This window comes from Stenotrophomonas acidaminiphila (assembly GCF_001431595.1).
Lineage (GTDB): Bacteria > Pseudomonadota > Gammaproteobacteria > Xanthomonadales > Xanthomonadaceae > Stenotrophomonas > Stenotrophomonas acidaminiphila.
The window spans coordinates 1-55361 of sequence record NZ_LDJO01000027.1 but is presented as its reverse complement, the minus strand read 5'-3'; the positions used below and the strand labels follow the sequence as shown (position 1 = coordinate 55361).

55 protein-coding genes (1 of these 55 running past the window's edge) are annotated in these 55361 nt (G+C 69.3%); 16 read left to right on the top strand and 39 right to left on the bottom strand.

Going from position 1 to position 55361, the window contains the following annotated elements; translation table 11 throughout:
• The 3 genes from ABB33_RS10450 to ABB33_RS10440 all read right to left on the bottom strand — a co-directional run.
• Window positions 1-68 carry the 5' portion of an adenine phosphoribosyltransferase gene (locus tag ABB33_RS10450; RefSeq protein WP_056932057.1) on the bottom strand. Its footprint begins 463 nt before the window's first position, so 68 of the gene's 531 nt are visible here — the first part of the coding sequence; its start codon is at window positions 66-68; its stop codon lies off the left edge, out of view.
• Between the two features lie 23 nt (window positions 69-91).
• Window positions 92-1648: a protein adenylyltransferase SelO gene (locus tag ABB33_RS10445; RefSeq protein ID WP_056932056.1), complete on the bottom strand. Its 1557-nt coding sequence runs from the start codon at window positions 1646-1648 to the stop codon at window positions 92-94.
• A gap of 162 nt (window positions 1649-1810) precedes the next feature.
• Window positions 1811-2020, bottom strand: coding sequence for a cold-shock protein (locus ABB33_RS10440; RefSeq protein WP_054665293.1), 210 nt, complete (start codon window positions 2018-2020; stop codon window positions 1811-1813).
• A gap of 316 nt (window positions 2021-2336) precedes the next feature.
• Between ABB33_RS10440 and ABB33_RS10435 the strand changes: the two genes are divergently transcribed.
• The 4 genes from ABB33_RS10435 (at window position 2337) to ABB33_RS10420 (ending at window position 6795) form a co-directional block, all read left to right on the top strand.
• Window positions 2337-2810 carry a YaiI/YqxD family protein gene (locus ABB33_RS10435; RefSeq protein ID WP_056932055.1) on the top strand — a complete coding sequence of 158 codons (474 nt, stop codon included), beginning with the start codon at window positions 2337-2339 and terminating at the stop codon, window positions 2808-2810.
• Between the two features lie 60 nt (window positions 2811-2870).
• Window positions 2871-3419: a YaeQ family protein gene (locus tag ABB33_RS10430; RefSeq protein ID WP_054665288.1), complete on the top strand. Its 549-nt coding sequence runs from the start codon at window positions 2871-2873 to the stop codon at window positions 3417-3419.
• Window positions 3420-3444: 25 nt separating this feature from the next.
• Window positions 3445-4629, top strand: a complete 1185-nt coding sequence (locus tag ABB33_RS10425) for a BaiN/RdsA family NAD(P)/FAD-dependent oxidoreductase (protein ID WP_152985041.1) — start codon at window positions 3445-3447, stop codon at window positions 4627-4629.
• Between the two features lie 93 nt (window positions 4630-4722).
• Window positions 4723-6795 (top strand): EAL domain-containing response regulator, encoded by a 2073-nt coding sequence (locus ABB33_RS10420; protein ID WP_056932053.1) that lies wholly within the window; start codon window positions 4723-4725, stop codon window positions 6793-6795.
• A gap of 96 nt (window positions 6796-6891) precedes the next feature.
• Here the strand turns inward: ABB33_RS10420 and fabV are convergent, their stop codons facing one another.
• From fabV to ABB33_RS10385, 7 genes are all read right to left on the bottom strand, one after another.
• Window positions 6892-8154 carry an enoyl-ACP reductase FabV gene (gene fabV / locus ABB33_RS10415; protein ID WP_054665281.1) on the bottom strand — a complete coding sequence of 421 codons (1263 nt, stop codon included), beginning with the start codon at window positions 8152-8154 and terminating at the stop codon, window positions 6892-6894.
• Between the two features lie 205 nt (window positions 8155-8359).
• Entirely contained in the window at window positions 8360-9328 is a 969-nt protein-coding gene (gene secF, locus ABB33_RS10410) for a protein translocase subunit SecF (RefSeq protein WP_056932052.1), read from the bottom strand.
• Between the two features lie 61 nt (window positions 9329-9389).
• Window positions 9390-11231, bottom strand: a complete 1842-nt coding sequence (gene secD / locus ABB33_RS10405) for a protein translocase subunit SecD (RefSeq protein WP_056932051.1) — start codon at window positions 11229-11231, stop codon at window positions 9390-9392.
• A 60-nt stretch (window positions 11232-11291) separates the two neighbouring features.
• Window positions 11292-11621, bottom strand: coding sequence for a preprotein translocase subunit YajC (gene yajC / locus ABB33_RS10400; RefSeq protein ID WP_054665275.1), 330 nt, complete (start codon window positions 11619-11621; stop codon window positions 11292-11294).
• A gap of 262 nt (window positions 11622-11883) precedes the next feature.
• Window positions 11884-13014, bottom strand: coding sequence for a tRNA guanosine(34) transglycosylase Tgt (gene tgt / locus ABB33_RS10395; protein ID WP_056932050.1), 1131 nt, complete (start codon window positions 13012-13014; stop codon window positions 11884-11886).
• 67 nt (window positions 13015-13081) lie between these two features.
• Complete coding sequence (queA, locus tag ABB33_RS10390) at window positions 13082-14116, bottom strand: tRNA preQ1(34) S-adenosylmethionine ribosyltransferase-isomerase QueA (RefSeq protein WP_056932049.1); 1035 nt, start codon at window positions 14114-14116, stop codon at window positions 13082-13084.
• A gap of 74 nt (window positions 14117-14190) precedes the next feature.
• Window positions 14191-14622: an Lrp/AsnC family transcriptional regulator gene (locus ABB33_RS10385; protein WP_054665268.1), complete on the bottom strand. Its 432-nt coding sequence runs from the start codon at window positions 14620-14622 to the stop codon at window positions 14191-14193.
• A 116-nt stretch (window positions 14623-14738) separates the two neighbouring features.
• Here ABB33_RS10385 and ABB33_RS10380 point away from each other — a divergent pair, with 116 nt between their 5' ends.
• Window positions 14739-16235 (top strand): aminotransferase class III-fold pyridoxal phosphate-dependent enzyme, encoded by a 1497-nt coding sequence (locus tag ABB33_RS10380; protein WP_056932074.1) that lies wholly within the window; start codon window positions 14739-14741, stop codon window positions 16233-16235.
• Between the two features lie 97 nt (window positions 16236-16332).
• On the opposite strand, the gene ABB33_RS10375 is transcribed toward ABB33_RS10380, so the two are convergent.
• The 5 genes from ABB33_RS10375 to ABB33_RS18595 all read right to left on the bottom strand — a co-directional run bounded on the left by ABB33_RS10375 (window position 16333) and on the right by ABB33_RS18595 (window position 23494).
• Window positions 16333-17763 carry an efflux transporter outer membrane subunit gene (locus ABB33_RS10375; RefSeq protein ID WP_056932048.1) on the bottom strand — a complete coding sequence of 477 codons (1431 nt, stop codon included), beginning with the start codon at window positions 17761-17763 and terminating at the stop codon, window positions 16333-16335.
• A complete protein-coding gene (locus ABB33_RS10370) occupies window positions 17757-18494 on the bottom strand; it encodes an SDR family oxidoreductase (RefSeq protein ID WP_054665262.1) in 738 nt (245 codons plus the stop codon). The genes ABB33_RS10375 and ABB33_RS10370 overlap by 7 nt, the downstream gene beginning before the upstream one ends.
• 63 nt (window positions 18495-18557) lie before the next feature.
• On the bottom strand, window positions 18558-21728 hold the full coding sequence (locus tag ABB33_RS10365; RefSeq protein WP_056932047.1) for an efflux RND transporter permease subunit: 3171 nt from the start codon (window positions 21726-21728) through the stop codon (window positions 18558-18560).
• Between the two features lie 110 nt (window positions 21729-21838).
• Entirely contained in the window at window positions 21839-23053 is a 1215-nt protein-coding gene (locus tag ABB33_RS10360; protein WP_056932046.1) for an efflux RND transporter periplasmic adaptor subunit, read from the bottom strand.
• Between the two features lie 213 nt (window positions 23054-23266).
• Window positions 23267-23494: a hypothetical protein gene (locus ABB33_RS18595; protein ID WP_152985040.1), complete on the bottom strand. Its 228-nt coding sequence runs from the start codon at window positions 23492-23494 to the stop codon at window positions 23267-23269.
• Window positions 23495-23620: 126 nt separating this feature from the next.
• Between ABB33_RS18595 and ABB33_RS10355 the strand changes: the two genes are divergently transcribed.
• On the top strand, window positions 23621-24643 hold the full coding sequence (locus tag ABB33_RS10355) for a LysR family transcriptional regulator (RefSeq protein WP_056932045.1): 1023 nt from the start codon (window positions 23621-23623) through the stop codon (window positions 24641-24643).
• 60 nt (window positions 24644-24703) lie between these two features.
• On the opposite strand, the gene ABB33_RS10350 is transcribed toward ABB33_RS10355, so the two are convergent.
• From ABB33_RS10350 to ABB33_RS10340, 3 genes are all read right to left on the bottom strand, one after another.
• Complete coding sequence (locus ABB33_RS10350) at window positions 24704-25168, bottom strand: hypothetical protein (RefSeq protein WP_380610348.1); 465 nt, start codon at window positions 25166-25168, stop codon at window positions 24704-24706.
• Window positions 25169-25408: 240 nt separating this feature from the next.
• A complete protein-coding gene (locus ABB33_RS10345) occupies window positions 25409-26785 on the bottom strand; it encodes a purple acid phosphatase family protein (RefSeq protein WP_056932043.1) in 1377 nt (458 codons plus the stop codon).
• Complete coding sequence (locus ABB33_RS10340) at window positions 26782-27915, bottom strand: NHL repeat-containing protein (protein ID WP_056932073.1); 1134 nt, start codon at window positions 27913-27915, stop codon at window positions 26782-26784. The genes ABB33_RS10345 and ABB33_RS10340 overlap by 4 nt, the downstream gene beginning before the upstream one ends.
• Before the next feature lie 161 nt (window positions 27916-28076).
• Here ABB33_RS10340 and ABB33_RS10335 point away from each other — a divergent pair, with 161 nt between their 5' ends.
• The 3 genes from ABB33_RS10335 (at window position 28077) to ABB33_RS10325 (ending at window position 31521) form a co-directional block, all read left to right on the top strand.
• Window positions 28077-30404 (top strand): TonB-dependent receptor plug domain-containing protein, encoded by a 2328-nt coding sequence (locus ABB33_RS10335; protein ID WP_056932042.1) that lies wholly within the window; start codon window positions 28077-28079, stop codon window positions 30402-30404.
• A gap of 103 nt (window positions 30405-30507) precedes the next feature.
• The gene (gene upp, locus ABB33_RS10330; RefSeq protein WP_056932041.1) at window positions 30508-31140 is read left to right on the top strand and encodes a uracil phosphoribosyltransferase; all 633 of its coding nucleotides are present in this window, start codon (window positions 30508-30510) and stop codon (window positions 31138-31140) included.
• 96 nt (window positions 31141-31236) lie between these two features.
• Window positions 31237-31521: a PsiF family protein gene (locus ABB33_RS10325; protein ID WP_380610400.1), complete on the top strand. Its 285-nt coding sequence runs from the start codon at window positions 31237-31239 to the stop codon at window positions 31519-31521.
• Between the two features lie 60 nt (window positions 31522-31581).
• On the opposite strand, the gene ABB33_RS10320 is transcribed toward ABB33_RS10325, so the two are convergent.
• The 5 genes from ABB33_RS10320 to ABB33_RS10300 all read right to left on the bottom strand — a co-directional run bounded on the left by ABB33_RS10320 (window position 31582) and on the right by ABB33_RS10300 (window position 36938).
• Entirely contained in the window at window positions 31582-32487 is a 906-nt protein-coding gene (locus ABB33_RS10320; RefSeq protein WP_152985039.1) for an alpha/beta hydrolase family protein, read from the bottom strand.
• A gap of 98 nt (window positions 32488-32585) precedes the next feature.
• A complete protein-coding gene (locus ABB33_RS10315; RefSeq protein WP_056932038.1) occupies window positions 32586-33476 on the bottom strand; it encodes an MBL fold metallo-hydrolase in 891 nt (296 codons plus the stop codon).
• Window positions 33477-33585: 109 nt separating this feature from the next.
• Window positions 33586-34851: a serine hydroxymethyltransferase gene (glyA, locus tag ABB33_RS10310; protein WP_056932037.1), complete on the bottom strand. Its 1266-nt coding sequence runs from the start codon at window positions 34849-34851 to the stop codon at window positions 33586-33588.
• A gap of 69 nt (window positions 34852-34920) precedes the next feature.
• Window positions 34921-35712 (bottom strand): YggS family pyridoxal phosphate-dependent enzyme, encoded by a 792-nt coding sequence (locus ABB33_RS10305; RefSeq protein ID WP_056932036.1) that lies wholly within the window; start codon window positions 35710-35712, stop codon window positions 34921-34923.
• Window positions 35709-36938 carry a benzoate/H(+) symporter BenE family transporter gene (locus ABB33_RS10300; protein WP_056932035.1) on the bottom strand — a complete coding sequence of 410 codons (1230 nt, stop codon included), beginning with the start codon at window positions 36936-36938 and terminating at the stop codon, window positions 35709-35711. The genes ABB33_RS10305 and ABB33_RS10300 overlap by 4 nt, the downstream gene beginning before the upstream one ends.
• Window positions 36939-37044: 106 nt before the next feature.
• On the opposite strand from ABB33_RS10300, the gene pdxR reads away from it, so the two are divergent.
• A complete protein-coding gene (gene pdxR / locus ABB33_RS10295) occupies window positions 37045-38154 on the top strand; it encodes a MocR-like pyridoxine biosynthesis transcription factor PdxR (RefSeq protein ID WP_211260880.1) in 1110 nt (369 codons plus the stop codon).
• 54 nt (window positions 38155-38208) lie between these two features.
• Window positions 38209-38520 (top strand): aminotransferase-like domain-containing protein, encoded by a 312-nt coding sequence (locus ABB33_RS18955; protein WP_211260879.1) that lies wholly within the window; start codon window positions 38209-38211, stop codon window positions 38518-38520.
• Window positions 38521-38598: 78 nt separating this feature from the next.
• Here the strand turns inward: ABB33_RS18955 and ggt are convergent, their stop codons facing one another.
• From ggt to rsmD, 5 genes are all read right to left on the bottom strand, one after another.
• Window positions 38599-40344, bottom strand: a complete 1746-nt coding sequence (gene ggt / locus ABB33_RS10290) for a gamma-glutamyltransferase (protein ID WP_056932034.1) — start codon at window positions 40342-40344, stop codon at window positions 38599-38601.
• Entirely contained in the window at window positions 40341-40625 is a 285-nt protein-coding gene (locus tag ABB33_RS10285) for a YfhL family 4Fe-4S dicluster ferredoxin (RefSeq protein WP_054665222.1), read from the bottom strand. Before ABB33_RS10285 ends, ggt begins: the two co-directional genes overlap by 4 nt.
• Window positions 40626-40751: 126 nt before the next feature.
• Entirely contained in the window at window positions 40752-41243 is a 492-nt protein-coding gene (locus tag ABB33_RS10280) for a hypothetical protein (RefSeq protein ID WP_056932033.1), read from the bottom strand.
• Between the two features lie 45 nt (window positions 41244-41288).
• On the bottom strand, window positions 41289-41795 hold the full coding sequence (coaD, locus tag ABB33_RS10275; RefSeq protein WP_054665218.1) for a pantetheine-phosphate adenylyltransferase: 507 nt from the start codon (window positions 41793-41795) through the stop codon (window positions 41289-41291).
• The gene (rsmD, locus tag ABB33_RS10270) at window positions 41792-42436 is read right to left on the bottom strand and encodes a 16S rRNA (guanine(966)-N(2))-methyltransferase RsmD (RefSeq protein ID WP_054665215.1); all 645 of its coding nucleotides are present in this window, start codon (window positions 42434-42436) and stop codon (window positions 41792-41794) included. The genes coaD and rsmD overlap by 4 nt, the downstream gene beginning before the upstream one ends.
• 167 nt (window positions 42437-42603) lie before the next feature.
• Between rsmD and htpG the strand changes: the two genes are divergently transcribed.
• On the top strand, window positions 42604-44502 hold the full coding sequence (gene htpG / locus ABB33_RS10265; RefSeq protein ID WP_056932032.1) for a molecular chaperone HtpG: 1899 nt from the start codon (window positions 42604-42606) through the stop codon (window positions 44500-44502).
• A gap of 83 nt (window positions 44503-44585) precedes the next feature.
• Here htpG and ABB33_RS10260 read toward each other — a convergent pair whose 3' ends face one another.
• Window positions 44586-44885: a hypothetical protein gene (locus ABB33_RS10260; protein ID WP_056932031.1), complete on the bottom strand. Its 300-nt coding sequence runs from the start codon at window positions 44883-44885 to the stop codon at window positions 44586-44588.
• A 111-nt stretch (window positions 44886-44996) separates the two neighbouring features.
• Here ABB33_RS10260 and ftsY point away from each other — a divergent pair, with 111 nt between their 5' ends.
• The 3 genes from ftsY to ABB33_RS10245 all read left to right on the top strand — a co-directional run bounded on the left by ftsY (window position 44997) and on the right by ABB33_RS10245 (window position 47665).
• Window positions 44997-46223, top strand: a complete 1227-nt coding sequence (ftsY, locus tag ABB33_RS10255; protein WP_056932030.1) for a signal recognition particle-docking protein FtsY — start codon at window positions 44997-44999, stop codon at window positions 46221-46223.
• 77 nt (window positions 46224-46300) lie between these two features.
• Window positions 46301-47359 (top strand): A/G-specific adenine glycosylase, encoded by a 1059-nt coding sequence (gene mutY / locus ABB33_RS10250; RefSeq protein ID WP_056932029.1) that lies wholly within the window; start codon window positions 46301-46303, stop codon window positions 47357-47359.
• A gap of 30 nt (window positions 47360-47389) precedes the next feature.
• Complete coding sequence (locus ABB33_RS10245; protein WP_054665205.1) at window positions 47390-47665, top strand: oxidative damage protection protein; 276 nt, start codon at window positions 47390-47392, stop codon at window positions 47663-47665.
• 50 nt (window positions 47666-47715) lie between these two features.
• Here the strand turns inward: ABB33_RS10245 and ABB33_RS10240 are convergent, their stop codons facing one another.
• The 10 genes from ABB33_RS10240 to ABB33_RS18210 form a co-directional block, all read right to left on the bottom strand.
• Entirely contained in the window at window positions 47716-48174 is a 459-nt protein-coding gene (locus ABB33_RS10240; protein WP_054665202.1) for a DUF6491 family protein, read from the bottom strand.
• A gap of 123 nt (window positions 48175-48297) precedes the next feature.
• Window positions 48298-49008, bottom strand: a complete 711-nt coding sequence (gene lolD, locus ABB33_RS10235; RefSeq protein ID WP_056932028.1) for a lipoprotein-releasing ABC transporter ATP-binding protein LolD — start codon at window positions 49006-49008, stop codon at window positions 48298-48300.
• Complete coding sequence (locus tag ABB33_RS10230) at window positions 49001-50242, bottom strand: lipoprotein-releasing ABC transporter permease subunit (protein WP_056932027.1); 1242 nt, start codon at window positions 50240-50242, stop codon at window positions 49001-49003. The genes lolD and ABB33_RS10230 overlap by 8 nt, the downstream gene beginning before the upstream one ends.
• 44 nt (window positions 50243-50286) lie before the next feature.
• Complete coding sequence (locus ABB33_RS10225) at window positions 50287-50715, bottom strand: hypothetical protein (RefSeq protein ID WP_082595063.1); 429 nt, start codon at window positions 50713-50715, stop codon at window positions 50287-50289.
• A complete protein-coding gene (locus tag ABB33_RS10220) occupies window positions 50666-50920 on the bottom strand; it encodes an FAD assembly factor SdhE (protein WP_054665195.1) in 255 nt (84 codons plus the stop codon). Before ABB33_RS10220 ends, ABB33_RS10225 begins: the two co-directional genes overlap by 50 nt.
• A 112-nt stretch (window positions 50921-51032) precedes the next feature.
• Window positions 51033-51818 carry a succinate dehydrogenase iron-sulfur subunit gene (locus ABB33_RS10215; protein ID WP_056932025.1) on the bottom strand — a complete coding sequence of 262 codons (786 nt, stop codon included), beginning with the start codon at window positions 51816-51818 and terminating at the stop codon, window positions 51033-51035.
• A gap of 18 nt (window positions 51819-51836) precedes the next feature.
• Entirely contained in the window at window positions 51837-53627 is a 1791-nt protein-coding gene (gene sdhA / locus ABB33_RS10210) for a succinate dehydrogenase flavoprotein subunit (protein ID WP_054665189.1), read from the bottom strand.
• Window positions 53628-53630: 3 nt separating this feature from the next.
• The gene (gene sdhD, locus ABB33_RS10205; RefSeq protein WP_054665186.1) at window positions 53631-54014 is read right to left on the bottom strand and encodes a succinate dehydrogenase, hydrophobic membrane anchor protein; all 384 of its coding nucleotides are present in this window, start codon (window positions 54012-54014) and stop codon (window positions 53631-53633) included.
• On the bottom strand, window positions 54011-54403 hold the full coding sequence (gene sdhC / locus ABB33_RS10200) for a succinate dehydrogenase, cytochrome b556 subunit (RefSeq protein WP_054665183.1): 393 nt from the start codon (window positions 54401-54403) through the stop codon (window positions 54011-54013). Before sdhC ends, sdhD begins: the two co-directional genes overlap by 4 nt.
• Before the next feature lie 54 nt (window positions 54404-54457).
• A complete protein-coding gene (locus ABB33_RS18210; protein ID WP_082595062.1) occupies window positions 54458-54631 on the bottom strand; it encodes a DUF1674 domain-containing protein in 174 nt (57 codons plus the stop codon).
• Between the two features lie 39 nt (window positions 54632-54670).
• Here ABB33_RS18210 and ygfZ point away from each other — a divergent pair.
• A partial coding sequence (gene ygfZ, locus ABB33_RS10195; protein WP_152985038.1) for a CAF17-like 4Fe-4S cluster assembly/insertion protein YgfZ occupies window positions 54671-55361 on the top strand: 691 nt, incomplete at its 3' end.

The following is a 55361-nucleotide window of genomic DNA, read 5'->3' as shown; positions in this document are numbered from 1 at the left end:
ATACCGGGCCGGGGGAAGTCGGCCACGTCGCGGATCGCGCCGGCCCAATGGGGATAGGGGTTGGTCATGGGGTCACTGGAAATGGAAGGAATCAGGAACTGCACGACAGCATGGAGCAGCCGGCGCGCGCACGTGCCCAGTCCGGGCGCCGGCAGGCGAACGCCTCGCGGCCGGGCTGTTCGTCGCAGGGGCGCCGCATCACCTCCAACAGGTCGGTGATGCCGCCGGTGTCGCCCTGCGCGGCGCGATCGATGGCCTGCTGCACCAGCCAGTTGCGCAGCACGTACTTGGGATTGGCCGCCTGCATGACCGCACGCCGCGCGGCATCGTCCAGGCCCGCATCGCGCACGCGTGCGGCATGGCGCCGCAGCCAGTCCAGCAGGTCCGGCATCACCCGTTCGCGGCGCTCCGGGGAATAGAACGCCGCCTCCAGCGCAGCCGCATCCGGCCGCTGCGGGTCGACGTCGGGCAGCGCACGGAACGCCAGGGTCATGTCCATCTCGCCCGCGTGCAGCAGCTCCCGGAACCGCGCCATGAGCGCATCGTCGCCCTGCCGGTATTCGCCCAGGCCGAGCTTGGCGACCAGATGGGCGCGTTCGTCGGCCGCGTAACGCGCCTGGAACGCATCCAGCCCGGCCTGCAGCGGCGCCGCGTCGGCGAACAGCGGCGACAGCGCCTGCGCCAGCCGGACCAGGTTCCAGTACGCCACCTGCATCTGCGTGCCGAAACGGTAGCGGCGGCCCTGTGCGTCGGTGGTATTCGGCGTCCAGTCCGGGTCGTAGTCCTCGATCCAGCCATACGGGCCGTAATCCAGGGTCAGGCCGAGCACGGACATGTTGTCGGTGTTCATCACCCCATGCACAAAGCCCACCCGCATCCAGTGCGCGACCATCGCCGCGGTGCGGGTGCAGACCTCGGCGAACCAGTCGGCCTGGCGCGAAGCGCCGGGCGCCAGATGCGGGAAATCGCGGTCGATGCAGAAATCCACCCAGCGCCGCAGCAGCGCCACGTCACCGCGTGCGGACGGCAGTTCGAAGCTGCCGAAACGGATGAACGAGGGCGCCACCCGGCATACCACCGCCCCCGGTTCGTCGCCCGGATGACCGTCGTAGAACATGTCGCGCACCACCGCCTCGCCGGTGGCGACCAGGCTCAGGGCCCGCGTGGTCGGCACCCCGAGGTGGTGCATGGCTTCCGAACACAGGAATTCGCGGATCGACGAGCGCAGCACCGCGCGGCCATCGGCCCCGCGCGAGTACGGCGTCGGCCCCGCGCCCTTGAGCTGCAGCTCCCAGCGCCGGCCATCGGCCAGCAGCTCGCCGAGCGAGATGGCGCGGCCGTCGCCCAGCTGCCCGGCCCAGTGCCCGAACTGGTGCCCGCCGTAGTTCGCCGCCCATGGCTGCATGCCGTCGTACAACGCGTTGCCGGCGAACACCGCGGCGAAGTCCGGCGCCTGTACGGCCGCGCCGTCGAAACCCAGCATCGCCGCCACGTCCGGCGCATGCGCCAGCAACCGCGGCGCCGCCACCGGGCCAGGCATGACCTGCGACCAGGCCGCGCCCGGCACCTCGCGCCGGCGCGATCCGGTTTCGGCATCGCCGGGCAGTTCGCGCAGGAAACGGTTGTCGAATTTCAGCCGCGGGGTCATTGCCAGGATGTGGGGACGGGGGGCGATGTCACAAGCTACGGTACCCGGCCCCAGCGCCGAACACGGGCATGCAAGGCGCCGGCGCGGCGGGCGGACACAAACAAAAACGCCGGAAGCTTTCGCTTCCGGCGTCGTGGCGACCTTGCGGTTGCTGGGGCTGGATTACAGCGCCTGCACCTGGTCAGCCTGCATGCCCTTCTGGCCCTGCACGGCGACGAAGGTCACCTTCTGGCCTTCCTGCAGCGACTTGAAGCCGGTGCCCTGGATGGCGCGGAAGTGCACGAACAGGTCGGGGCCGCTTTCCGGGGTGATGAAACCAAAACCCTTGGCATCGTTGAACCACTTCACCGTGCCGGTCTGACGCTCAGACATTACAAACTCCTGGAACTATTGATTGGAAATCGCAGCCACCGGGGATCGGGGCCGAGACTGAGTTGCAGGCGTTGGTAAAACGGAACGATGAGCGGATCGGTGAGATCAGCTGCATCAGGCCACGATTCACGGTGACCCTTGCAAGCACAGTGGGGCGAAAGATACGCGGCTTTCCGGCAAAAAGCGACAAATACCGCATTCATCCGCACCGAAACCCCGCTTCCCGGCAACAATCCCGCTAAATTCATTGGCTTGGCGCACCACACGGGTACGCATGCAGCCGCCACCGGGCCGCGCAGCGGCTAGACTGCGCGGCATGGAATCCCCCCTTGCCGCCCCCTCCCCCCGTATCTGGGTGGACGCCGACGCCTGCCCGGCGGTCATCCGCGACATCCTGTACCGCGCCGCCGAACGTACCCGGATCGAAGTGATCCTGGTCGCCAACCGCTGGCTGCAGACGCCCTCCTCGCGCTTCATCCGCGCCATGCAGGTCGCCGGCGGCCCGGACGTGGCCGATGACGCCATCGCCGAACGCGTCGCCGCCGGCGACCTGGTCGTCACCCAGGACATCCCGCTGGCCGCGCGGGTGCTGGCCAAAGGCGCCGCGGCGCTGGACCCGCGCGGCGTGCCGTTCAGCCCCGACAGCATCGCCCAGCGCCTGTCGATACGCGACTTCATGGCCGAACTGCGCGGCGCGGGCGTGCAGACCGGCGGCCCGCCCAGCCTGCACGCGCGCGACCGCCAGGCGTTCGCCGCGCGCCTGGACCAGTGGCTGGCACGGCAACGCTGAAGCAGCGCCCGCCGCGGCTGCGCCCGCGCAGTAGAATGGCGGTCTTTGCCCCGTGATCCCATGGCCCTTACCGCCACCATCCGCAAGGCCGAGCTGCAGATCAGCGACATGGACCGCGGCTACTACGCGACCCACCACCTGACCCTGGCCCAGCATCCCTCCGAAACCGACGAGCGCCTGATGGTGCGCCTGCTCGCCTTCGCATTGAACGCCGACGACCGCCTGGAGTTCGGCCGCGGCCTGAGCACCGACGACGAACCGGACCTGTGGCAGCACGACTACACCGGCGACATCCTGCAGTGGATCGACCTGGGCCACCCCGACGAATCGCGGGTGCGCAAGGCGTGCAACCGCAGCCGCCAGGTGCAGGTGATCAACTACGGCGGCAACGCCTCGGACATCTGGTGGCACAAGCAGGGCAAGGGCCTGGCCCGGTTCGGCAATCTCTCGGTGGTGGACCTGGACGCCGGCTTCGTCGAGCGCTGGGGGCAGCAGATCCAGCGGGCGATGCGCTGGAGCGTGCTGATCCAGGACGGCGAGCTGCAGATCCTCAACGACCAGGTCCAGCTCGACGTCACCCCTGCCTGGCGCAAGCGCGCGACGGCTTGAGCGCGCGGTGGCGATGAATCCGGGCATGACGCCCCAGCACTGCGACGTCCTGGTGATCGGCGCCGGTGCCGCCGGGTTGATGTGCGCGCTCACCGCCGGCCGCCGCGGTCGCGTCGTGCAGGTGATCGACCATGCCAACAAGCCGGGCAAGAAGATCCTGATGTCCGGCGGCGGGCGCTGCAATTTCACCAATACCGGCACCAGCGCCGCCAACTTCATTTCCGCCAACCCGCATTTCTGCAAATCGGCGCTGGCCCGCTACACCCCGGCCGATTTCATCGAAATGGTGGAACGGCACCGCATCGCCTGGCACGAGAAGGAACTGGGGCAGCTGTTCTGCGACATCTCCTCCAAGCTGATCGTGCGCATGCTGCTGGACGAATGCCAGCAGGCGGCGGTGCGCATCCGCACCGACTGCGCGGTGGAGGGCATCGAGCGCGGCGCCGACGGCTTCCGCGTGCGCACCGGCCACGGCCTGTTCCACTGCGCTTCGCTGGTGATCGCCAGCGGCGGCCTGTCCATTCCCAGCATAGGCGCCAGCGGCTTCGGCTACGAGGTCGCGCGCCAGTTCGGCCACGCGGTGCTGCCCACCCGCGCCGGGCTGGTTCCGCTCACCCTCAGCGGCAGGCACCAGGAACGGCTGGCCGACCTCAGCGGCGTGGCGCTGCCGGTCGAGGCGCGCTGCAACGGGCAGGCGTTCCGCAACTTCATGCTGCTCACCCACCGCGGGGTCAGCGGCCCGGCGATCCTGCAGATCTCCTCGTACTGGCAGCCCGGCGACGACCTGCGCCTGGACCTGCTGCCGGGCCACGACCCACTGCAGTGGCTGCGCGACATGAAGCGCGAGCGCGGCGCCTCGGAGCTGCGCACGGTACTGGCCGAGGTCATGCCCAAGCGGATGGCGCAGCGCCTGTGCGAGCACTGGCTGCCGGACCGGCCGGTGCGCCAGCTCGACGAGCCGCAGCTGAAGCAGGCCGCGGCGCTGCTGGGCGATTTCCCGCTGGTGGCCAGCGGCACCGAGGGCTACCGCACCGCGGAAGTGACCCTGGGCGGGGTGGATACACACCAGGTGTCGTCCTCGACCCTGGAGTCGCGGCAGGTACCGGGGCTGTATTTCGTCGGCGAGGTGCTGGACGTGACCGGCTGGCTGGGCGGCTACAACTTCCAGTGGGCCTGGGCCTCCGGGCACGCGGCCGGACAGGCGGCCTGAAGCCGGCGCAGGAACCGCGTCACAGCCAAGCGATCAACGCATGGACGGCACCGCGGCCATGTTGTATTAAACCCGGTCAGAGGGGAGTCCCGAATGCAGAACGGCAAAGAATCAACCCTGCGCCTGCTGATCGTCGACGACAGCGCCGAGAACGCCGAGGCGATCGTCAGCACCTTGCGCAACAGCGGCATCGCCGTCCGTCCATTCCGGCCGCAGGCGCCGGCGGAACTGGTGGAGATCCTGTCCAGCCAGAGCATCGACCTGGTGCTGTGCGCGCCCTCGCAGGTGATTCCGCAGCTGCTGCTCAGCCAGCAGATCGCCGCCAGCGGCAAGGACATCCCGATGATCGGGCTGGCCGACCAGGTCGACGAACGGATGCTGGTGGAATCGGGCGCCAATGGCATCCGCGCCATTGCCCTGCGCCATCGCCCCGAGCACCTGCTGGCGGTCGTGCGCAACGAATGGACCGACCTGCAGGCGCGCCGCGGCCTGCGCCGGATCGAGGCGCAGATGCGCGAGACCGAGCGCCGCTGCGACGCGCTGATCGCCTCTTCGCGCGACCCGATCGCCTACATCCACGAAGGCATGCACATCCGCGCCAACGAGGCCTACCTGGAGATGTTTGGCTACGACACGTTCGAGGACGTGGAAGGCATCTCGCTGCTGGACATGGTCGCGCCGCAGCACGTGGAGGATTTCAAGCAGCTGCTCAAGGCGCTGGGCAAGGGCGAGCCGCCGCCACCGCAGTACGAAGTGCACGCGCGCAACCAGGACGGCGACAGCTTCCCGGCGACGATGGAGTTCACCGCCGCCACCTACGAGGGCGAATCCTGCTTCCAGGTGGTGTTCCGCCGCCGCGAGGAATTCGATCCCGAGCTGGCGCGCGAGGTCGAGGAGCTGCGCCAGCGCGACCAGGTCACCGGCCTGCTCAACCGCCCCACCTTCATGGTGCACCTGGAAAACGCCGTGGCCCAGGTCAGCCGCAGCGATGGCCAGTACGGCTTCCTGCTGGTGGAGCCGGATCACTACGCGCGGCTGCTGCCCGACATCGGCCTGGACTCGGCCGACGCGCTGGTCGCCGCGCTGGGCCAGCACCTTGCCGCCACGCTCGGCGACGGCCTGTCGGTCGCCCGCTTCGGCGAGCACAGCTTCGCGATCCTCGCCCAGGGCGATTACGCGCACACCATGGGGCTGGCCGAGCGCGTGCGCGGCGCCTTCGCCTCGCACGTGTTCAGCATCGGCGCGCGCTCGGCGACGGTCACCGTCAGCATCGGCGGCGTGCAGGTCGGCGAGAAGATCGCCAGCGTCGGCCAGGTGCTGGCGCGCGCCAGCGACTGCATCCGCACCGCGACCGAGCTCGGCGGCAACACGGTCAAGGTCTTCGACCCGGGCGCCGCCGACCGCGTCGAGGAAGAGCGCATCCAGCGCTGGGTGGAGCTGATGCGCGGCGCGCTGGAAGGCGACGGCTTCCAGCTGCGCTTCCGCCCGGTCATCAACCTCATGGGCGAGGCGATCCAGCTGTACGACACCTCGCTGCAGCTGCGCAACAACAACGAGATGGTCGGGCCCTCGACCTTCCTGCCGATCGCCGAGGACCAGGGCCTGCTGGCGCCGATCAACCGCTGGGTGGTCGGGCATGCGATCCAGGCGCTGGGCGAACGCCGCCGTGCCGGCCATCGCACCCACATGATGGTGCGGATCACGCCCGAATCGTTCTCCGATCCGCAGCTGCTGGCGGTGATCCGCGACGGCCTGCAGGCCGAGGGCGTGTCCGGCGACCAGTTGTGGCTGCAGGTTCCCGAGGCCAAGGTGTTCACCCACCTGCGCAACGCCCAGCAGTTCCTGGCCGCGGTCGCGGCGCTGGGCTGCAAGGTCGGGCTGGAGCAGTTCGGTTCCGGTCTGGATTCGTTCCAGTTGCTGGCCCACTTCCACCCGGGCTTCCTCAAGCTGGACAGCAGCTTCACCGCCGACCCGGCGCTGGCCCGCGAGCAGTTGCCCAAGATCCAGGAAATCACCGCCCGCGCGCAGTCGCAGGACATCCGCACCATCGCCGAGTTCGTCTCGGATGCGGCGACGATGAGCCTGTTGTTCAGTTCCGGGGTGGATTACGTGCAGGGCGATTTCGTCGGCGCGGCCGGCCCCGAGATGAACTTCGATTTCGGCTGACGCCAGGCCGGGCGCGCATACCCGGCATCGAGTGGCGCGCGGGGGCACGCCCGCTACAGACGCAAAGGCCGGCGTGGACGCCGGCCTTTGCGCATATCAGGTCAGATCGACCAGGTTCTCGATCTTCACGTCCGGGTTGACGTCGGCGTCGTAATCCACGCCGTCGATGCCGAAGCCGAACAGGCGCAGGAAATCGGCCTTGTAACCGGCCAGGTCGCTGATCTCGTACAGGTTCTCGTTGCTGACCTGCGGCCACAGCGCGACCACCCTGCCCTGCACCTCCGGCGCCATCTCCTTGTAGTCGGCGCGCAGGCGGCCTTCGTCGTCGACCAGGGCGATGCTGCGCCCCTTGCCGTCGACCAGCGCGGGACGGATATGGTCGGCCGCATTGGCGCCGCCCTGCGGACCGTTGTAGAGGATGTCGTACAGGGTATCGAGCTGCTCGATGCAGCCTTCGTGGGTGCCCTCTTCCTTCATCACCTTGAACAGCAGCGACAGGTACAGCGGCATGGTCGGGATCGCCGAGCTGGCCTGGGTGACCACCGCCTTGAGCACCGACACGCGTGCATCGCCGCCGATGCCCTGCAGGCTGGCGCGGATGTCCTTGACCTTGGCGTCCAGGTCCTTCTTGGCGGCGCCGATGGAGCCGTTCCAGTAGATCGCCTGGGTGATTTCCTCGCCGACATAGGTGAACGCGGTGGTGGTCGCGCCCGGCGCCAGCACGCCGGCTTCCAGCAGCGCATCGATCCACATCTGCCAGTCCTCGCCACCCATCACCTGCACGGTGCCGGCGATTTCCTCGGCGCTGGCCGGCTGCAGGGTGGTCTCGGTCAGCACTTCCTTGTCGGTATCCAGCCCGCGCAGGGTGATCGGCTCGCCGATCGGCTTGAGCGTGGAGCTGATGACCTCGCCGGTCTTCGGGTGCTTGCGGCGCGGCGACGCCAGGCTGTAGACCACCTGGTCCACCTGGCCCAGGTCGGCCTTGATGATCTCGATCACCTTGGCCTTGACCTCGTCGGAGAACGCATCGCCGTTGACGCTGCGCGCGTACAGGCCGGCCTGGTGGGCGTACTTCTCGAATGCGGCCGAGTTGTACCAGCCGGCCGTGCCCGGCTTGCTCTCGCTGCCCGGGCGCTCGAAGAACACGCCCAGCGTGGCGGCGTCGCTGCCGAAGGCGGCCTTGATGCGCGCGGCCAGGCCGTAGCCGGTGGAAGCGCCGATCACCAGCACCTTCTTCGGGCCGTGGGCGAGCCTGGGCTGCGCCTTGATGTAGTCGATCTGTTCCTTGACCGCCGCGTCGCAGCCGGCCGGATGGGTGGTGACGCAGATGAAGCCGCGCACACGCGGTTTGATGACCATGGAAACCTCGGTTGGATGCGGGAAAACAGCGCCGCGGCACACGCCGGGCAGGCGCCGAACCGCGAGGATCGTAGTGTGCGCCCGCAGTGAAAACAACCGACGCCACCGCATGGAACGGCGGCGGCGGCAGGGCCGCGGCACCGATGGCGCAAAAGAAAAGAGCCGCGCGGTGCGCGGCTCTTTTCCCGAACAGGCGCGGCCGGACTTACGGGCGGCGCGCCAGTTCCTCGACGTCCTTGGCCTTGGGCAGCAGGTCCTGCTTGGAGACCTTGAACGGCCCGATGCTCAGCAGCGGGACGGCCACGATGATCGACGACACCACCACGATCACCGCGCCCACCATGTGGGTTTCGGCCAGGCCTTCCATCGACTCGCCGCCGTACAGGTACAGCGCCAGCGCCGACAGGAAGAACAGCACCGCGGTGATCACCGTACGCGACAGCGTCTGGTTGATCGAGCGGTTCAGCACCTCCAGCGGTTCCACGCGCAGGCTGCGGAAGTTCTCGCGCACGCGGTCGAACACCACGATGATGTCGTTGATCGCGAAACCCATCACCGACAGCATGCCGGCCAGCACGGTCAGGTCGAACTCGCGGCCCAGCAGCGACATGTAGGCCACGGTCAGGATCAGGTCGAAGAACGCGGTCAGGCTGGCCACCATCGCGAACTTCCACTCGAAGCGCGCGGCGATGTAGATCAGGAAGCCGATCACCATGAACAGCGTCGCGTAGATGCCGTTCATGACCAGGTCCTTGCCGACCTGCGGGCCGACGAACTCGCCCGGCTGCGTGGTGGCCACGTTGTCGGCCGTGCTGATCGCGGCACCCACCTTCTCGGCGACCTTCTGCGCGGCATCGGCGGCGTTGTTGTGCTCGCCTTCGGGCGGCAGGCGGATCATCAGGTCGTTGCCGCCGCCCACGCTCTGCACCTGGGCGTTCTCGAAGCCGGCCGTGGCCAGGCGTTCGCGCACCGCTTCGACATCGACGCTCTTCTCGAAGTGGGTGCGCACCACGGTGCCGCCGGTGAACTCCAGCGCGTAGTTGAAGCCCTTGAAACCGATGATGGCCAGCGACACCAGCAGCAGCGCCACCATCAACGCAAGCACCGGCTTGCGATGGCGCATGAAGTCGATGTTGGTGTCGTTCGGGACGATGTGGAGCGGAAATAGTTTCATGCAGGGATTTTCCTTTAAAAACCCGCGCACGCATGCACGGGCTTTCGCGAAGGGATTCGCGTCAGATCGCCACGGACTGGAGCTTGTTGCGACGGCCGTAGATCAGCACCGCCAGCGCGCGCGACACGGTTATCGCGGTGAACATCGAGGCGAAGATGCCGATGATCATGGTCAGCGCGAAGCCCTTCAGCGGGCCGGTACCGAACGCATACAGCGCCACGCCCACGATCAGGCCGGTGAGGTTGGCGTCGAGGATGGTGCCCGAGGCCTTCTCGTAACCGGCGGCGATGGCGGCCTTGCCCGGCATGCCCAGCCGCAGCTCCTCGCGGATTCGCTCGTTGATCAGCACGTTGGCGTCCACCGACAGGCCGACCGACAGCGCCAGGCCGGCGAAGCCCGGCAGGGTCATGGTCGCGCCGAACAGCGACATCACCGCCACCACGATCAGCAGGTTGAACAGCAGCGCCACCGAGGTGATCGCGCCGAACATGCGGTAGTAGACGGTGAAGAACACCAGGGTGAACACGAACGAGAACACCACCGCCTTGACGCCGCGGGCCACGTTCTCCGCACCCAGGCTGGGGCCGATCACGTATTCCTCGACGAAGTCCATCGGCGCGGCCAGCGAACCGGCGCGCAGCAGCTTGGCCAGGTTGTCGGCCTCGGTCTTCTCCAGGCCGGTGGTGATGAAGTTCTTGCCCAGCGGGCTGTTGATGTTGGCCACGGAGATGACTTCTTCCTTGACCCGGAAGCTGCGCACTTCCTTGCCGTCGACCGTGGTCACCTGCGGGATGCGCTCGGTGTAGACCACGGCCATCGGCTTGTTCACGTTGACACTGGTGACGTCGAACATGCGCTGGCCGCCGACGCTGTTGAGCGTGACCGCGACCGCCGGCAGGCCGTTCTGGTCGGTGGACACCTCGGCCTTGACCATCTGGTCGCCGGTGACGATGGTGCGCTTGTTCAGCAGCACCGGCATGCCGCGACGGTCGCGGTACAGGCGCGCTTCCGGCGGGATGCGGCCGCTGGTCATGGCGTCCTGCGCGTTGCCGTCCACCACCAGGCGGTACTCCAGGGTGGCGGTCGCGCCGATCATGCGCTTGGCTTCGGCGGTGTCCTGCACGCCCGGCAGTTCGACCACGATGCGGTCGTCGCCCTGGCGCTGGATGATCGGCTCGGCCACGCCCAGCTCGTTGACGCGGTTGCGCAGGGTGGTCAGGTTCTGCTCGATGGCGCCGGAGGCGATCTGCAGCATCTCGGTCTGCGGCACGCTCACGGTGATGCGCTCGCCGCTGCCCGAGTAGGTCAGGGTCGGCTGCGCCTTGACCAGCGCGGCACGGGCCTTGTCGGCGTCGGCGGCATTGGCCAGCGTCACCTGGATGTCGTTCTCGCCGCGGCGCTCGACCGAACGGTAACCCACCCGGTTGTCGCGCAGCGTGGTGCGGATGTCCTCGGCGAACGCGTCGAAGCGCTTGTCCACGGCGGCCTTCTTGTCCACCTGCAGCGCGAAGTGCACGCCACCGACCAGGTCCAGGCCCAGCACCATCGGCTTGCCGCCGAGCCCGGCCAGCCAGTCCGGCACGGTCGAAGCCAGGTTCAGGGCCACGGTGTAGTTCTCGCCGGCCTTCTCGCGCAGCACGTCGTTGGCGCGGGTCTGGGCGTCGAGCGAACCGAGGCGGACGATCAGGCTCTCGCCTTCCTTCTCCACCGACTTGGGCGTGACCCCGGCCTCGCCCAGCGCCGCGCTGACGCGCTGCTTGAGGGCATCGTCGATCTGCCCGCCGCGGTTGGCGGTGATCTGCACGGACGGGTCCTTCTGGTACACGTTGGGCAGCGCGTACAGCGCGCTGACCGCCAGGACGACCAGGATCAGGAAGTACTTCCAGCGTGGAAATTCAAGCATTGCAGGTTCCTGCGCGACGCCGGTCCCGGCGCCGCGTCATGACGGAAGGGAAACTCGGGGTCAGGCCGCGGACTTCAGCGTGCCCTTGGGCAGCACGTTGCCGATGGCGCCCTTCTGCACGCGGATGCGGACGTTGTCGGCCACTTCGACGGTGATGAAGTTGTCGCCGATGTCGGTCACCACGCCGGCGATGCCGCCGTTGGTCAGCACCTCGTCGCCCTTGGAGATCTTCTCCAGCATCGCCTTGTGTTCCTTCTGGCGCTTCATCTGCGGGCGGATCATCAGGAAGTACATGACCGCGATCAGGGCGATCGGCAGCAGGAAAGTGCCCATGCCCGGAGCGGCCGGAGCGGCCTGGGCGACGGGAAGCAGGATAGCCATCGGGTTCATCGTGTGTCCTTAACTGTCGGGCGGTGCCTGCCGGTGCCGGCGCCGCGGAACGGATTCAAGCGTGGAAGTATGCCATAGAGGCGGGCCGGTCCAATTGCAAGGCAGCGCCGCCGCCGACCGTCGAGCAACTCCCTCCCCGGCGGCAGGAGCGCCCGGCCCGTGGGGCGCCGCAGCGTGCACGTCCACCGGCCCCACCCTTGCCGATGGCCTTGCCGTGCAGGCCGGCCAGGCGGCCGGCTCGCCCCTTGGGCGGGGAAAGGCGCTACAGCGCCGGCGCAACCGCCCCGCGCGCCGCATAGAAGGACTCGCGGAAGGCCAGGAAGGTTCCCGCCTCGATGGCCGCGCGCATGTCGGCCATCAGCTTCTCGTAGTAATAGAGGTTGTGCAGGGTGCCCAGCATCGGCGCCAGCATCTCGTTGCAGCGGTCCAGGTGGCGCAGGTAGGCACGCGTGTAGCCGCTGCTGCAGGCATGGCAGCCGCAGCCCGGCTCGATGGTGTCCATGTCGCGCTCGTAGCGGGCGTTGCGGATGCGCACCGTGCCGGTGGAGGTGAAGTAATGGCCGTTGCGCGCGTTGCGGGTCGGCATCACGCAGTCGAACATGTCCACGCCGCGGGCCACGCCCTCGACCAGGTCCTCCGGGCGGCCCACGCCCATCAGGTAGCGCGGGCGGTCGGCCGGCAGGATCGGGTGCATGTGCTCGAGCATGGCGTTGCGCTCGTGCTCGGGCTCGCCCACCGCCAGCCCGCCGATGGCGTAGCCGTCGAAGCCGATCTGCTGCAGGCCCTCGGCCGAGCGGCTGCGCAGGTCGGTGTGCACGCCGCCCTGGACGATGCCGAACAGCGCCGCGTCGTTGCCCAGCGCGTCATGGGCATCGCGCGAGCGCCGCGCCCAGCGCAGGCTCAGTTCCATCGAGCGTCGCGCCACGTCCTCGGTGGCCGGGTACGGGGTGCATTCGTCGAAGATCATCACGACGTCCGAATCGAGCACCTTCTGGATCTTCATGCTCTCCTCCGGGCCCAGGAACACGCGGGCGCCATCGGTCGGCGAGGCGAAGGTGACGCCCTGCTCGGTGATCTTGCGGCGGTGCGCCAGCGAGAACACCTGGAAGCCGCCCGAGTCGGTCAGGATCGGCCCGTTCCAGCGGCAGAAGCCATGCAGGCCGCCATGGTCGCCGATCACCTCCAGGCCCGGGCGCAGGTACAGGTGGAAGGTGTTGCCGAGGATGATCTCGGCACCGAGCGCGCGGATCTGCTCGGGCAGCACGCCCTTCACCGAGCCGTAGGTGCCCACCGGCATGAACGCCGGGGTCTGCACGATGCCGCGCGGGAACGAGAGCTGGCCGCGGCGCGCGTTGCCGTCGGTGGCCTGGAGCGTGAACTGCAGTCTGGACATGGGTGTGCTTCGGTCGGTCTGCCGTCCATTGTCGCGGATCGGCGACGACGGCGCAGGAAAGGCGGGGTCAGGCGTCGGGCTGCGGGAACAGCAGCATCGCGTCGCCGTAGCTGAAGAACCGGTAGCGGCCGGCGATGGCGTGGGCGTAGGCATCGAACACCCGCTGCTTGCCGGCGAAGGCCGAGATCATCATCAGCAGGGTGCTTTCCGGCAGGTGGAAATTGGTGACCATCGCATCGACGCTGCGGATGCGGTAGCCCGGGGTGATGAAGATCTGCGTCTCGCCGGCGAACGGGTGCAGTTCGCCCTCGCGCATCGCACTCTCCAGGGCCCGCACCACGGTTGTGCCGACACCGATCACGCGGCCGCCGGCGGCACGGGTCCGCCGCACCTGCTGCACCAGCTCGGCGCCGACATTGAGCCATTCGCGGTGCATCACGTGCCGGGACAGGTCGTCCACCCGCACCGGCTGGAAGGTACCCGCACCCACGTGCAGGGTGATGTGGCCGAAGCCCACGCCACGCGCGCGCAGCCGTTCCAGCAGCGCCTCGTCGAAATGCAGGCCCGCGGTCGGCGCCGCAACCGCGCCCACCTGGCGCGCGAACACCGTCTGGTAGCGCTCGCGGTCGTCGGCCCCGGGCTCGCGGTGGATGTACGGCGGCAGCGGCAGCCGGCCCGCATGCACCAGCCAGGACTCCAGTGACTCGGGCACATCGAACCGCAGCAGGTAGAACTCGCCATCGCGGCCGAGCACCTCGGCCTCGCCACCGGCATCGAGCTGGATGCGGCTGCCGGGCTTGGGCGACTTGCTGGCGCCGACCTGGGCACGCGCCTGCTGGCCGCCGAGCAGGCGCTCGATCAGGATCTCGACCCGGCCACCGCTGGCCTTGTGCCCGAACAGCCGCGCCGGGATCACCCGGGTATCGTTGAACACCAGCAGGTCGCCGGGCTGCAGCAGTTCCGGCAGATCGCGGACATGGCGGTCTTCAAGGGCGGCCGGTGCCGGCGGCACCACCAGCAGGCGGCTGGCGGAACGCTCGGCCAGCGGCGCCTGGGCGATCAGTTCCTCGGGCAGGTCGTAGTGGAAATCGGACTTCTTCAAGGCCGCGACATCGGACGGGGGGAGCCGGCCATTGTACCGGCACCGGCGTACCCGTCCCCTGCCCGGTTGCCGGTTCAGCGCTCGAACTTGGTCGACAGGATGATGGCGCTGGTGGTGCGCTCGACCCCGTCGATCACGCCGATGGCATCGGTGACCACGTCCATCTCGCCGACCCCGCCGACCACCACCATCGCCACCAGGTCATGGGCGCCGCTGACCGAGTGCAGGCTGCGGACCTCGGCGATCTCGCGCAGCGCCTTGACCACGGCCGGCATCTTGCGCGGCGACACGGTGATCAGCACGTGCGCACGCACCTGGCCCTGCTCGTAGTCCTCGTGGGTACGCACGGTATAACCGGCGATCACCCCCTGCTGTTCGAGCCGGTCGATGCGGCTCTGCACGGTGGTGCGCGACAGCCCGAGCCGGCGCGCGATCTGCGCGGTGGAAGCCCGCGCGTCCTCGCGCAGCACGGACAGCAGGCGTTCGTCAGCGGGAGAAATCTTCACATCGCGGGCCGGTTTCGTCGATCCGACGAAATTAACCCGATTTTCGACGGAATGACAGCTGCCATATGACCAGAATCTCCAGATAATGACTGTACAAGACCTTTCTGGAGATGAGCATGACCGTACTCGGCCCACTCGCCGCGCTCCGCGCGCACGCCGGCACCCGCCTGACAACGGGGCTGGACGATGCCGCCATCGAACGCCTGGCCGCCGCCCATCCCGACCTGGTTGCCGCCATCGCCGCGGCCGCCAGTGAATATGCCCGCATCAAGGACGAGGCCGCCGACCTGCTGGACCTGGACGAGAAGGACCAGATCGCCGCGATGCAGGCCGGTTTCGTCAATTTCTACGCCGACGACGCGGTGGTGCCGTACATCGCCCTGGCCGCCTGCGGCCCGTGGGTGGTCTCGCTCAAGGGCGCGGTGCTGTACGACGCCGGCGGCTACGGCATGCTCGGTTTCGGCCACACCCCGGCCGAGGTGCTGGCCGCCGCGGCCAAGCCGCAGGTGATGGCCAACATCATGACCCCGAGCCTGTCCCAGCGCCGCTTCGTGCAGGCGCTGCGCAAGGAGATCGGCCACACCCGCGGCGGCTGCCCGTTCTCGCACTTCATGTGCCTGAACTCCGGTTCCGAGGCGGTCGGCCTGGCCGCGCGCATCGCCGACATCAACGCCAAGCTGCAGACCGACCCGGGTGCACCGCACGCCGGCGCCACGGTCAAGCGGGTGGTCATCAAGGGCAGCTTCCATGGCCGCACCGACCGTCCGGCGCTGTACTCGGATTCGACCCGCAAGACCTATGACCGCTTCCTGGCCAGCTACCGCGGCGAGGACAGCGTGATCGCCATCGCCCCGTACGACGAGGCGGCGCTGCGCAAGGTGTTCGACGACGCCAAGGCCCACAACTGGTTCATCGAGGCGGTATTCCTGGAGCCGGTGATGGGCGAAGGCGACCCGGGCCGCGCGGTTCCGGTCAGCTTCTACAAGCTGGCGCGCGAACTGACCCGCGCCCACGGCAGCCTGCTGCTGATCGACTCGATCCAGGCGGCGCTGCGCGCGCACGGCACCCTGTCCTTCGTCGACTACCCCGGCTACGAGACCCTGGACCCGCCGGACATGGAGACCTACTCCAAGGCCCTGAACGGCGCCCAGTTCCCGCTGTCGGTGCTGGCCGTCACCGAGCACGCCGCGCACCTGTACCGCAAGGGCGTGTACGGCAACACCATGACCACCAACCCGCGCGCGCTGGACGTGGCCTGCGCCACCCTGGCCCGCCTGACCCCGGACGTGCGCCGCAACATCCGCGAACGCGGCGAGCAGGCGGTGCACAAGCTCGAGGCGCTCAAGGCCCGGCTGGGCGGGCTGATCACCAAGGTCCAGGGCACCGGCCTGCTGTTCTCCTGCGAACTGGCCCCGCAGTTCAAGTGCTACGGCGCCAATTCCACCGAGGAATGGCTGCGCATGCACGGCGTCAACGTGATCCACGGCGGCGAGAATTCGCTGCGCTTCACCCCGCATTTCGGCATGGACGAGGCCGAGCTGGACCTGCTGGTGGACATGGTCGGCCGCGCCCTGGCCGAAGGCCCGCGCCGCGAGCAGGCCGACGCGGCCTGATCCACACCGCTGCGCGAGCGGCAAACTGAAGAGGCGGCCACTGGCCGCCTCTTCGTTTCCATGTCCCGGCCTGCGGGCCAGGCCACGAACGTCGCACTCACCGCACCTCGACCACCGCCACCGACGGCGCCGACGGCGATGCCTGACCCCATCCGCCCAGCGCCTTGTAGACGGCGACCACGCTGACGTTGACCCCGGCCTCGGCGGCAGCCAGCGCGTCGTCGGCCGCCAGTTGGCTGCGCTGCGCATCGAGCAGCGCAAGGAAGTCCTCCGAGCCCTCGCGGTAGCGCACCCGGGCCAGCGCCTCGGCGCGACGCGCGGCCTGCGCCTGTTCGGCGACGATCGACAGCCGTGCCTGCTGCCTGGCATAGCGGGCCAGCGCATTCTCGGCATCCTCCAGCGCCAGCAGCACCGTCTTCTCGTACTCGGTCGCCGCGCCGTCGGCCTGGGCACGGCTGGCGCGCAGCCGCGCGTGCACGCTGCCGACGTCGAACGCGCTCCAGCTCAGCGACGGCGCCAGCGACCAGGCCTTGTTGCCGCCGTTGACCAGACTGCCGGCATCGCCGCCGAGGAAGCCGACGAAGCCGGTCAACGACAACCGCGGGAACAGGTCGGCGGTTGCCACGCCGACCCGCGCGGTGGCCGCGGCCAGGCGGCGCTCGGCCGCGCGTACGTCGGCGCGTCGCTGCAGCAGCATGCTGGTATCGCCCAGCGGCAGGGCCCTGGCGAACGCCGGCATCGGGCGCGGTTGCAGCAGCGCGTCCAGCGAACCCGGACGCTGTCCCAGCAGCACCGCCAGCCGGTTCCGCGACTGCGCCAGCGCCAGTTCCAGCAGCGGGATGTCGGCCTCGATCGCCTTCAGCCGCGCACGGCTGCTCTGCACGTCGAGTTCGCTGCCCGCGCCCAGCTTCCAGCGGGTCTCGGTCAGTGCCTGGGTGTCGCGCAGGTTGAGCAGGGTCTTCTCGGCCACGGCGATGCGCTTCTGCGTGCCGCGCAGCTCGAAGTAGTTGCGCGCGACCTCGGCGGCCACCAGCACCTGCGCATCGACCAGGTTGGCCCACTCCGCGTCCAGGTCGGCGCGCGCCGCCTCCGCGGCCCGCCGCTGGCGCCCGAACAGGTCCAGTTCCCAGCCGGCATCGAAGCCGAGCTGGTAGCGCTCGCCGGACACGCGCGCCCCGTCCTGTGCCGGGTCCGGCTGCCGGTAGCGTTCCTGGCTGACGGCCGCGGTGACGTGCGGCGCCTGGTCGAACCGGCGCTCGACGAACACCGCGCGCGCCTGCTGTACGCGCGTCAGCGCCAGCGTGAGGTCGAGGTTGTCGGACAACCCCGCATGCACCAGCTGGCCGAGCACCGGATCATCGAACTGCGCCCACCAGCCGGCCACCGGCGACTGCGCGCTGTACACCGGCGCGGTGGCGCCGTGCAGCACCACCGGCTGCTGCGCCGGGGCGTGGTAATCCGGGCCGACGCTGGCGCAGCCGGCCAGCAGCAGGCCGGACAGCGCCGCGGCCAGTGCCGCCCTCACCATGGCAGCACCTGCCCGAGATGGGTGAAGCTGCCGCTCGGCCCGTCCGCGTCGAGCAGCGCCATCTGCACGCTGGAGCGCGCACCGTCGGCGACGTCGATCTCGCCCTCGCCCGCGTTCATGTCGGTCCTCACATAGCCCGGGTGCACGGTATTGACCTTGATCGGCGTGGCGCGCAGTTCGTAGGCCAGCGACAGGGTCCAGTTGTTCACGGCCGCCTTGGACGCGTTGTAGGCCGGTACCTTGAAGTCGTAGATAGGCGAGGCCGGATCGGCATGCAGCGCCTGCGAGCCGAGGATGCTCGACACGTTGACGATGCGCCCGGCCGCCGAGCGCCGCAGCAGCGGCAGGAACGCCTGGGTGACGGCCACCAGCGCATGCACGTTGGTGTCGAAGGTCCGCCGCCAGGTGTCGAGCGGCTGCGCCGACGGCGGCAGCGAAGGATCCTCCAGCAGCACGCCGGCGTTGTTGACCAGGATGTCGAGCCGGCCGTGGCGCTGCCCGACATCGCGCACCGCCGCGTCGATGCTGCCGGCATCGGTGACGTCCAGTTGCAGTGCCTCCACCGGCAGTCCTTCGGCCTGCAGTTCCAGTGCCAGCACCAGCGCCGTTTCGCGCTTGCGGCCGGCGAGCAGCGTATGCACGCCGGCGCGGGCCAGCTGGCGTACCGTTTCCAGGCCGATGCCACGGGTGGCGCCGGTGACCAGCGCGATCTTGTTCTGTTGGGTATTCATGGATGCATGTCTCGGTTGGATGTGCCGTCGCCCGAGGGTGTCGGGCGACGGCGGAAGGCAGGGTCAGTGATGCAGGGTCGGTTCGCCATGCTGCACCAGCTGGCCGCCGCCGTTACGGGTGACTAAGGTGCGCAGCGCGACGTAGAACACCGGGGTCAGGAACAGGCCGAACAGGGTCACGCCCAGCATGCCGGCGAACACGGTGATGCCGGTGACCGAGCGCACTTCGGCGCCGGCACCATGCGACAACACCAGCGGCACGGTGCCGGCGATGAAGGCGATGGAGGTCATCACGATCGGGCGCAGGCGCAGGCGGCAGGCCTCCAGCGCGGCGTCGACGATGCCCTTGCCGCCCATCTCCAGTTCGCGGGCGAACTCGACGATCAGGATCGCGTTCTTGCACGCCAGGCCCATCAACACCACCAGCCCGACCTGCACGAACACGTTGTTGTCGCCGCCGGTCAGCCATACCCCGAACAGCGCCGACAGCAGCGTCATCGGCACGATCAGGATCACCGCCAGCGGCAGCGACCAGCTCTCGTACAGCGCCGCCAGCACCAGGAACGCGAGCAGGATGGCCACCGGGAACACGATGAAGGCGGCCTTGCCCTGGGTGGCCTGCTGGTAGCTCAGGTCGGTCCATTCGGTGGTCATGCCCACCGGCAGCATCTTGGCGGCGATGGCGGTCAGCCGGTTCATCGCCTCGGCCGAGGACAGCATGCGCGGATCGGCCTCGCCGGCCAGGTCGGCGGCCGGGTAGCCGTTGAAGCGCAGCACCGGGTCCGGGCCATAGGTTTCCCGCAGGGTCACCATCGACCCGATCGGCACCATCTCGCCGCGGTCGTTGCGGGTGCGCAGCCGGGCGATGTCCTCCACGTTTTCGCGGAACGGGCCGTCGGCCTGCGCGATCACCTGCCAGGTGCGGCCGAACTGGTTGAAGTCGTTGACGTAGGCCGACCCCAGGTAGGTCTGCAGGGTGTCGAACAGCTCGGTGAGCTGCACGCCCTGCGCCTTGGCCTTGACCCGGTCCACCTCCGCGTCCAGCTGCGGCACGTTGGCCTGGTAGCTGGTGATCGGGAACGCCATGCCCGGGGTCTGCGCCACCGCGCCCTGCATCGCCTGCACCGCGTTCTGCAGCGCGCCGTAGCCGAGGTTGCCGCGGTCCTCGATGAACAACTGGTAGCCGTTGCCGTTGCCCAGCCCCAGGATCGGCGGCGGCATCATCGAAAACGCGAAGCCTTCCTGCAGGCCGGCGATCTTCTGGTTGATCTCGGCGTTGATCTGCGCCGCACTGCGGCCATTGCGCTCGTTGAACGGCTTGAGCGGGATGAACGCCACGCCGGTGTTGGGGGTATTGGTGAACTGCAGCGCGTTCAGGCCCGGGAACGAGATGGTGTGGGCCACGCCGTCGGTTTCCTGGGCGATCTTCGCCACCTTGCGCAGCATGGCGTCGGTACGCGCGATCGACGCGCCTTCCGGCAGCTTCACCCCGGCGATCAGGTACAGCTTGTCCTGGGTCGGGATGAAGCCCGGCGGCACCAGCTTGAAGATCACCCCGGTACCGGCCAGCAGGATCGCGTAGACCACGAACACCGCGCCGCGACGGCCGAGGATCCTGGCCACGCCCCGCTCGTAGCGTTCCGAGCTGGACCTGAAGAACCGGTTGAACGGGCGGAACACCCACCCGAACAGGCGCTCGATCAGGCGGCTGGGACCGTCCTTGGGCGCACCGTGGGGCTTGAGCAGGCGCGCGGCCAGCGCCGGCGACAGGGTCAGCGAATTGATCGCCGAGATCACCGTGGAGATGGCGATGGTGACCGCGAACTGCTTGTAGAACTGCCCGGTGACACCGGACAGGAAGGCCATCGGCACGAACACCGCGCACAGCACCAGGGCGATGGCGATGATCGGCCCGGACACTTCCTTCATCGCCTGGTGCGCGGCGGCCGTGGGCGACAGGCCTTCCTCGATGTTGCGCTCGACGTTCTCCACCACCACGATCGCGTCGTCGACCACGATGCCGATCGCCAGCACCAGGCCGAACAGGCTCAGCGTATTGATCGAGAAGCCCAGCAGGTACAGCGCCGCGAAGGTACCGACCACCGACACCGGCACCGCGATCAGCGGAATGATCGAAGCCCGCCAGGTCTGCAGGAACAGGATCACCACCAGCACCACCAGGGCGATGGCTTCCAGCAGCGTGGAGACCACCGCCTTGATCGAATCGCGCACGAAGATGGTGGTGTCGTACACCGCCTCGTATTTGACGTCGGCGGGGAAGGTCTTCTGCATGCCGTCCATGGTGGCGATGACCTTGTCGCGGATCTCCAGCGCATTGGCGCCGGGCGCCTGGAAGATGCCGATGCCCACCGCGTTCTTGCCGTCCAGCTGCGAGCGCAGGGTGTAATCGCCGGCACCCAGTTCCAGCCGGGCGACGTCGGACAGGCGCACGATCTCGCCGTCGGTGCCGCTCTTGAGCACGATGTCGCCGAATTCCTGCTCGCTCTTCAAGCGGCCCTGGGCGTTGATCAGGGTCAGGAAGCGGCTGTCGGGCAAGGGTTCTGCCCCCAGCTGGCCGGCCGAGACCTGCACGTTCTGTTCACGCATCGCGCGCACCACGTCGCTGGCGGTCAGGCCGCGCGCGGCCACCTTGCCCGGGTCGAGCCAGGCACGCATGGCGTAGTCGCCGCCGCCGAAGATCTGCGCGTCGCCGACCCCGGGGATGCGCGCCAGCGCATCCTTGACGTGCAGGCGCGCGTAGTTGCGCAGGTACAGGGTGTCGTACTTGCCGCCCGGCGAGGTCAGGTGCACCACCATCAGGAACGTCGGCGACTGCTTCTGCGTGGTCACCCCCTGCCGGCGCACGTCCTCGGGCAGGCGCGCCTGCGCCTGCGCCACCCGGTTCTGCACCTTCACCGCGGCCGCGTCCGGGTCGGTGCCCGGGCGGAAGGTGACGGTCATCTGCAGCACGCCGTCGGAGCCGGCCACCGACTTGAGGTACATCATGCCCTCGACGCCGTTGATGGCCTCCTCCAGCGGGGTGGCGACGGTCTCGGCGATGACCTTGGGGTTGGCGCCCGGGTACACCGTGCGCACCACCACCGACGGCGGCACCACTTCCGGGTACTCGCCGACCGGAAGGATCGGGATCGCGATCAGGCCCGCGGCGAAGATCATGATCGACAGCACCGCCGCGAAGATCGGCCTGTCAATGAAGAAACGCGAAAAATCCATCTGCTTGAGTCCTTGCAGTGGCCGGCGCCGGCATGCAGCCACCCTGCCCTCGCCCATCCGGGCGAAGGCCAGGCACCCGGCTGGCGGCCGGCATCAGGTTGAAACGGGGGTCAGTTCAGGGTGGTGGCGTCGCGGCCGGCGCCGACCGCGGTGGCAGGCTGCATCGCCACCGCACGCACCTGCACCGGCATGCCCGGCATGAACACCTTCTGCACGCCGTCGACGATCACCCGGTCGCCCGGCGCCAGCCCGGCCTCGACGATGCGCAGGCCCTCGGCGCTGCGCCCGAGCTGGACATCGCGACGCTGCGCCTTGCCGTCCTTGTCGACCACGTACACGTACTTGCGGTCCTGGTCGGTCAGTACCGCCCTGTCGTCGATCAGCAGGGCGTCGAACGCGCCGCTGCCGAGCAGCCGCACGCGGGCGAACAGGCCCGGGGTGAACTGGCGGTCGCGGTTGTCCAGCAGCGCGCGCACGCCGATGGTGCCGGTGCTGCGCGCGACCTGGTTGTCCAGGAAGTCGACCTTGCCCTCGTGCGGGAAGCCCTCCTCGCCGCTCAGCGCCACCTTCACCGGCAGCGCGGCCTCGCGCTCGCTGGGGCGCTCGCCGGCACGCGCCATCCTTGCGTAGCGCAGGAAAGTACCCTCGTCGGCATCGAAGTACACATGCACGGTATCCAGCGACACCAGGGTGGTCAGCACGCTGGCGCTGTCACCGGCGGTGACCAGGTTGCCGGCGGTGACCATGGCGCGGCCGGCGCGGCCATCGATCGGCGCGCGCACCCGGGTGAATTCCAGGTTGAGGCGGGCCGCATCCACCGCGGCCTGCGCCGCCTGCACCGCGGCACCGGCCTGCTCGGCGGCAGCGCGGCGCTGCTCGGCGGTCTCCGCGGCGATGGCCTGTTGCTCGGCCAGGCGGCGCGCGCGTTCGGATTCGCTGCGTGCCAGCGCGGCCTGGGTCCGGGCGCGCGCCAGCTCGGCGCGGGCGCGGTCGTACTCGGCCTGGTAGCTGCGCGCATCGATGGTGAACAGCACCTCGCCCTTCTTCACTTCCTGGCCTTCGGTGTAGTTGACCTTGTCGATGTAGCCGGACACCCGCGGGCGCAGTTCCACGCTCTGCACCGCCTCGACGCGGCCACTGAACTCGTCCCATTGGCTGACCTGCCTGACCAGCACCGGTGCGGCGCTGACCTCCGGTGCCGGCAGTGCCGCGGCATCCTGCGCGTGGCCACCGCTGCACGCGGCCAGGACGGCGATGGTCAGCGCCGACATGCCGGCCAGGGCAAGGCGTCGCGCGAGGCGTGGAGTGTTGGAGATACCTTTCATGTCATGCATCCATCAGGGGAAAGAGGGGCGCCGGGGTGGGCATGGAACGGGCCGGTGCCGGGTGCGTCGCGCAGTGTGCGCGGGGGCTGCTGACAGCCACTGTCAGCAGCCGGGGACGGCGGCACGGGAATCCGTGCATGGCGCGCGCCTTCCGCGCAAACGCCGCGCTGTCCCGCGGGCCGGAGGTGGGCGCCGGCATTTTCACTGTCCCGCTCACGGAAATTTTTCTCCCACAGGCGGGACAAACGCCATCGCCAAGCGCACGGCCAGTCGTCGCAGCAGCGGCCGCGGCGGGGCCACGGTCGTCGCCTCACGCATTGCGCGCAGCGCGGCGAAGTGCAGTGGATTCAAACCGTTGTCCCGCCTGGAGCGGCGGTCGGCGACGGCAAACGCCGGCGCACGGCGCGTCGGCAGGAAAGCGGGAAGGTGGCGCAGGCGCATGGCTGCAGGTCCGTTCGGTGCGGAGGCGGCCAAGTTACGCCCCTAATCCATACTTGATTAGTACGGATTGAGGGGAATAATCGTCCCGTCGCCGGCACAATCCCGCTGCCACAGGAACCGTCTCCCATGGCCCACGATCTCAACGACACCCTGATCTTCGTCAAGGTGGTCGAACAGGGCAGCTTCACCGCCGCCGCACGCCTGCTCGGGCACCCCAAGACCACGGTCAGCCGCAAGGTGCAGGAACTGGAGGAACGGCTCGGCGCGCGCCTGCTGCACCGGACCACGCGCCGGCTGGGGCTGACCGAAGCCGGCACGGTCTATTACGAACACTGCCAGCGCATCGCCCGCGAGCTCGAACAGGCGCAGAGCGCGGTCAGCCAGCTGCAGTCCGGTCCGCGCGGCTGGCTGCGCTTCACCGTGCCGTACGCGGTCGGCGTCAACTGGATAGCCCCCCTGCTCGGCCAGTTCCAGGCGCAGTACCCGGAAATCCGCGTGGACATGCACCTGGGCAACGAGATGCTCGACCTGATCTCCGGCGAGACCGATCTGGCGCTGCGCGTCGGCCCGCTGCCCGACTCCAACCTGATCGCGCGCAAGCTCGGCAGCCTGCGTACCCAGGTATTCGCCAGCCCTGCCTACCTCCAGCGCCACGGCGAACCGCGGCATCCGGACGAACTGCAGCATCACCGTACGCTGGCGCTGCGCAAGCACCAGCAGGGCCAGAACAACCGATTCGCCTGGTCGCTGGCCGAAGACGGCGGGCAGATGCGCGAGTTCCCGGTCAATCCGCTGATGGTGGCCAACGACACCGCCGCGCTGAACTCGATGCTGGTCGGTGGCGAGGGGCTGATGCTCAGCAGCGACGTGATGGCCAAGCCGTTCGTCGAGTCGGGCATGCTGCGCCGGGTGCTGGCCGGCTGGACCGGCCCGGACTACGACTTCAGCGCGGTGTTCGCCGGCGGCGGCATGGTCTCGCCCAAGGTGCGCGCCTTCGTCGACTTCCTGGTGGAAAAGCTCAACCTGGACGCCAACTACATGCTGCTGCAGTGCCCCAACGCCAAGCATCTGATCGAGCGCGAACCCAGCTACTGCCAGCGCGGCCTGGAGGTCGCCGAACTGCGGGTGCTCGAGACGCTCAGCGCCTGATGGTCACGGCGCCGGTGATGGCGGCCGTGGCCGCCGTCGCCCGCGGTTGCGTCGTCGGGTTCAATAGCCGCGGCCGTACGGCCACAGCGGTACCACCTGTACTTCCTTGCAGCCGTCGTAGCGGCTGCAGCTGCCGAAGTAGCCCGGTCCGGAATAGCGCTGGCGGGCATCGCGGTTGTAGGGGCTGTTGTAGAAATCCGGGCGGAACAAGTGGCCCGCGCCGTGGTAGCGCATCGGCGTCCGCGGCGCCGCGAAGGGTTGCACCGGGGCTGCGGCCACCGCGTCGCTGCCGGTGTCGGCGCCGGTGACATAGCCTTCCTGTGGGTCGTAACGCACCATGCGGTAGTAAATGGTCTGGCCGCCCTGCTGGCGCGTGCGCAGCGCCTGCAGCGCGCCGTCGGCATGCACGTATGGCCGGCCGTTCTCGAACACCACCTCGGAGGGGTTCACCTGCTCCTCCTCCAGCGGCGGCTGCGCCAGCGCGCTCCCCGCCAACCCGGCCAGCAGCAGCGCTGTCCCTGCCACGATCCCTATCCTGCCTGCGCGCATGACGTTCCTCCCTGGGGTTGTCCGGCGTCACCCGCGACGCCGGCCTGCGACCGCCGCCCCTCGACGGCGCGTGCCGACGACGTCCCCGGGCGACAGGCCGGTTGCGCGCGCCTGGCGGCACGCGATCGCGGCGAGTATAGGCGGCGGTGCTTCCACTGGCATCCCTCGAGGCGCGGAAGCTTGACGGCCGTCGCTGCCTTCCCCCGGTCCCGCCATCTACTCCCAGCAGCGGTCGCCGCGGCCCTTGGGCGAGAGCGGGCGCGGGCAGTCACGCGGCCCGATGCGGTCCTCGCTGCGTTCGTGCAACTGCCTGCCGTCGCCATCGCGCACCAGCTCGAACGCGTCGTACAGGCGCCCGGTGGCGGTGCGCGCCTCGTAGCGCAGGCGCTGCCCATCGATGCGCAGCACCTGGAACAACTGCGTGTCCTCGGCCACCGGCGCCATGCTGGCGCGTGCCTGCGTCGACAGCCGGTACTGCTTGGCGCCGGCCACCGACACCAGGTACTGCGGCGTGGCCTGCCCGGCCACCCGGCCGCCGCGGCGGCCATAGACATGGTCGTGGCCCTGCAGCACCAGATCGACGCGGTGCCGCTCCAGCACCGGCAGCACATGCTCGCGCAGCAACCGGTTCTCGCGATCCTGGCGCGGCGAGAACATCGGCTGGTGGACCATCACCAGGTTCCAGCGGGCCGGGCTGCCGGCCAGCACCTGCTCGAGCCAGCGCGCCTGCGCCTGCGCCGTACCCAGGTCCAGCGCCGAGGTGCCGTCGAGCACCACCACGCGTGCGTCCTGGTAGTCGAACCAGTAGCTGGTGCCCTGCGCGCCCGGCGCGCCGTTGCCCGGCAGGGCGAAGGCCAGCGGCCAGTGCGCACCGAGCACCCGGCGTTCCCGGGGCGTGTCCTCGAACTCCTCGAGGTACTCGTGGTTGCCCGCCGCCGGCGCCACCACCATCGAGGTCGGCAGTGCACCGGCCGCCTCGAACCACTCGCCCCACTCGTTGTCGTCCTCGCCGTCGCCGCCGCTGACCAGGTCGCCCGCGTACAGCGCCAGGCGCGCATCCGGCGCATGCCGCATCGCCTCGCGCACCACCCGCGTGGTTAGGCTGACGTTCTTGTTCTGGGTATCGCCGAAATACAGCAGGGTCAACGGCTGGCCCGGCGCAGGCGCGGTCCGGGTGTGGTGCCAGGCGCTCCAGGTACGGTCGCCCTGCACCCGCCAGGCGTAAAGCGTGTCCGCCTGCAGGCCATCGACGCGGACATGGTGCTGGTGCGCCTGGCCATTTTCCGTGGCCTGTGCCCGGCTGGCGGCCGCCAGCCGCCGCGGTGCGCCCATATCGGGGGAATCGCCGGCAACGACGATTTCCAGGATCGGCGCGGAGACCGACGCGTCGGTCCGCCACGACACCGCGAAACCGCCGGCGCCGTCCTGCAGCGGCGAGGCCACGATGCGGTCGGGAAAGCCGCTGGGCGCGTAGTGCATCACCGCCGCCGGCACCCGTGTATTGGGCTCGACCCCGGTGTTCGCCTGCGCGCCGCCTGCCAGCGCGAGCAGCAGCAGTACGCCCCGGCGCAGCGCGTCGCGGCGCGCGCTCATTGCGCGCACGCCGGCAGCGACAGCGCGCTGGCGATGTCGCGCCAGTCGAACGCGGCCACGCCCTGGTCCAGGTGCGAGGCGTAGAACACGCCCTGCGGGAAGCGCGCGTCGCCGCGCGGGTCCAGCCACACGCCGTCGGTCAGGCCGGTGACCTGGCCGGCGAACGAGCCGACGTGCGCCAGCCCACGGCGCTCGAACAGGTGGAACACGGTGCGGTCGGCGAACTGGTCGCTGGCCACCCACCAGCCGCTGCCATCGGCGCAGGCCATCAGCGCGATGCCCTCGGCCTGCGCCCGGTACTGCCCGGCGCCGACATCGCGACCCAGGTAGCGCCCCTGCAGGTCGTACTCGCGCAGGCGGGTGCCGGTGGGCACGTCTTCCTCGGCCACCAGCAGGCGGTCGTGGGCCGGGTCGCCGAACAGCGACTCGGGCACGCGGATCGCGCCCGCCGCGCTGGTATCGCCGAAGGCACCGGCCGCGCGTGCGCTCCAGCCATCGCCATCGCGCGCCACCTGGTAGCGACGGAAGCGCCGGTCCAACTGGTCCAGGGGCGGCACGATGTCGTCGCCGTTGGCATCCTCGCCGGCCATGTAGGCATCGCTGACCAGCACCTCGTAGCCGTCGCCGCTGGCACGTACCCACAGGCCATAGGGCTGCTGCAGTTCGGCCGCGCCGAACACCAGCAGCGGGGTGAACTCCGGCAACCGGAACATCTGCACGCGCCGGTTGTCGCGCTCGACCACGAACAGATAGCGGTCGTCGATGGTCGCCACGCCATTGGGGCGCTGCAGCCGTCCCGGTGCCGTACCCGGGCCGCCCACCGTGCGCAGGCGCCGGCCGGTGTCGCCGTCGTACACCACCAGCGCATCGGTGGCCTTGGCCGTGGCCACCAGCATGCGCCGGCCGTCCTGCAGCCAGCTGGCCGGCGAATCGATGTTCTCCTCCGGCGTGGCCGCGGTCACGAACGCCTCGCGCACGACCACGTGCGGCACCGGGTGGTCGCGCAGCAACACATCGTCGGCGTCGTACTGGTCCGGCTCGCGGTCGGCCACGACCGGAGCGACGGAACACGCCGCGAGCGGCAACAGCAGCAACAACGGCAACAGGCGGAGCGGGCGGCGCGACGTCATGGAATCCTCGATGCGGCAGGGGTGGCCGCGCATCGTATGACCCCAATGTGACAGCGCGGAGAAGCGACATGCGGCTGTCATCATGCAGCATCGCTGTCACGCCGCTGCCATACCGCGAGGTGAAAGTTCCGTTCATTTTCAACCCACGGACCTTCCACCCGATGAAACGCAACACCTTGGCCCTGCGCCTGTCGCACGCCCTCGTCTGCGCCACCCTGCTGCCGGCAGGCGCGACGTTCGCCCAGGCCAGTCCGGATGGCGCCACGGACGGCACCGGCGAACCGAAGCAACTGGACACCGTCGTGGTCCAGGGCGAGATCGCCTACCGCAACCGCACCGCCGACATCGAGCCGGTGCTGTCCTACGACCTGGAGTACTTCCAGCGCTTCGAGCCCAATACCGTCGGCGACATGCTCAAGCGCGTGCCGGGCATGACCTTCGTCGGCTCGGACATCATGGAGTTCGACGGCGCGATGATGCGCGGCATGGCCGCCGGCTATACCCAGGTGCTGATCAACGGCAAGAAGGTGCCCGGCGCCGGCGACGACCGCTCGTTCTGGGTGGACCGCATCCCCGCCGAAATGGTGGACCACATCGAGATCCTGCGCAGCGCCAGCGCCAACCGCAGCGGCGATGCGATGGCCGGCACCATCAACATCGTGCTGCGCGACGCCTACCAGTTCGACGGCAGCTACCTGCGCGTGGGCGTCAACCGCTGGTTCGACGGCGAGCTCAACCCCACCTTCGGCGCGGTGACCAGCGGCAAGGCGCTGGGCGGGCGCCTGCTGGCCGGCGTCAACGTGCAGGACCGCTACCGCGGCAAGATCAAGCGCTCGGACCGTTACACCGACCCCGGCCGCGGCGAGCTGCTCAGCTGGGAGGACCAGAACGAGGTCAAGGACGGCCGCGACTACTCGGCCAACGTCTCCTACAGCGCCGACATCGGCGACAGCGGCCGGCTGAGCGTGGACGGTTTCTTCGTGAAGACCGACCGCGACGTCACCGAGGTCTCGCACGAAGTCGAGTACGACGATGGCGACGTCATCGAGTCGCGGGTGCCGGGGCTGAACCCGGTGGACCAGCAGAACTGGGGCATCGGCGCCGGTTACCGCTTCGACATGGCCGGCGGCAGCACCCGGCTGGACCTGGATTTCGCCCGTTTCCAGGACGGCAGCGCCGAGCGCGAGGAGAAGCACGAATACCTCAACGGCAGTTGGGACGCCTCCGAGGCCGAGGCCGAAGCGGTGGACGCGCGCGATACCGAAGTCGGCGCCAAGCTCGCCCATGTGCGTCCGCTCGGCGCCGCCGAGCTGGAGTTCGGCATCGATTACCGGCGCAAGAAGCGCGATGTGTCCTACACCCGCTACGCGTGGGAGGCCGCGCGCGAAGGCGACGCGGTGGACTATGCGCTGGACGGCGTCATCGGCTCGCTGATCGAGGAAACCCGGCTCGACCCGTATGCGATGCTGTCCGGCCATGCCGGCGCGTTGTCCTGGGAAACCGGCCTGCGCTACGAGACCACCCGTTCGGACGTACGCCACCACGAAGATGGCGATGCCGGCGGCCAGGTCCGTCGCGACTACAACGAACTGCTGCCGTCGCTGCACCTGAAGTGGGACGTGAGCGAACAGACCCGCATCAACCTGTCGCTGGCCCGTACCGTCAAGCGCCCGAACTTCAACGAACTCATCCCCGCACTGCTCGACGGCGAGTACGGCGACAACGACTACGTCGGCAACCCGCGGCTGTCGCCGGAAACCGCCAACGGCATCGACCTGGGCTTCGAGCGCCGGCTCGGCAAGCACGGCGTGGTCGGCGTGAACCTGTTCTACCGCGACGTCAGCGACCTGATCGAACTGGTCAACACCGGGCAGTGGAGCGAGGACGCGCATGACAGCTATGCCAAGGACCTGAAGAAATTCCTGGCAAAGAACCCGGGTGCCAGCGAAAAGGACTTCACCTTCGCCCCGGAAAGCTGGCTGTTCACCTCGGCCAACGTCGGCGACGGCACGGTCCGTGGCGTGGAATTCGACCTGTCCACCCCGCTGACCGCACTGGGCCTGCCCAATACCGGGTTGTTCCTCAACTACTCCTGGCTGGACAGCAAGGTCAGCGATTTCCGTGGCGAACGTCGCTTCAACGACCAGGCGCGCAGCGTCTACAACATCGGCTTCATCCACGACATCCCGTCGCTGGCGGCCAGCTTCGGCGCCACCTTCCGCAGCCAGGGCGATGCCTACAGCCGCATCCTGGCCGAGGAAGTGACGGTGAAGTACGGCGACGACCTGGAGATGTTCGTGGAGAAGCGTTTCGGCCGGAACCTGTCCGTGCGCCTGAGCGCGGCCAACCTGCTGGATGCGTCCAAGGACGAGTTCTTCCACAAGTTCGACAACCTGGACGACCAGCTCGGCCGCAAGTACGACGAGTACGAGCTGGAGACCGAACAGGCCGGCCCCAGCTACCAGCTGGTGATGCGCTGGGCGTTCTGAGCATCCCGGACACGGGGAAAAGCCGGCCTCGCGCCGGCTTTTCTTTGTGGAAACGCCGGCTTGTAGTGCAGACTTCCCGCACTTCTCCCCTGCCCGGCCCGCCATGAAGATCGTCGAAGTCCGCCACCCCCTCGTCCAGCACAAGATCGGCCTGATGCGCCAGGCCTCGCTCAGCACCAAGGAATTCCGCGAGCTGACCGACGAACTGGGCAGCCTGCTCGCCTACGAGGCCACCACCGACCTGGAAACCGAGCCGTGCACGATGCAGGGCTGGGCCGGCCCGGTCACCGTGCAGCGCATCGCCGGCGCCAAGATCACCCTGGTGCCGATCCTGCGCGCCGGGCTGGGCATGCTCAACGGCGTGCTGTCGCTGATCCCGGCCGCACGCGTCAGCGTGGTCGGCCTGCAGCGCGACGAGGAAACCCTGCAGCCGGTCCCCTACTTCGAGCGCCTGACCGGCCGCCTGGAAGAGCGCGACGCGCTGATCCTGGACCCGATGCTGGCCACCGGCGGCACCCTGATCGCCACCATCGACATGCTCAAGCGTGCCGGCGCGCGCCGCATCAAGGGCATCTTCCTGGTTGCCGCCCCCGAGGGCCTGCGCGCGGTCGAGGCGGCGCACCCGGACGTGGAGATCTACACCGCGGCCATCGACGAGCGCCTGAACGAAAAGGGCTACATCCTGCCCGGGCTGGGCGATGCCGGCGACCGCATCTTCGGCACCCGCCTGCATTAAAAAAACTACATCGCGGCTTCACGGCGGCTTGTACCCGCGCAGGCGGATGCTTGCGCCCGTCATCCACCCCGGAGCCGCGCCATGTACCGTCCCGTCCTGCTTGCCTGCCTGCTGTTGGCCGCCACCGCGTCGTTGTCGGCCACTGCCGGCACGCCCACCCCGCAACAACAGCGCATGGCCGAATGCTCGGCCAGGAACAAGGGCCTCAAGGGCGATGCCTACAAGGACGCCCAGCGCACCTGCCTCAGCGGCCATCCCGCCGCCACGGCCGCGACCACCCCGCAGCAGCGCATGACCCGATGCAACGCCGACGCCGCGACCCGGCACCTGAGCGGCGATGCCCGCAAGACGTTCATGAGCAACTGCCTGCGCAGCCACTGATGGCCGCCGGGCCACGCAGCGGAGCGCACGCGACCCGCGCCATGGCGACAACCGGCCGGGTCAGCGGCGCAGCCCGCGTTCGCCCGCCGGCGGCGCTGCATCCAGCCACTGCCGCGCCGGCTCATCGCCCAGCAGCCGCGATTGCAGGAATGCGGTCCCCAGCTGCCGGGCACGCTCGAACAGCGCTTCCGGCTCCCCGCCGATCAGGTTGTGGCCACCGCCGGGGAGCACCACCGCACGCCGGTCGCCGGCCGGCGCGGTCTGCACCGGATACAGATGGTCGGCCGGGTCGGTGACGAAGCCCGGCACCCGGTCCTCGTCGCCGGTCACCAGCAACAGCGGCACCGCCAGCGATGCATAGGAATCCGGCCCGATCAGTCCGGCGATGCGGCCGGGCGAGGAATAGCCCAGCACCGCCACCACCGTGGGATCGCGCAGCGGCCCGAGCTCGGCCAGGGCACCCCCCAATACCGCCGAGATCAGCGTGCCCAGGCTGTGCCCGGCCGCGGCCACCGGCACATCCGGCCAATGCGCATGGGCGTAGGCGCTGGTCGCGCGCATGTCGGCCAGGCGCTCGCCGAACCCCTGCTGCAGCGAGAACGCTTCGCGCCCCGGGTACCTGAGCGAATCGACATGCAGCGGCGCCAGCACCACGAAACCGGCGTCGGCCCAGGACTGCAGCAGGCGCTCGTAGCGCTCCGGCCAGGCACCATGCCCGCTGGAGAACAACACCACGCCGCGTACCTGCGCCGGCTCCCAGATCGCCAGCGTAGTGGCACGCCCGGGCGATACCTGCAGCGGCTGCGTGGCACTGGGGGCGGCGACGGCGTGCTGGGCCACGCCCAGCATGGCCAGCACCAGCGCGAGCATGCCACCAAAGACATGGCGCGTGCCCATGGCGCGCACCCGCCCATGCCGGCCGTCGGCCGGCCGCCGTGGAAGACGACTGTCCTGCTGCTGTTTCATGCTCGATCCCGTGTTGGAAGACGGGACCAGTCTGGGCAACGCGGCCGCACGCGGCACGGGCCGGCGGTCACCCGTGCGCGGTGCCGGAAGTCACTTTTTCAGGCCGCCAGCGAACGCGCGCGGAGTTCGGCGACCTCGTGGGCGACGCCGAAACGGCCCTTGTCGTCGCGGGTCACCCGGGCCATCGCACACTGCGGGTCGTGGGTGAAGAACAGGTGCACGTTGCGGGCCAGCTTGTCCTCGAGGAAGGCGCGCTTCTCGTCGATCAGCAGTTCCGCGTTGCGGTCGTAGCCCATGGTGATCGGCACGTGCACCCACGAGCGGCCCGGGATCAGGTCGGCGCAGAACACCAGGCCGCCATGCGGCTGGCCGCCGATACGCTCCGGGCCGACGATCTCGGCCAGCATCAGGCCCGGCGTATGCCCGTCGCTGAAGCTGAAACGCACCGACTCGCCCAGCGCCTGCGAATGCGCGCCGGAGACGATTTCCAGGCGTCCGCTGGCCTCCAGCAGCCCCGGCAGTTCCGGGATGAAACTGGCGCGGTCGCGCGGATGCGGATGCCGCGCCCGCTCCCAGTGCGTGGCGCCGACCACGAAGGTCGCGTTGGGAAACAGCAGTTCCGGCCCGCGCCCTTCCGACCAGGGCGCCAGCAGTCCACCGGCGTGATCGAAGTGCAGGTGGCTGAGCACCACCACATCGATGTCCTCGTGCTCGAAGCCGGCTTCGCGCAGCGAATCGATCAGGACATGGCGCGACTCCTGCACGCCGTAGCGTTCGCGCAGCTTCGGCTCGAAGAACGCGCCGATGCCGGTCTCGAACAGCACCGTCTTGCCGCCCAGCGGGCTGGCCAGCAACGCGCGGCAGGCCAGCTCGATGCGGTTCAGGTCATCGGCCGGCGACCATTTTTCCCACACGGCCTTGGGCGCGTTGCCGAACATCGCCCCACCGTCCAGCTTCTGGCTGTTGCCACGGATCGACCATAGTTTCATATGAAAAATTCTACCGCCGTTGCGTTAAATATTCGCAAGCCGGCGACGGTCCTGGCAGCGCCCCCGGGGCGCCTCCCGGGGACCATGGGCGCGGCTGCCGGGACGGCACTCAGCGATACACCGGATGCGCCCGGCACAGCGCCACGACCTGCCCGCGGATGCGCGCGGCGACCTGTGCATGCGCGCCCTCGCCCAGCGCATCGAGCACGTCGCACAGCCAACCGGCCAGCTGCGTGCACTCGGCCACGCCAAAGCCGCGGGTGGTCACCGCCGGGGTGCCGATGCGCAGGCCCGAGGTCACCCACGGCGGGCGCGCATCGCCCGGAACCGAGTTCTTGTTGGTGGTGATGCCGGCATCGTCCAGCGCCGCATCGGCCTGGGTTCCGGTATACGGGCGGTCGCGCAGGTCGATCAGCATCAGGTGGTTGTCGGTACCGCCGGACACGACCCGGTAGCCGCGCCGCTGGATCGCCGCGGCCATCGCCCGCGCATTGGCCAGTACCTGTCGCTGGTAGGCCCTGAACTCCGGCCGCAGGGCCTCCTTGAAGGCCACCGCCTTGGCCGCGATCACATGCATCAGCGGGCCGCCCTGCACCCCGGGGAACACCGCCGAGTCGAGCTTCCTGTAGAAATCGGCGCCCTGCCCGCTGGCCAGGATCAGGCCGCCACGCGGGCCGCGCAGGGTCTTGTGCGTGGTGCTGGTGACCACGTGCGCATGCGGCAGCGGGTCCGGGTACTCCCCGGCCGCGACCAGCCCGGCCACGTGCGCCATGTCCACCCAGAACAACGCGCCGACACGGTCGGCGATGGCCCGCATGCGCGCCCAGTCCTTGTGCCGCGAGTAGGCCGAAAAGCCGCCGATCAGCAGCCGCGGCCGCGTCTCCAGCGCGATGCGCTCCATCGCGTCGTAGTCGACCAGCCCGGTTTCCGGATCGAGCCCATAGGGCACGATCCGGTAGTGCCGGCCGGAGAAGTTGGACGGGTTGCCGTGGGTCAGGTGCCCACCCTGGGCCAGGTTCATGCCCATCACCGTGTCGCCCGGATCGGCCAGGGCCAGGAACACGGCGGCATTGGCCTGGGCGCCGGCATGCGGCTGCACGTTGGCGTAGTCGCAGCCGAACAGCTGCCTGGCGCGTTCGATCGCCAGGCGTTCGGCCACGTCCACGTTGCCGCAGCCGCTGTAGTAGCGGCGACCGGGATAGCCCTCGGCGTACTTGTTGGTGAACACCGAATCCTGCACCGCGCGCACACGCGGGCTGGCGTAGTTCTCCGATGCGATCAGTTCGACATGGTCCTCCTGACGGCACTCCTCGGCGTGGATGGCCGCGGCCAGTTCGGGATCGAAATCGGCAAGGCGCGACGATGGTTCATGCATGGGGGCGGCTCCTGGGCTTGGATCGGGACCGGACCGGCAGGTCCGGCGTGGCGTGGGAAAGCGGCCGGCTCATGGACCGGCGGCCGGCCAGTAATGGCTGTCGGGGGTGTCGCGCGCGCCGAAGATGGCCTGGCCGACGCGCACCACGGTGGCGCCCTCCTCGATGGCGATCTCGAAATCGCCGGACATGCCCATCGACAGCTCGTCCAGGCCGATGCCGTCCGGCGCCTGCTGGCGCAGGCGGTCGCGCAGTTCGCGCAGGCGCACGAAGCAGGCGCGCACCCGCGCGGCATCGTCGGAGAACAGCGCCAGGGTCATCAGCCCGCGCACCCGCAGGCACGGGAACCGGGGCAGTCCGGCGATGAAGCCGGGCACGTCGGCCGGCGCCAGCCCGTACTTGCTGTCCTCGCCGGAGGTGTTGACCTGCACGAACACGTCCAGCTGGCGGCCTTCCAGCTGCAGGCGGCGGTCCAGGGTTTCGGCCAGGCGCAGGCTGTCCAGCGCCTGGAACTCGCTGGCGAAGCGTGCCACCAGCTTGGCCTTGTTGGTCTGCAGGTGGCCGATCACCGACCAGTGCAGGTCGGCCAGGTCCTGCATCGCCTCCCACTTGTGGTGTGCTTCCTGCACCTTGTTCTCGCCCAGCAGGCGGCACCCCGCGGCGTAGGCCAGGCGCAGGCTGGCTTCGGGCTTGGTCTTGCTCACCGGCAGCAGGCGTACCCCGGCCGGGTCGCGGCCGGCGCGGTGGCAGGCCGCGGTGATGCGCGCCTGCACTGCCGCCAGGTTGCGGCGGAAATCGTCGACCACGAGCGCCTGCGGGTAGCGGCCGTGGCGTTCGTGCGAAGTAAGGGGGGCCGGGATCATGGACGGCTTGCTCCCGTGTCGGCCAGCGCCGGCTGCCTGCCAGCCGGCAGCCGGCCGTTGAGCAGCAGGTGCGCCAGCAACCCGATCACCAGCCCCCAGAACGCGCCACCGATGCCGAACAGGGTGATGTTGGCGGCCGCGGCCAGGAAGGTGATCAGTGCCGCCTCGCGGGTGCGCGCATCGGCCACCGCCGCGGCCAGGCTGCCGCCCAGGGTGCCCAGCAGGGCCAGCCCCGCCAGCGTGGTGATGAAGGTCGCCGGCAACGCCATGAACAGCGCCGCCAGCGTCACCCCGAACATGCCCACGAGCAGGTAGAACACGCCGGCGGCGACACCGGCGATCCAGCGCCTGGACGGATCCTCGTGCGCCTCGCGCCCGGTGCATATCGCCGCCGTGATCGCGGCGATGTTGATGGCATGCGAGCCAAACGGAGCCATCAGCAGCGAACCGAGCCCGGTGGTGGTGACGATGGGATCGGCGCGGGTCCGGAAGCCATCGTTGCGCAGCACCAGCATGCCCGGCATGTACTGCCCGGTCAGGGTGATCAGGAACAGTGGCAACGCGACGCCCAGCAGCGCATTGAAAGTGAACACCGGCATGGTGAACACCGGCGTGGCCAGGCGCAGTTCCAGCCCACCCAGGTCGATGCGTCCCTGCGCCAGCAGCAGGCCCAGCCCCGCCAGCAGGATGCCGACCACCGCATAGCGCACGCTCACGCGCTTGAGCACCACGTAGGCCAGGATCAGCACCGCGGCCAGCAGCGGGTCGACGTCCAGTCCCGCGAACGCCTTGATCCCGAACTGCAGCAGGATGCCCGCCAGCAGGCCGCCGGCGACCGCCGGTGGCACCCGCCGGATCACCCGTTCGAACCGGCCCGACAGGCCCAGCATGACGAAGCCCGCGGCCGAGAGCAGGAAGGCTCCCACCGCTTCGGCCCAGGGCGTGGTCGCCAGCGCGGTGACCAGGAACGCGGCGGCCGGCGTCGACCAGGCAGTGATGATCGGCTCACGGTAGCGCCAGCTCAGCAGCAGCCCGGTCAGGCCCACGCCGATGGAGACCGACCCTACCCACGAGGCGGTCAGCTGCGGCCCGAGGCCGGCGACCTTGGCGGCCTGGAACACCAGGATGAAGGTGCCGCCGTAGTTGACGATGACCGAGACCAGCCCGGCCATGACCGGGTGCGGCAGGTCGCGCAGGCGAAGTGCGGGAACGGCGGGGGATGGCATGGGTGGACGGTGGCTCCAGGCGGTTGACGGGGCGGACCCGGGGCTGTTTTATAGCCGCGCAATGGACTGATTTACCCATCCACTTTTTCATCAGGATACCGACCAATTGTTCCGCCACGCCCAGCTTGAATCGGTCAAGGCCTGGGTCGCCGACCCGGCGCATGCCGCGCTGCCGCTGCACGCACGGGTCCAGCGCGCCCTGCGCCAGCTGATCCTCGACGGCGCGATCGACGTGGGCCGGCCCTTGCCGGCATCGCGCGCGCTGGCCCGTTCGCTGGCGGTCTCCCGCGACACCGTCGAGGCCGCCTATGGCCAGTTGCATGCCGAAGGCTTCATCGAGCGGCGCGTGGGCAGCGGCAGCTTCGTGTCGGAGCGCGTGCGGCGGCGCCGCACCGCGGCGCGCCGGGCCGGCCCGGCACCGCTGGCCGCCGCCCTGAGCCGGCGCGGCGCGGCGTTGTTCCGGGACGGTGGCGTGCGCGACTTCCTGGCCCCGCGCGCCTTCGCCCCCGGCCTGCCCGAGACCCGCCAGTTCCCGCTGCAGACCTGGGAACGCCTGCAACGGCAGGTGCTCAGGGAGCATGGCAGCGCCGCCCTGCTGCACAGCCCGCCACAGGGCATGGAAGCGTTGCGCCAGGCCATCGCCGACTACGTCAATCTCGAACGCGGCGCCCGCGCCACGCCCGGACGCGTGCTGGTGCTGACCAGTTCGCAACAGGCACTGGCCCTGTGCGCCAGCGTGCTGCTCGATGCCGGCGACCGCATCTTCATCGAGGACCCGGCCTACCACGGCGCGCGGCGCGCGTTCGAGGCCGCCGGCCTGGAATGCGTACCGGTGCCGGTGGACGCCGATGGCATGCGCGTGCAGCAGCTGCACGAGGCGGCACCTGCGCGCGCGGTGTTCCTGACCCCGTCGCACCAGTTCCCGACCGGAGCCACGCTGGCGCTGGACCGGCGCCTGGCCGTGATCGAATGGGCGCGGCGGCACGGCGCCTGGATCATCGAGGACGACTACGACAGCGAGTTCCACTACGCCGGCAAACCCACCGCCTGCGTGCAGGGCCTGGACCCCCACGAGCGTACGATCTACATCGGCACGTTCACCAAATCGCTGTTCCCCGGCCTGCGCATCGGCTACATGCTGCTGCCGCCGGCACTGGTGGAACCGATGACCGTGGCGCGCACGCTGCTGGACGGGCATAGCGCACCGGTTCCGTAGCTGACCCTGGCCCGCTTCATCGAAGGCGGCCATTTCGGCGCGCACGTGCGCGCCATGCGCCAGCTCTATGGCGAGCGCCGCGACCTGCTGGCGCGGCTGGTCGGCCGCCATCTCGGCAGCTACCTGCAGCCGCGCGTGCCGGCCGGCGGCATGCAGATGCCCTGCCTCCTCACCCGTGCCATCCCCGAAGCCAGGGCGGTGGATGCGGCCCGCCGCGCCAGCATCGACCTGCTGGGGCTGGGCGGGCTATACGCGGGGGAAGCAGACCAGAGCGGCTTCCTGATGGGGTTTGCCGCGCACGCGCCGGATGAACTGGAAGCCGCGGTACGCACGCTGGCCGGGGTGTTGCGCGGCCTCGAACGCTGAGCGCGGACGGCGGGCCTGCAACGCGAAACCCCGCCTCGCGGCGGGGTCTCATGCCAGCTTCGGCGTGCGTTGGGGGACTCAGTCGCCCTTGCCCGTCCTGCGCACTTCGGCGCTGCCGACCGGGTTGCGCGGATCGCTGCCGCAGCTGAGGGTGTTGCTGCGCCGGTTCCATTCCACCGTCTGCAGGTTGCCCCACACGTGGCTGGAGCCGCGCCCGCCGTCGGCGCTGTCGCCGGGCAGGTCGACCTTGTGGCCCATGGCCTGCAGCTGGCGCGCCACTTCCGGGGTGAACGCGCCGCTCTCGGCCGAGATCTCGTCCGGCAGCCACTGGTGGTGGTAGCGCGGCAGCGCCGCGACCTGCTGCGCATCCAGCCCGGCGTCGTAGCCGAGGATGCCCAGCAGCACCATGGTGATGATGCGGCTGCCGCCCGGGGTGCCGATCACGATCACCTTCTCGTCGTTCTCCATGAAGGTCGGCGTCATCGAGCTGAGCATGCGCTTGCCCGGCTTCGGTGCGTTGGCCTCGTAGCCCATCACGCCGAAGGCGTTGGGCGTACCCGGCTTGAGCGCGAAGTCGTCCATCTCGTTGTTGAGCAGCACGCCGGTGCCGGCCGGGATGAAGCCCGAGCCGTACAGCAGGTTCACCGTCTGGGTGCCGCCGACACGATTGCCTTCGCCGTCGATGATCGAGAAGTGGGTGGTCTCGTCGTCCTCCAGCGGCGTCGGGTTGCCCGACAGCAGGTCGCTCGGGGTGGCCTTGTCCTGGTGGATGGTCGCGCGCAGCCCCTGCGCGTAGTCGCGGCTGGTCAGCACCTTCTGCGGGATCTGCACGAAGTCCGGATCGCCGAGGAAGAAGGTACGGTCGCGGTAGGCCCGGCGCATCGCTTCCACCACCAGGTGGGTGCGGTGGGCGTCGTCCAGCCTGGCCAGGTCCCAGCCTTCCAGGATCTGCAGCATCGACGCCAGCGCGATGCCGCCGGAGGACGGCGGCGGCGCGGTGGTGATCTTCCAGCCGCGGTAGTCGAACACGATCGGCTCGCGTGCCTTCACCGTGTAGCCGGCCAGCTCGGCGGCGGTCCACTGGCCGCCGGCCTTCTTCACCCCGGCCAGCAGCTTCTGCGCGGTCTGCCCGCGGTAGAAGCCGTCAAAGCCCTTGTCCGCCAGCAGCCGCAGGGTATGGGCCAGTTCCGGCTGCTTGAAGATGTCGCCCTCGGCGATGGGACGGCCGTTGCGCAGGTACACCTCGCGGGTGCCGGGATAGCGCTCCATCACCTCGCGCCGCGCGGCATAGCCGCGTGCCATGCGCGCATACACCGGGAAGCCGTCGGTGGCCACGCGGATGGCCGGTGCCAGCGACTCGGACAACGGCAGCCGGCCGTGTTCGCGTGCGACCTGCACCAGCAGCGCCGGCAGCCCGGGGATGCCGGCCGACCACGGCCCGTTGACCGAGCGGTCGCGGTCCAGGTCGCCGTTGCCATCCAGGAAACGCTCCGGCGTGGCCGACGCCGGCGAGGTCTCGCGCGCGTCGAGCATCACGTCCTTGCCGGTGCGCGCGTCGTGCAGCATGAACAACCCGCCACCGCCCAGGCCGGAACTGATCGGCTCGACCACGGCCAGCGTCGACGACACCGCCACCGCGGCATCGAACGCGTTGCCGCCCTTGGCCAGGATCTCCATGCCGGCCTTGGTCGCCAGTTCGTGGCCGCTGGCGATCGCCGCGCCGTCGGGGTGCGTGGCCAGCGCCTGCGGCGCGGTCTGCGCCGCCCATGCCGCCGGTGCCAGCACCAGCGCGAACAACAGGAAGGAGCGCGCGAAATGTTTCATGCCGAGGGAGTCTCCGGTTCGTACAGTTCGGGGTGGTCGCGCTGCAGCGCGTACAGCTTGGCCAGCAACTGGTCGTGGGTCTCGGGAATGTCCGGATCCGGGTCGATGCACTCGACCGGGCACACCACCACGCACTGCGGCTCGTCGAAATGGCCGACGCATTCGGTGCAACGGGCCGGATCGATCACGTAGATCGTCTCGCCCATCGAGATGGCCTTGTTCGGGCAGGCAGGCTCGCAGACGTCGCAGTTGACGCAGAGCTCATTGATTTTCAGAGACATGGAACGGCTCCATGCCCGCGCCTGCCGACGCCAGGCCGGGGGCGCTTGGCGCCACCGGCTCCATGCGGCCCGTTGCCGGGCCGGCAGTGGCCGGGCATGCGCGAGGCACGCCCGGCCGGACACGGGTCACTTGGCTTCAACGAAGATGTAATCGGCGCCGGTCGGCTGCACGATGGTCTGCACGCGGGCGTTGTCGGCGGCATCGCCGATGTACACCACGCGCACGCCCTTCATGGAATCGGCCTGCACGTCCTTGAACGCGGTCTCGATCAGGTCGGCCATCTTCGACGAGGCCGACGAACCGAAGGCCAGCATGTTGCCCGGCGACACGCCACGGCCGATGGCGGCGGTGGCGCTTTCGACCTGGCGCTCGTACTTGGCGGCGAACTCCGGGTCCGACTCCGGCACCAGGTAGTACAGGAACGGGTTGTTGGTGATGTTGCCCATGTTCTGCACGGCCACGGCCTGCAGGTACTTGCGCCAGCCGGCGTCGTCGTCCTTGGCCGGGGCCACCAGCGCCTGCTGCGCCTCGGCGGCCGGAGCGGCCTCTTCCTTCTTGCAGGCGGTGAAGCCCAGCACCAGCGAAGCGGCCAGCATCACGCGCATCGTGTTCTTCATGGATCGTCTCCCTCTATTTGGATTCGTTGCAGCTGTTGGGATGGGTCAGGCGCCCACGCGGGATTCGCGTGCCTTGCGCAGCGCTTCCAGCACCGTGGCCGGCACGAAGCCGGACACATCGCCTCCGAGCCGGGCGATTTCGCGCACCAGCGAGGAAGAAATGAAGCTGTGCTGTTCGGATGGGGTCAGGAACAGGGTCTCGACCTCCGGGATCAGGTGGCGGTTCATGCTCGCCATCTGGAACTCGTACTCGAAATCGGACACCGCGCGCAGGCCGCGCAGCAGTACCCCGGCATGCATCGAGCGCACGAAGTGCGCCAGCAGGGTGTCGAAACCCACCACCTCGACGTTGTCATGCCGGGCCAGCGCCTCGCGCGCCAGTTCCACGCGCAGCGCCAGCGGCAGCGTCGGCCCCTTGGACGGACTCTGCGCCACGCCGACCACGATCTTCTCGAACAGCGGCGCGGCCCGGTGCACCAGGTCGATGTGACCGTTGGTGATCGGGTCGAACGTGCCTGGATAGACGGCGATGCGCGGGTTGGACTGGGTCATGCGGACGGAGTCGCGTTCAGGTCGTCGTGAAGTGTAGCAGCGGCGCGAACGTACAGGGCATAACCGACGTCGCGGGTGCCGCCCTCGCGGTGCAGGCGCCAGCCTGCAGGCACCTGCGGCACGGCGTCCGCGGGCGCCTCCACGTACAGCCACGCGTCCGCGGCCAGGTGCCGCGGCAGCCGCTCGAACACCTGCGGCCACAGGCCGGCGGCGAACGGCGGGTCGATGAACACGATGTCGGCCTGCATCGGCGCGGCGGTCTGCAACCAGTGCAGCGCGTCGGCGGCGGCGACCTGCACCTGGCCGGCGGCACCGAGCCGCTCGACCACGCCGCGCAATCCCGCGGCCAGCGCCGGATCGCGTTCGACCAGCTGCGCCGAGGCAGCGCCGCGCGACACCGCCTCCAGCCCCAGCGCGCCGCTGCCGGCGAACAGATCCAGCACCCGCGCACCGGGCAGCCTGGGCATCAGCCAGTTGAACAGGGTCTCGCGCACGCGGTCGCTGGTCGGGCGCAGGCCCTCCAGCGACGGCACCTGCAGCCGCGTATTGCGCCAGCGGCCACCGATGATGCGCACCTGCCCTTCCCCGCCATGCGCGGGACGCCGGGAAGCCGGGGCGTGGAATCGTGGTGGACGGGGCATGCGGCAGGCGACGGGAACGGGCCCGCATGATAAGCCGAATCGGCCGCCTGGCCCGGTCGCACGCCCGCCCGAAGCGCCCATCGATCTTGAAATCCGCCATCCGGCCCACATCCGTGAGGCCATCGGCCGCCAACGCGCGGCCAGGCAACCATGGAGCGAACCCGACGATGACCGCCGAAGCCCACAAGGAAACCCGCGGTTTCCAGACCGAGGTGAAGCAGCTGCTGCACCTGATGATCCACTCGCTGTACTCGAACAAGGAAATCTTCCTGCGCGAGCTGGTCTCCAATGCCGCCGATGCCGCCGACAAGCTGCGTTTCGAGGCGTTGACCCGGCCGGAACTGCTGGAAGGCGACGGCGCGCTGCGCATCCGCATCGAGGCCGACCCGGCCGCGCGCACGCTGACCATCGACGACAACGGCATCGGCCTGAGCCGCGACGAGGCCGTCGCGCACCTGGGCACCATCGCCAAGTCGGGCACCGCCGATTTCCTGAAGAACCTGTCCGGCGACCAGAAGAAGGACGCCAACCTGATCGGCCAGTTCGGCGTGGGCTTCTATTCGGCCTTCATCGTCGCCGACCAGGTCGACGTCTACAGCCGCCGCGCCGGGCTGCCGGCCAGCGAGGGCGTGCACTGGTCCTCGCGCGGCGAAGGCGAGTTCGAGGTCGCCACCATCGACAAGCCCGAACGCGGTACCCGCATCGTGCTGCACCTCAAGGACGGCGAGGAAGGCTTCGCCGATGGCTGGAAGCTGCGCAGCCTGGTCAAGAAATACTCCGACCACATCGGCCTGCCGATCGAAATGCGCCGGGAAGCGCAGGACGAGGAGCAGCCGGCGGCGCCGGAGTGGGAGGCGGTCAACAAGGCCAACGCGCTGTGGACCCGGCCCCGGTCGGAGATCAGCGACGCCGAGTACCAGGAGTTCTACAAGCACATCGCCCACGATTTCACCGACCCGCTGGCGTGGAGCCACAACAAGGTCGAGGGCAAGCTGGAATACACCTCGCTGCTGTACACGCCCGGCCGCGCGCCGTTCGACCTGTACCACCGCGACGCCGCCAAGGGCCTGAAGCTCTATGTGCAGCGCGTTTTCATCATGGACCAGGCCGAGCAGTTCCTGCCGCTGTACCTGCGCTTCATCAAGGGCGTGGTCGACTCCAGCGACCTGCCGCTGAACGTCTCCCGCGAGATCCTGCAGTCCGGGCCGGTGATCGACTCGATGAAGTCGGCGCTGACCAGGCGCGCGCTGGACATGCTGGAAAAGCTGGCCAAGGACGCGCCCGCCGACTACCAGCGCTTCTGGAAGGAATTCGGCCAGGTGCTCAAGGAAGGCCCCGCCGAGGACTTCAACAACCGCGAGAAGATCGCCGGGCTGCTGCGCTTCGCCTCGACCCACGGCAGCGACGGCGCGCAGGACGTGGCGCTGGCCGACTACGTGGGCCGCATGGTCCAGGGCCAGGACAAGATCTACTACCTCACCGGCGAGAGCTACCTGCAGGTCAAGGACAGCCCGCACCTGGAGGTGTTCCGCAAGAAGGGCATCGAGGTGTTGCTGATGACCGACCGCGTCGACGAGTGGCTGATGAACTACCTGCACGAGTTCGACGGCAAGTCGTTCGTGGACGTGGCCCGCGGCGACCTGGACCTGGGCACGCTGGATTCGGAGGAAGAGAAGAAGGCGCAGGAAGAGACCGCCAAGGCCAAGGAAGGGCTGGCCGCGCGGATCAAGACCGCGCTGGGCGAGGACGTGGCCGAAGTGCGCGTGTCCCACCGCCTGACCGATTCGCCGGCGATCCTGGCCATCGGCGAGCAGGACCTGGGCCTGCAGATGCGGCAGATCCTGGAGGCCAGCGGCCAGAAGGTGCCGGAGAGCAGGCCGGTGTTCGAGTTCAACCCGGCGCATCCGCTGATCGAGAAGCTCGATGCCGAGCCCGACATGGACCGCTTCAACGACCTGGCGCGGGTGCTGTTCGACCAGGCGGCGCTGGCCGCCGGCGACGGCCTCAAGGATCCGGCAGGCTACGTGCGCCGGCTCAACAAGCTGTTGCTGGAACTGTCGGCCTGAGTCCAGAGCCCCCCTTGCGCGCGAGGGGGGGCAGCCGGCCCACGCTGGCCCTGCGCTGCGCCGGGCCTCCCCGGGTGCGGTAGTCAGGCGAATGCGTCGAACAGCGTCCCCAGCATTTCGCTGTTGCGCCGGATCACCACCGCGTTGGCGGCAAAGGCCACCTCGTAGGTCCGTGCCGCCAACAGGTCGGCGACCATGTCCGGCGCGCCCTCGCCGCTGGTGACCTGCGCGCTGGCGCCGCCACCGGCGATGGTCTGCACCGCCAGCACCTGCCGCGGCCCCACCGGCTGCACCGGCTGCACGGCGATGTTCTGCGCGGCCACGCGCACGCCCATCACGGCCACGCGCATGCCGGAGGCGGCAATCGAGGGAATCGCGTTCATGCCTTGTCATCGGCCGGCCAGGCGCCGACTTTAGCCCGTTTCACGCTTCTGTGGACCGGCCGGCGCCAGCGCCGGTGGTAGCATGTTCACCTGCCCCGGTTTTTCTCTTCCATGCTCAGTTTTTTCCGTCGCAAGAAACCCCAGGATGCGCCTGCGGTCGGCAAGCCCCCGCAGTTCAGCGCCGAGGAACTGGCCTCGGCCATCCCCGTGCCCGCCGAACCGCCGGTTCCGGCTGCGGACATCGCCGATGCGGCTCCCGCCAGCGACCCCGGAGCGGCGCCCGGATCCGACGCGCCAGCGCCTGCCGCCGTGGTACCCGCGCCAGCCGCGGACATCGCCGTACCGGTCCAGGCACCGGCGGCGATGGATACGGCCGATGCCGCCCTGATCCCCGCCAATGCCGCCCCGGCCGCCGCGGCGGGCAAACCCGGCTGGCGTGACCGCCTGCGCAACAGCGCCTTCGCCCGCAGTTTCGGCGGCCTGTTCTCGCGCAACCCGCGGCTGGACGACGACCTGCTGGACGAGATCGAGACCGCGCTGCTGACCGCCGACGTCGGCGTCCCGGCCACTACCGCGCTGGTCGAGGACCTGCGCAAGCGCATGAAGTCGCGCGAATTCACCGACGCCAATGCCCTGCTCGCCGCGCTTCGCGCCGACCTGATCGCGCTGCTGCAGCCCGTCGCCAGGCCGCTGGTCATCGACCGCGACGCCAGGCCGTTCGTGATCCTCACCGTCGGCGTCAACGGTGTCGGCAAGACCACCACCATCGGCAAGCTGGCCAAGCGTTTCAAGGACGAGGGCCACAGCCTGATGCTGGCCGCCGGCGACACCTTCCGTGCCGCCGCGGTGGCGCAGCTGCAGGTGTGGGGCGAACGCAACGGCGTGGCGGTGATCGCCCAGGGCCAGAACGCCGACGCGGCCTCGGTGGCGTTCGACGCGCTGCAGGCCGGCAAGGCCCGCGGCACCAGCGTGCTGATCGCCGACACCGCCGGCCGCCTGCACACCCAGGCCGGGCTGATGAACGAGCTGAGCAAGATCCGCCGCGTACTGGGCAAGATCGACGCCACCGCGCCGCATGAAGTGCTGATGGTGATCGACGGCACCACCGGCCAGAACGCGCTGAACCAGCTGCGCCAGTTCCACGCCGCCGCCGGCGTCACCGGCCTGGTGGTGACCAAGCTCGACGGCACCGCCAAGGGCGGCGTGGTGTTCGCGCTGGCCCGTGAGTTCGGCATTCCGATCCGCTTCGCCGGCATCGGCGAGCGCCCGGAAGACCTGCGCGTGTTCGATCCGGAAGCCTTCGTCGATGCGCTGCTGCCGGAGGCGCTGGGCAGCTGATGGCGCACGCAGGCGTGGCGTCCGGCATCGCGGCGGGCGCCACCGAGGCCACTCCCGGCGCAGGTACAGATGCTCGCATGAGCCGGTCCGCCGATGCTTTTTCCTCGCGCCTGCTCGACTGGTTCGACCGCCATGGCCGCCATGACCTGCCCTGGCAGCATCCGCGCACGCCCTACCGGGTGTGGCTGTCGGAGATCATGCTGCAGCAGACCCAGGTGGCCACGGTCATCCCGTACTTCCAGCGCTTCGTGCAATCGTTCCCGGCCCTGCCCGACCTCGCGGCGGCCGACGACGACGCGGTGATGGCGCACTGGGCCGGGCTGGGCTACTACGCCCGTGCCCGCAACCTGCTCGCCGCGGCCAGGCGCTGCGTGGAGCTGCATGGTGGCGACCTGCCGCGCGATCCGGAGGCACTGCTGGCACTGCCCGGCATCGGCCGCAGCACTGCCGGTGCCATCCTCGGCCAGGCCTGGAACGACCCGTTCCCGATCCTCGACGGCAACGTCAAGCGCGTGCTGACCCGCTACCACGGCATCGCCGGCTACCCGGGACTGCCCGCCGTCGAAAGGCAGTTGTGGGCGCTGGCCCAGGACCATGTCGAACACGTGCCGGCCGGCCGCATGGCCGACTACACCCAGGCGCAGATGGACTTCGGCGCCACCCTGTGCACCCGCGCCAACCCGGCTTGCATCCTGTGCCCGCTGCGCGACAGCTGCGCGGCGCACGCGCAGGCCAGGGTGGATTCGCTGCCCACGCCCAGGCCGGGCAAGGTGTTGCCCGAGCGCGAGGCGCGCGCCCTGCTGCTCGAGGACCACCAGGGCCGCATCCTGCTGTGCAGGCGGCCGCCCACCGGCATCTGGGCCTCGTTGTGGACGCTGCCGCAGGCCGATACCGATGCCGGGCTGCGCGCCTGGTTCGACAGCAACATCGACGGCGACTACGACGCCGCGGGCGAACTGCCGCTGATCGTCCACACCTTCAGCCACTACCGGCTGCACCTGCAGCCGCTGCACCTGCGCAAGGTCGCCCTGCGCGCACGGGTGGGCGACAATGGCGACCTGCGCTGGGTCGCCCGCGCCGACCTGCCCGCGCTGGGCCTGCCGGCACCGATCCGCAAGCTGCTCGACCGCCACTGAGGCGGCCCGCTCCACCGACAGGAACACCGCATGCCACGCTCCGTCTTCTGCCAGTACGAACAACGCGAAACCGAAGGCCTGGACTTCGTGCCCTACCCCGGCGAACTGGGCCAGCGCATCTTCGCCGGCGTCGGCAAGCAGGCCTGGGCGGCGTGGCTGGCGCACCAGACCATGCTGATCAACGAGAACCGGCTGTCGCCGCGCGACCCGAAGCACCGCGCGTTCCTGGAGCAGGAACTGGTCAAGTTCCTGTTCGGCGGCGGCGCCGACAAGCCGGCCGGCTACGTCGCGCCCGACGCCCCCTGAGTCCCCGTGGGGGGGCCGTTTCCAGCCCCCTTGCCAGTTGCCTGGCCGGGTCAGTTGCCGCTCTGGTCCTCGGCGCGCGCCTCGATCCTGGCCTCGCGCAGTTCCTTCTCGGAGGCGCGCAGCGCCTTCACGTCCAGCGGCTGGATGGTGTCGATCCGGCATGGCACGCGCATCATGTTCGGGCCGCCACCGCGCACGATCACGCGGTCGAACTTGGCCGATACCCGGCCCATCATGTTGGTCACGCTGATCGCCGGGGCATAGGACAGGTCCATGCACGGGCCGCTCAGGTTCAACAGCCAGGCTTCATTGGGCTTGGTCCATACCGCCAGCGCGCTGTCGCCGAGTTCGGTCCAGCCGTTGAGGGATCCGAAGTACTGGAAATCCTTGACCGGTGCGCCGGCATGGGCGCGATACAGCTGCAGCCGTTCGCTGCTGGACAGCTTGCCGGTGGTGGCGCAGCCAGCCAGCGCCGCGACGGCAAATAGGGCGATTGCCAGACGTTTCATGACGCACCTCCTGCTCGGGAATACTTCCCCCATCTTGCACCGCGCCATGTGACACGCAAGCAATGGGCGCGGCCCTGTTCAGCCGGCGTCCGGATGGGGCCCGCCCGGCACCCGGGCGGACGTTCAGACCTCGCTGGACGCCAGCGGGTGCAGCCGCGCCTGGCGCAGCTCCAGCACCCGGTCCAGGCGCCGGGCCAGGCCGCGGTCGTGGGTGACCAGGACCAGGCTGGTGCGCTGCGCGCGGTTCAATTCCAGCATCAGTTCGAACACGGTGGCCGCGGTCTTGTCGTCGAGGTTGCCGGTGGGCTCGTCGCCGAGCACGCAGCCGGGGCGGTTCACCAGGGCCCGCGCCACCGCCGCGCGCTGGCGCTCGCCCCCGGACAGTTCGCCCGGCTTGTGCTCCAGCCGATGGCCTAGCCCGACCGACTCCAGCAGCGCCCGCGCCCGCTGCTCGGCATCGGCCACGCCGCTGCCGCCGAGCATGACCGGCATCATCACGTTCTCCAGCGCGGTGAACTCCGGCAACAGGTGGTGGAACTGGTAGACGAAGCCCAGCGAGGTGTTGCGCAGGCGCCCGCGCTGCGCATCGGACAGTGCCGACATGCGCTGGCCGGCTACGTACACCTCGCCGGCGGTCGGCACGTCGAGCCCGCCCAACAGGTGCAACAGGGTGCTCTTGCCGGCACCGGACGCACCGACGATGGCCACCGTTTCGCCCGGTGCCACGTCCAGTTCGAGGCCGTCGAACACCGGCGTGTGCATGCGCCCTTCGGCGTAGGTCTTGGCCAGCCCTTCGGCGCGTATCACCGATTGCATGCTCGCGTTCTCACTCATAGCGCAGCGCCTCCGCCGGCTGGGTGCGCGCCGCGCGCCAGGCCGGGTACAGCGTTGCCAGGAAACTCATAAGCAGCGCCACCGCGGTGATCACCACGATGTCGCCGGTCTGCATGTCGGTCGGCAGGCCGGTGATGTAGTACACGTCTTCCGGCAGCAGCTTGATGTCGAAGGTCGACTCGATCAGGCCGAGGATGCGCTCCAGGTTGAGGGTCAGGGTGATGCCGCCGATCACGCCCGCCACCGTGCCCATCAGCCCGATCAGGCTGCCCTGCACCATGAACACCTGCATCACCCCGCGCGGGGTCAGCCCCAGCGTGCGCAGGATGGCGATGTCGGCCTGCTTGTCGGTGACCAGCATCACCTGCGAGGACACCAGGTTGAATGCGCCCATGGCCACGATCAGCGACAGCAGGATGCCCATCACCGTCTTTTCCATGCGCAGCGAGTGGTAGAGGTTGGCATTCTCCTGGGTCCAGTCGCTGACCCGGTAAACGCCCTCCAGGTTCAGCGCCAGGTCGCGCGCCACGGTGTAGGCCTGGTCCATGTCGTGCAGCTTCAGGCGCACGCCGGTCACCCCGTCCACCCGCAGCACCCGCTCCAGGTCCCGCATGTTGACGAAGGCCACGCCGCGGTCGATCTCGTTGGAACCGGCCTCGAAGATGCCACTGACCTTGAAGCGCTTGGTCCGCGCCATCGCGCCGACCGGGGTGCCCTGGATCTCGGCCAGCGTCGCCACCACGCTGTCGCCCACGTCCACGCCCAGCCACAACGCCAGTTCCTTGCCGAGCAGGATGTTGAACTCGCCCGGCTGCAGGCTGTCCAGCGAGCCCTTCTGCATCTTCTCGCCCAGCACCGACACCTTCGGCTCAAGCGCCGGATCGACGCCCTGCACGATCGCACCCTGCACCCGCGGGCCGGCCAGCATGCCCTGGATCTCGATGTAGGGCGCGGCACCGGCCACGCGCGCATCGCGCATCGCCACGTCCACCGCATGCTGCCAGTCGCTCATCGGTGCGCCATCGGCACTGACGGTGGCGTGCGCGGACATCTGCAGCAGGCGGTCGCGGATTTCCTTCTGGAAACCGCTCATCACCGCCAGCGTGGTGATCAGCACGGTGACCCCGAGCGCGATGCCCAGGATCGAGGCCATGGAGATGAAGGAAATGAAGCCGTTGCGGCGCTTGGCCCGCAGGTAGCGCAATCCGATTGCGACGGGTAAGGGTCTGAACATGCGCGTGTGCCGATGGAGTGGCGCCATGTTGCCATCCCCGCCGGCTAACGGGAAACGGCGTGGGCACGCACGGCCAGTCGCAGTTCACGTCGCCGCGCGCGTGGCAGCGTATCGGGCCAGAACAGCAGCTGCCCGCGCCGCCCGTCACCGCGCCAGCGCAGCACCAGCAGCGGGCCGCGCTCCAGCAGTTCCAGCGCCTGGATCGCGCTGCCGTCCACATCGGCCGCGGCCGGTGGCGGCGGCACCCGCAGCCGTCGTGCCGGCTGGCGCAGTCCGCGTCGTGCCTGGGCCAGCCCCCGGCCCGCGGCCAGCACCGCCGCAGGCCATGCGACGGTGCGCGGCAACCCGCAGTTCACCAGCGCGACGGCGGCCAGCAGGCCCAGCAGGCACATCGCGCCGGCCTGCCAGCGCGAGGGCCGCCACTCACAGCGGAAGGGTGCGGATGTACTCCAGCAGGGTCGCCTGCTGCGCATCGGGACAAGCCTCGTAGCCCATGGACCAGCGCCACAGCTTGTCGTCTTCGGTTTCCAGCAGCTGCAGGAAAACAGCGCGTTCGGCTGTCGGTGCCTGCCCCCATCGCTGGTCGAGATAGCGCCCGAACAGCTGGTCAAGTTCGCGCATGCCGCGCCGGCAGCGCCAGCGCAGCTTCTTCAGTTCGATGTCGTCTTCAGGGCTCATCGCTCACCTGCCGATGCCACGGGCGGGCCGTGGCGTAAACGAAGACGGCACCGGCCCGAGGGACCGGTGCCGCCATGGCCGCGATGCGCGGGGCATCGCGCGGGCCGGCGCATCAGGCGCGGCGCGCCATCATCAACTTCTTGATCTCGGCGATCGCCAGTGCCGGGTTCAACCCCTTCGGGCAGGTCCGGGCGCAGTTCATGATGGTGTGGCAGCGGTACAGCTTGAACGGATCCTCCAGATCGTCCAGGCGCGCACCGGTGTCCTCGTCGCGCGAGTCGATGATCCAGCGGTAGGCCTGCAGCAGGATCGCCGGGCCCAGGTAGCGTTCGCCGTTCCACCAGTAGCTCGGGCAGCTGGTCGAGCAGCAGGCGCACAGGATGCACTCGTACAGGCCGTCGAGCTTCTTGCGGTCTTCCGGCGACTGCAGGCGCTCGCGGTCCGACGGCGCCGGGGTCTGGGTGCGGATCCACGGCTTGATCGACGCGTACTGCGCGTAGAAGTGGGTCAGGTCCGGCACCAGGTCCTTGACCACGTCCATGTGCGGCAGCGGGTAGATCGGCACCTCGGCCTTGGTGCAGTCGGAGATGGCGCGGGTGCAGGCCAGCGTGTTGGTGCCGTCGATGTTCATCGCGCACGAACCGCAGATGCCCTCGCGGCAGGACCGGCGGAAGGTCAGGGTCGGGTCGATCTCGTTCTTGATCTTGATCAGCGCGTCCAGGACCATCGGGCCGCACGCGTCGAGGTCGACCTCGTAGGTGTCGGTACGCGGGTTCTGGTCGTCGTCCGGACTCCAGCGGTAGATCTTGAAGGTGCGCACGTTCTTGCCGCCGCTCTTGGCGGGGAAGTGCTTGCCCTGGGCGACCCGGGAGTTCTTCGGGAGTGCAAATTCAGCCATGTTCGTAGGTTCCCCGGATCAGTAGACGCGCGGCTTCGGCGGCACGACGGCAACGTCGTCGGTGAGCGTGTACATGTGCACCGGACGGTAGTCGAAGCTGCACTTGCCCTTCTCGTCGACGGTGACCAGCGTGTGCTTCATCCAGTTGGCGTCGTCGCGCTCCGGATAGTCCTCGTGCGCATGCGCGCCGCGGCTTTCCTTGCGCTGCTCGGCCGAGTTGATGGTGGCCACGGCGTTGAGCAGCAGGTTGTTGAGCTCGTAGGTCTCGATCAGGTCCGAGTTCCAGACCAGCGAGCGGTCGGAGACCTTGACGTCCTGGAACGAATCGAACACTTCGGCCATCTTGGTGCAGCCCTCGGCCAGCGTCTTGCTGGTGCGGAACACCGCGGCGTCGGCCTGCATCGTGCGCTGCATGCGGTCGCGGATCACGGCGGTCGGGGTGTCGCCATTGGCATGGCGCAGCTTGTCCAGCAGGCCCAGCGCCTTGTCGCAGGCGTCCGAACCCAGGGTCTTGTGCGGCGCGCCCGGCTTGATGGTCTCGGCGCAGCGGTTGGCCACAGCGCGGCCGAACACCACCAGGTCGAGCAGCGAGTTGGAGCCCAGGCGGTTGGCGCCATGCACCGACACGCAGGCCGCCTCGCCGATGGCGTACAGGCCCGGCACCACCGCATCGGGGTTGTCGCCGACCTTGCGCACCACTTCGCCGTGGTAGTTGGTCGGGATGCCGCCCATGTTGTAGTGCACGGTCGGGATCACCGGGATCGGCTGCTTGTGCACGTCGACGCCGGCGAAGATGCGCGCGCTCTCGGCGATGCCCGGCAGCTTCTCGTCGATCACGCCCGGGCCCAGGTGGGTCAGGTCGAGCAGGATGTGGTCCTTGTGCTCGCCGACGCCGCGGCCTTCGCGGATCTCGATGGTCATCGAACGGCTGACCACGTCGCGCGAGGCCAGGTCCTTGTAATGCGGTGCGTAGCGCTCCATGAAGCGCTCGCCGCTGCTGTTGCGCAGGATACCGCCTTCGCCGCGCACGCCTTCGGTGATCAGGCAGCCGGCGCCGTAGATGCCGGTCGGGTGGAACTGCACGAATTCCATGTCCTGCAGCGGCAGCCCGGCACGGGCCACGAGGCCGCCGCCGTCACCGGTACAGGTGTGCGCCGAGGTGGCGCTGAAATAGGCACGGCCGTAGCCGCCGGTGGCCAGCACCACGCCATGGGCGCGGAACAGGTGCAGGGTACCCTCGGCCATGTCCAGCGCCAGCACGCCGCGGCACACGCCCTCTTCGTCGAAGATCAGGTCGAGCGCGAAGTACTCGATCATGAAGCGCGCGTTGTGCGCCAGCGACTGCTGGTACAGGGTGTGCAGCATGGCGTGGCCGGTACGGTCGGCGGCGGCGCAGGTGCGCTGCGCGGACGGGCCCTCGCCGTACTTGGTGGTCATGCCGCCGAACGGACGCTGGTAGATCTTGCCGTCCTCGGTGCGGCTGAACGGAACGCCGTAGTGTTCCAGCTCGATGATCGCCGGGATCGCCTCGCGCACCATGTATTCGATGGCGTCCTGGTCGCCCAGCCAGTCCGAACCCTTGATGGTGTCGTAGAAGTGGTAGCGCCAGTCGTCCTCGCCCATGTTGCCCAGCGCGGCGGAAATGCCGCCCTGCGCCGCAACGGTGTGCGAGCGGGTCGGGAAGACCTTGGTGATGCACACGGTCTGCAGGCCCTTCTGGGCCAGGCCGAAGGTCGCGCGCAGGCCGGCGCCGCCGGCGCCGACGACCACCATGTCGACCTTGTGTTCAGTGATGTTGTAAGCGGACATGTATCAGTTCCCAAGCGCGACGCGGGCGACCGCGAAGATGCTGACGATCGCGCCGAGCACGGCGACGAACTTGACCGAGGTCTGCAGGGCCAGGGCCAGCAGCGAATTGTGGATGTAGTCTTCGAGCACGACCTGCAGGCCGAGCTGCGCGTGCCAGAACATGGCCACCAGGAAGCCGACCAGGGCGATCGCGTTCCACGGCTTGGCCACGGCGGTGACGGCGGTGACGTAGTCGGCGCCGATCAGGCTCAGCACGAAGCACAGGAACCACAGGGTCAGCGCCACCAGCGCGGTGGCGGTCAGGCGCTGGTGGATGAAGTGCACGGTGCCGGACTTGGCGCTGCCGAGGCCACGCGCATTCTTCAGCGGGGTGCGGAAATTGTTCATGCGGCGCCTCCGAAGCAGACGTAGGCCCAGACCAGCGCGGTGATGACCAGCGAGCCGATCACCGACAGCCAGCTGCTGCGGATGAAGGTCGGCTTGCTGTAGCCGATGGCGAAGTCCTGGACGATGTGGCGGATGCCATTGCACAGGTGATAGGCGAAGCACCAGGTCCAGCCGAACAGGATCACCTTCCCGTACCAGGCGCTGGCATGGGTGGTGAAGCAGTTCCAGGACTCGGGGCCCATCATCAGGGCGAGCAGGCCGCCGGCAATGATCAGGGCTCCGACGGACAGAACGATGCCGGTGGCTCGATGCAGGATCGAGGTGGCCATCTGGATCTGCCAGCGATACACCTGCAGGTGCGGAGAAAGGGGGCGGGGTCTGTTCGCCATTCGCTGACTCGTTATCTCGGCTGGGCGGCGGGTTGCCGCGTTGGCTGACGCTGCTCAGAAATCGATGCAGCGACCGTTTTTCTCCCAATCGCCGTAACGCACCGGATCAAGTCCGCCGCGTCCGCCGATTTCCTGCGGTACCGCTCCGGCATCGGGAAGCGGCTGCTTCTCCGGTTCCGGCGGGGCTGGGGTTCCGTCCTCGGGAGTGGGGGTTGTTTGGCCTATCATGGTCGGTCTCGCAACGCACAAATTTTAGTCCCCGTTCACGTGTCTGACAACCTCGCCCCCTTCTTCAGCGGTTTGCGCGCACTGCGCCAGCCCCAGGTACTGGCCCTTTCCGGCACGGATGCGGTCGCCTTCGCCCAGGCCCAGTTCGCCAACGACGTGCCGTCGCTGGCCGACGGCCACTGGCAATGGAACGCCTGGCTGACCGCCAAGGGCCGCGTGCTGGCGGTGTTCCAGCTGCTGCGGCTGGATGCGGGGCAACTGCTGCTGGTCTGCCACGACGGCGGCATCGAGGCGATGGCCGACCAGCTGCGGCGCTTCGTATTCAGGCGCAAGGTCAACATCGCCCGCGCCGACGCCCTGGCCATCGAAGCAGCGCTCCAGCCGCCGTTGCGCGCCCAGGGCGCCGCGCTGGCCCACCTCGAAGGGGGCGTCATCGAGCTGGACGTGGGCACCGCGGCCTGCCCGCGCACCCTCCACCTGACCACGGCCGGCAGCGCCCCGCACGACGCCACCGCCGAGCTGGCCTGGCGCCAGTGGGACCTGCGCTTCGGGCTGCCACGGCTGGACGCCTCGCAGCAGGAGCAGTGGACGCCGCAGCAGCTGGGGCTGGACCGGCTTGCCGCCTACAGCGTGAAGAAGGGCTGTTACCCCGGCCAGGAAATCGTGGCGCGCACCCATTTCCTGGGCAAGGCCAAGCGTTCGCTGGTACTGCTGCATGGCGACGTCGCCA

What these genes read in the sequence shown, in the direction of transcription:
- ABB33_RS10445 (WP_056932056.1), bottom strand. Translation starts at nt 1,648, where the DNA reads ATGACCCCGCGGCTGAAATTCGACAACCGTTTCCTGCGCGAACTGCCC.
- ABB33_RS10440 (WP_054665293.1), bottom strand. Translation starts at nt 2,020, where the DNA reads ATGTCTGAGCGTCAGACCGGCACGGTGAAGTGGTTCAACGATGCCAAG.
- ABB33_RS10435 (WP_056932055.1), top strand. Translation starts at nt 2,337, where the DNA reads ATGGAATCCCCCCTTGCCGCCCCCTCCCCCCGTATCTGGGTGGACGCC.
- ABB33_RS10430 (WP_054665288.1), top strand. Translation starts at nt 2,871, where the DNA reads ATGGCCCTTACCGCCACCATCCGCAAGGCCGAGCTGCAGATCAGCGAC.
- ABB33_RS10425 (WP_152985041.1), top strand. Translation starts at nt 3,445, where the DNA reads ATGACGCCCCAGCACTGCGACGTCCTGGTGATCGGCGCCGGTGCCGCC.
- ABB33_RS10420 (WP_056932053.1), top strand. Translation starts at nt 4,723, where the DNA reads ATGCAGAACGGCAAAGAATCAACCCTGCGCCTGCTGATCGTCGACGAC.
- fabV (WP_054665281.1), bottom strand. Translation starts at nt 8,154, where the DNA reads ATGGTCATCAAACCGCGTGTGCGCGGCTTCATCTGCGTCACCACCCAT.
- secF (WP_056932052.1), bottom strand. Translation starts at nt 9,328, where the DNA reads ATGAAACTATTTCCGCTCCACATCGTCCCGAACGACACCAACATCGAC.
- secD (WP_056932051.1), bottom strand. Translation starts at nt 11,231, where the DNA reads ATGCTTGAATTTCCACGCTGGAAGTACTTCCTGATCCTGGTCGTCCTG.
- yajC (WP_054665275.1), bottom strand. Translation starts at nt 11,621, where the DNA reads ATGAACCCGATGGCTATCCTGCTTCCCGTCGCCCAGGCCGCTCCGGCC.
- tgt (WP_056932050.1), bottom strand. Translation starts at nt 13,014, where the DNA reads ATGTCCAGACTGCAGTTCACGCTCCAGGCCACCGACGGCAACGCGCGC.
- ABB33_RS10380 (WP_056932074.1), top strand. Translation starts at nt 14,739, where the DNA reads ATGACCGTACTCGGCCCACTCGCCGCGCTCCGCGCGCACGCCGGCACC.
- ABB33_RS10375 (WP_056932048.1), bottom strand. Translation starts at nt 17,763, where the DNA reads ATGGTGAGGGCGGCACTGGCCGCGGCGCTGTCCGGCCTGCTGCTGGCC.
- ABB33_RS10370 (WP_054665262.1), bottom strand. Translation starts at nt 18,494, where the DNA reads ATGAATACCCAACAGAACAAGATCGCGCTGGTCACCGGCGCCACCCGT.
- ABB33_RS10365 (WP_056932047.1), bottom strand. Translation starts at nt 21,728, where the DNA reads ATGGATTTTTCGCGTTTCTTCATTGACAGGCCGATCTTCGCGGCGGTG.
- ABB33_RS10360 (WP_056932046.1), bottom strand. Translation starts at nt 23,053, where the DNA reads ATGAAAGGTATCTCCAACACTCCACGCCTCGCGCGACGCCTTGCCCTG.
- ABB33_RS18595 (WP_152985040.1), bottom strand. Translation starts at nt 23,494, where the DNA reads ATGCGCCTGCGCCACCTTCCCGCTTTCCTGCCGACGCGCCGTGCGCCG.
- ABB33_RS10355 (WP_056932045.1), top strand. Translation starts at nt 23,621, where the DNA reads ATGGCCCACGATCTCAACGACACCCTGATCTTCGTCAAGGTGGTCGAA.
- ABB33_RS10345 (WP_056932043.1), bottom strand. Translation starts at nt 26,785, where the DNA reads ATGAGCGCGCGCCGCGACGCGCTGCGCCGGGGCGTACTGCTGCTGCTC.
- ABB33_RS10340 (WP_056932073.1), bottom strand. Translation starts at nt 27,915, where the DNA reads ATGACGTCGCGCCGCCCGCTCCGCCTGTTGCCGTTGTTGCTGCTGTTG.
- ABB33_RS10335 (WP_056932042.1), top strand. Translation starts at nt 28,077, where the DNA reads ATGAAACGCAACACCTTGGCCCTGCGCCTGTCGCACGCCCTCGTCTGC.
- upp (WP_056932041.1), top strand. Translation starts at nt 30,508, where the DNA reads ATGAAGATCGTCGAAGTCCGCCACCCCCTCGTCCAGCACAAGATCGGC.
- ABB33_RS10320 (WP_152985039.1), bottom strand. Translation starts at nt 32,487, where the DNA reads ATGAAACAGCAGCAGGACAGTCGTCTTCCACGGCGGCCGGCCGACGGC.
- ABB33_RS10315 (WP_056932038.1), bottom strand. Translation starts at nt 33,476, where the DNA reads ATGAAACTATGGTCGATCCGTGGCAACAGCCAGAAGCTGGACGGTGGG.
- glyA (WP_056932037.1), bottom strand. Translation starts at nt 34,851, where the DNA reads ATGCATGAACCATCGTCGCGCCTTGCCGATTTCGATCCCGAACTGGCC.
- ABB33_RS10305 (WP_056932036.1), bottom strand. Translation starts at nt 35,712, where the DNA reads ATGATCCCGGCCCCCCTTACTTCGCACGAACGCCACGGCCGCTACCCG.
- ABB33_RS10300 (WP_056932035.1), bottom strand. Translation starts at nt 36,938, where the DNA reads ATGCCATCCCCCGCCGTTCCCGCACTTCGCCTGCGCGACCTGCCGCAC.
- ABB33_RS18955 (WP_211260879.1), top strand. Translation starts at nt 38,209, where the DNA reads ATGCGCCAGCTCTATGGCGAGCGCCGCGACCTGCTGGCGCGGCTGGTC.
- ggt (WP_056932034.1), bottom strand. Translation starts at nt 40,344, where the DNA reads ATGAAACATTTCGCGCGCTCCTTCCTGTTGTTCGCGCTGGTGCTGGCA.
- ABB33_RS10285 (WP_054665222.1), bottom strand. Translation starts at nt 40,625, where the DNA reads ATGTCTCTGAAAATCAATGAGCTCTGCGTCAACTGCGACGTCTGCGAG.
- ABB33_RS10280 (WP_056932033.1), bottom strand. Translation starts at nt 41,243, where the DNA reads ATGAAGAACACGATGCGCGTGATGCTGGCCGCTTCGCTGGTGCTGGGC.
- coaD (WP_054665218.1), bottom strand. Translation starts at nt 41,795, where the DNA reads ATGACCCAGTCCAACCCGCGCATCGCCGTCTATCCAGGCACGTTCGAC.
- rsmD (WP_054665215.1), bottom strand. Translation starts at nt 42,436, where the DNA reads ATGCCCCGTCCACCACGATTCCACGCCCCGGCTTCCCGGCGTCCCGCG.
- htpG (WP_056932032.1), top strand. Translation starts at nt 42,604, where the DNA reads ATGACCGCCGAAGCCCACAAGGAAACCCGCGGTTTCCAGACCGAGGTG.
- ABB33_RS10260 (WP_056932031.1), bottom strand. Translation starts at nt 44,885, where the DNA reads ATGAACGCGATTCCCTCGATTGCCGCCTCCGGCATGCGCGTGGCCGTG.
- ftsY (WP_056932030.1), top strand. Translation starts at nt 44,997, where the DNA reads ATGCTCAGTTTTTTCCGTCGCAAGAAACCCCAGGATGCGCCTGCGGTC.
- mutY (WP_056932029.1), top strand. Translation starts at nt 46,301, where the DNA reads ATGAGCCGGTCCGCCGATGCTTTTTCCTCGCGCCTGCTCGACTGGTTC.
- ABB33_RS10245 (WP_054665205.1), top strand. Translation starts at nt 47,390, where the DNA reads ATGCCACGCTCCGTCTTCTGCCAGTACGAACAACGCGAAACCGAAGGC.
- ABB33_RS10240 (WP_054665202.1), bottom strand. Translation starts at nt 48,174, where the DNA reads ATGAAACGTCTGGCAATCGCCCTATTTGCCGTCGCGGCGCTGGCTGGC.
- lolD (WP_056932028.1), bottom strand. Translation starts at nt 49,008, where the DNA reads ATGAGTGAGAACGCGAGCATGCAATCGGTGATACGCGCCGAAGGGCTG.
- ABB33_RS10230 (WP_056932027.1), bottom strand. Translation starts at nt 50,242, where the DNA reads ATGTTCAGACCCTTACCCGTCGCAATCGGATTGCGCTACCTGCGGGCC.
- ABB33_RS10225 (WP_082595063.1), bottom strand. Translation starts at nt 50,715, where the DNA reads ATGCGCAGCAGGCGACCCTGCTGGAGTACATCCGCACCCTTCCGCTGT.
- ABB33_RS10220 (WP_054665195.1), bottom strand. Translation starts at nt 50,920, where the DNA reads ATGAGCCCTGAAGACGACATCGAACTGAAGAAGCTGCGCTGGCGCTGC.
- ABB33_RS10215 (WP_056932025.1), bottom strand. Translation starts at nt 51,818, where the DNA reads ATGGCTGAATTTGCACTCCCGAAGAACTCCCGGGTCGCCCAGGGCAAG.
- sdhA (WP_054665189.1), bottom strand. Translation starts at nt 53,627, where the DNA reads ATGTCCGCTTACAACATCACTGAACACAAGGTCGACATGGTGGTCGTC.
- sdhD (WP_054665186.1), bottom strand. Translation starts at nt 54,014, where the DNA reads ATGAACAATTTCCGCACCCCGCTGAAGAATGCGCGTGGCCTCGGCAGC.
- sdhC (WP_054665183.1), bottom strand. Translation starts at nt 54,403, where the DNA reads ATGGCGAACAGACCCCGCCCCCTTTCTCCGCACCTGCAGGTGTATCGC.
- ABB33_RS18210 (WP_082595062.1), bottom strand. Translation starts at nt 54,631, where the DNA reads ATGATAGGCCAAACAACCCCCACTCCCGAGGACGGAACCCCAGCCCCG.